General features: G+C 72.5%; 43 protein-coding genes (1 of these 43 running past the window's edge). 22 read left to right on the top strand and 21 right to left on the bottom strand.

Going from position 1 to position 57,671, the window contains the following annotated elements; genetic code table 11:
* The 3 genes from ACH4S8_RS29420 to fxsA form a co-directional block, all read left to right on the top strand.
* Positions 1–1,475, top strand: partial view of an amidohydrolase gene (locus ACH4S8_RS29420; RefSeq protein ID WP_398399286.1) — the 3' portion only. The gene continues 142 nt to the left of window position 1, outside the view; only the last 1,475 of its 1,617 coding nucleotides appear in the window; its start codon lies off the left edge, out of view; the stop codon is at positions 1,473–1,475.
* A 550-nt stretch (positions 1,476–2,025) separates the two neighbouring features.
* Positions 2,026–2,820: a polyprenol monophosphomannose synthase gene (locus tag ACH4S8_RS29415; RefSeq protein ID WP_398399284.1), complete on the top strand. Its 795-nt coding sequence runs from the start codon at positions 2,026–2,028 to the stop codon at positions 2,818–2,820.
* A 170-nt stretch (positions 2,821–2,990) separates the two neighbouring features.
* On the top strand, positions 2,991–3,557 hold the full coding sequence (gene fxsA, locus ACH4S8_RS29410) for an FxsA family membrane protein (protein ID WP_398399282.1): 567 nt from the start codon (positions 2,991–2,993) through the stop codon (positions 3,555–3,557).
* Between the two features lie 204 nt (positions 3,558–3,761).
* On the opposite strand, the gene ACH4S8_RS29405 is transcribed toward fxsA, so the two are convergent.
* The 4 genes from ACH4S8_RS29405 to ACH4S8_RS29390 all read right to left on the bottom strand — a co-directional run bounded on the left by ACH4S8_RS29405 (position 3,762) and on the right by ACH4S8_RS29390 (position 7,239).
* The gene (locus tag ACH4S8_RS29405) at positions 3,762–4,136 is read right to left on the bottom strand and encodes an RNA polymerase-binding protein RbpA (RefSeq protein WP_003977404.1); all 375 of its coding nucleotides are present in this window, start codon (positions 4,134–4,136) and stop codon (positions 3,762–3,764) included.
* Between the two features lie 255 nt (positions 4,137–4,391).
* Complete coding sequence (locus tag ACH4S8_RS29400) at positions 4,392–5,747, bottom strand: MFS transporter (RefSeq protein ID WP_398399280.1); 1,356 nt, start codon at positions 5,745–5,747, stop codon at positions 4,392–4,394.
* A 41-nt stretch (positions 5,748–5,788) separates the two neighbouring features.
* Positions 5,789–6,556, bottom strand: a complete 768-nt coding sequence (locus ACH4S8_RS29395; RefSeq protein WP_398399278.1) for a glycerophosphodiester phosphodiesterase — start codon at positions 6,554–6,556, stop codon at positions 5,789–5,791.
* Positions 6,553–7,239 (bottom strand): YitT family protein, encoded by a 687-nt coding sequence (locus tag ACH4S8_RS29390; RefSeq protein ID WP_398399276.1) that lies wholly within the window; start codon positions 7,237–7,239, stop codon positions 6,553–6,555. The genes ACH4S8_RS29395 and ACH4S8_RS29390 overlap by 4 nt, the downstream gene beginning before the upstream one ends.
* 100 nt (positions 7,240–7,339) lie before the next feature.
* On the opposite strand from ACH4S8_RS29390, the gene ACH4S8_RS29385 reads away from it, so the two are divergent.
* Complete coding sequence (locus tag ACH4S8_RS29385; protein WP_398399274.1) at positions 7,340–8,839, top strand: PLP-dependent aminotransferase family protein; 1,500 nt, start codon at positions 7,340–7,342, stop codon at positions 8,837–8,839.
* 379 nt (positions 8,840–9,218) lie between these two features.
* On the opposite strand, the gene ACH4S8_RS29380 is transcribed toward ACH4S8_RS29385, so the two are convergent.
* Both ACH4S8_RS29380 and ACH4S8_RS29375 read right to left on the bottom strand, forming a co-directional pair.
* Positions 9,219–10,799: a hypothetical protein gene (locus tag ACH4S8_RS29380; RefSeq protein WP_398399272.1), complete on the bottom strand. Its 1,581-nt coding sequence runs from the start codon at positions 10,797–10,799 to the stop codon at positions 9,219–9,221.
* Between the two features lie 39 nt (positions 10,800–10,838).
* On the bottom strand, positions 10,839–11,033 hold the full coding sequence (locus ACH4S8_RS29375; protein ID WP_398399270.1) for a hypothetical protein: 195 nt from the start codon (positions 11,031–11,033) through the stop codon (positions 10,839–10,841).
* A 260-nt stretch (positions 11,034–11,293) separates the two neighbouring features.
* Between ACH4S8_RS29375 and ACH4S8_RS29370 the strand changes: the two genes are divergently transcribed.
* From ACH4S8_RS29370 to ACH4S8_RS29350, 5 genes are all read left to right on the top strand, one after another.
* Positions 11,294–11,686, top strand: a complete 393-nt coding sequence (locus tag ACH4S8_RS29370) for an ankyrin repeat domain-containing protein (RefSeq protein ID WP_398399268.1) — start codon at positions 11,294–11,296, stop codon at positions 11,684–11,686.
* A gap of 300 nt (positions 11,687–11,986) precedes the next feature.
* A complete protein-coding gene (locus tag ACH4S8_RS29365; RefSeq protein ID WP_398399266.1) occupies positions 11,987–13,405 on the top strand; it encodes a HEAT repeat domain-containing protein in 1,419 nt (472 codons plus the stop codon).
* A 139-nt stretch (positions 13,406–13,544) separates the two neighbouring features.
* The gene (locus tag ACH4S8_RS29360) at positions 13,545–14,708 is read left to right on the top strand and encodes a glycosyltransferase family 4 protein (protein WP_398399264.1); all 1,164 of its coding nucleotides are present in this window, start codon (positions 13,545–13,547) and stop codon (positions 14,706–14,708) included.
* Entirely contained in the window at positions 14,705–15,859 is a 1,155-nt protein-coding gene (locus ACH4S8_RS29355; protein ID WP_398399259.1) for a glycosyltransferase, read from the top strand. The genes ACH4S8_RS29360 and ACH4S8_RS29355 overlap by 4 nt, the downstream gene beginning before the upstream one ends.
* Entirely contained in the window at positions 15,856–16,710 is an 855-nt protein-coding gene (locus ACH4S8_RS29350; RefSeq protein ID WP_398399257.1) for an SGNH/GDSL hydrolase family protein, read from the top strand. The genes ACH4S8_RS29355 and ACH4S8_RS29350 overlap by 4 nt, the downstream gene beginning before the upstream one ends.
* Before the next feature lie 183 nt (positions 16,711–16,893).
* Here the strand turns inward: ACH4S8_RS29350 and ACH4S8_RS29345 are convergent, their stop codons facing one another.
* The 5 genes from ACH4S8_RS29345 to ACH4S8_RS29325 all read right to left on the bottom strand — a co-directional run bounded on the left by ACH4S8_RS29345 (position 16,894) and on the right by ACH4S8_RS29325 (position 21,413).
* On the bottom strand, positions 16,894–17,763 hold the full coding sequence (locus ACH4S8_RS29345) for a biotin-dependent carboxyltransferase family protein (protein ID WP_398399255.1): 870 nt from the start codon (positions 17,761–17,763) through the stop codon (positions 16,894–16,896).
* A complete protein-coding gene (locus tag ACH4S8_RS29340; RefSeq protein WP_398399723.1) occupies positions 17,763–18,377 on the bottom strand; it encodes an allophanate hydrolase subunit 1 in 615 nt (204 codons plus the stop codon). Before ACH4S8_RS29340 ends, ACH4S8_RS29345 begins: the two co-directional genes overlap by 1 nt.
* Before the next feature lie 77 nt (positions 18,378–18,454).
* Positions 18,455–19,213, bottom strand: a complete 759-nt coding sequence (locus tag ACH4S8_RS29335) for a LamB/YcsF family protein (protein ID WP_398399253.1) — start codon at positions 19,211–19,213, stop codon at positions 18,455–18,457.
* Between the two features lie 29 nt (positions 19,214–19,242).
* Complete coding sequence (locus ACH4S8_RS29330) at positions 19,243–20,037, bottom strand: putative hydro-lyase (RefSeq protein ID WP_398399721.1); 795 nt, start codon at positions 20,035–20,037, stop codon at positions 19,243–19,245.
* Positions 20,038–20,093: 56 nt separating this feature from the next.
* A complete protein-coding gene (locus ACH4S8_RS29325; protein ID WP_398399251.1) occupies positions 20,094–21,413 on the bottom strand; it encodes an MFS transporter in 1,320 nt (439 codons plus the stop codon).
* A 187-nt stretch (positions 21,414–21,600) separates the two neighbouring features.
* Between ACH4S8_RS29325 and ACH4S8_RS29320 the strand changes: the two genes are divergently transcribed.
* The 4 genes from ACH4S8_RS29320 to ACH4S8_RS29305 all read left to right on the top strand — a co-directional run bounded on the left by ACH4S8_RS29320 (position 21,601) and on the right by ACH4S8_RS29305 (position 30,076).
* Positions 21,601–22,305, top strand: a complete 705-nt coding sequence (locus ACH4S8_RS29320; RefSeq protein ID WP_398399249.1) for a GntR family transcriptional regulator — start codon at positions 21,601–21,603, stop codon at positions 22,303–22,305.
* Between the two features lie 401 nt (positions 22,306–22,706).
* Positions 22,707–24,224 carry a hypothetical protein gene (locus ACH4S8_RS29315; protein WP_398399247.1) on the top strand — a complete coding sequence of 506 codons (1,518 nt, stop codon included), beginning with the start codon at positions 22,707–22,709 and terminating at the stop codon, positions 24,222–24,224.
* Between the two features lie 265 nt (positions 24,225–24,489).
* Positions 24,490–25,368, top strand: a complete 879-nt coding sequence (locus ACH4S8_RS29310) for a hypothetical protein (protein WP_326788999.1) — start codon at positions 24,490–24,492, stop codon at positions 25,366–25,368.
* Positions 25,369–25,432: 64 nt separating this feature from the next.
* Positions 25,433–30,076, top strand: a complete 4,644-nt coding sequence (locus ACH4S8_RS29305; protein ID WP_398399245.1) for a hypothetical protein — start codon at positions 25,433–25,435, stop codon at positions 30,074–30,076.
* 333 nt (positions 30,077–30,409) lie between these two features.
* Here the strand turns inward: ACH4S8_RS29305 and ACH4S8_RS29300 are convergent, their stop codons facing one another.
* On the bottom strand, positions 30,410–31,045 hold the full coding sequence (locus tag ACH4S8_RS29300; RefSeq protein WP_398399243.1) for a hypothetical protein: 636 nt from the start codon (positions 31,043–31,045) through the stop codon (positions 30,410–30,412).
* 424 nt (positions 31,046–31,469) lie between these two features.
* Between ACH4S8_RS29300 and ACH4S8_RS29295 the strand changes: the two genes are divergently transcribed.
* Genes ACH4S8_RS29295 through ACH4S8_RS29275 form a run of 5 tightly spaced genes read left to right on the top strand, consistent with a single transcriptional unit; the run spans position 31,470 to position 39,524 of the window.
* A complete protein-coding gene (locus ACH4S8_RS29295; protein ID WP_398399241.1) occupies positions 31,470–34,427 on the top strand; it encodes a nitrate- and nitrite sensing domain-containing protein in 2,958 nt (985 codons plus the stop codon).
* Positions 34,424–34,864, top strand: coding sequence for a roadblock/LC7 domain-containing protein (locus tag ACH4S8_RS29290; RefSeq protein WP_398399239.1), 441 nt, complete (start codon positions 34,424–34,426; stop codon positions 34,862–34,864). Before ACH4S8_RS29295 ends, ACH4S8_RS29290 begins: the two co-directional genes overlap by 4 nt.
* Positions 34,865–34,873: 9 nt before the next feature.
* On the top strand, positions 34,874–35,269 hold the full coding sequence (locus ACH4S8_RS29285) for a DUF742 domain-containing protein (RefSeq protein ID WP_398399237.1): 396 nt from the start codon (positions 34,874–34,876) through the stop codon (positions 35,267–35,269).
* A gap of 24 nt (positions 35,270–35,293) precedes the next feature.
* Entirely contained in the window at positions 35,294–38,935 is a 3,642-nt protein-coding gene (locus tag ACH4S8_RS29280; RefSeq protein ID WP_398399235.1) for a hydantoinase B/oxoprolinase family protein, read from the top strand.
* Positions 38,916–39,524 carry a GTP-binding protein gene (locus ACH4S8_RS29275; RefSeq protein ID WP_398399233.1) on the top strand — a complete coding sequence of 203 codons (609 nt, stop codon included), beginning with the start codon at positions 38,916–38,918 and terminating at the stop codon, positions 39,522–39,524. Before ACH4S8_RS29280 ends, ACH4S8_RS29275 begins: the two co-directional genes overlap by 20 nt.
* Before the next feature lie 149 nt (positions 39,525–39,673).
* Here the strand turns inward: ACH4S8_RS29275 and glpK are convergent, their stop codons facing one another.
* The 5 genes from glpK to ACH4S8_RS29250 all read right to left on the bottom strand — a co-directional run bounded on the left by glpK (position 39,674) and on the right by ACH4S8_RS29250 (position 46,011).
* Entirely contained in the window at positions 39,674–41,194 is a 1,521-nt protein-coding gene (gene glpK, locus ACH4S8_RS29270) for a glycerol kinase GlpK (protein ID WP_398399231.1), read from the bottom strand.
* A 77-nt stretch (positions 41,195–41,271) separates the two neighbouring features.
* The gene (locus ACH4S8_RS29265) at positions 41,272–42,012 is read right to left on the bottom strand and encodes an MIP/aquaporin family protein (RefSeq protein WP_398399229.1); all 741 of its coding nucleotides are present in this window, start codon (positions 42,010–42,012) and stop codon (positions 41,272–41,274) included.
* A 371-nt stretch (positions 42,013–42,383) separates the two neighbouring features.
* Complete coding sequence (locus tag ACH4S8_RS29260) at positions 42,384–44,045, bottom strand: EAL domain-containing protein (protein WP_398399227.1); 1,662 nt, start codon at positions 44,043–44,045, stop codon at positions 42,384–42,386.
* A 312-nt stretch (positions 44,046–44,357) separates the two neighbouring features.
* Positions 44,358–45,548, bottom strand: coding sequence for a lipid-transfer protein (locus ACH4S8_RS29255; protein WP_398399225.1), 1,191 nt, complete (start codon positions 45,546–45,548; stop codon positions 44,358–44,360).
* 37 nt (positions 45,549–45,585) lie between these two features.
* Positions 45,586–46,011 carry a Zn-ribbon domain-containing OB-fold protein gene (locus ACH4S8_RS29250; RefSeq protein WP_398399719.1) on the bottom strand — a complete coding sequence of 142 codons (426 nt, stop codon included), beginning with the start codon at positions 46,009–46,011 and terminating at the stop codon, positions 45,586–45,588.
* 242 nt (positions 46,012–46,253) lie between these two features.
* Between ACH4S8_RS29250 and ACH4S8_RS29245 the strand changes: the two genes are divergently transcribed.
* Positions 46,254–46,790 (top strand): NUDIX domain-containing protein, encoded by a 537-nt coding sequence (locus tag ACH4S8_RS29245; protein WP_398399223.1) that lies wholly within the window; start codon positions 46,254–46,256, stop codon positions 46,788–46,790.
* A gap of 3 nt (positions 46,791–46,793) precedes the next feature.
* Here ACH4S8_RS29245 and ACH4S8_RS29240 read toward each other — a convergent pair whose 3' ends face one another.
* Positions 46,794–49,175, bottom strand: coding sequence for a TIM-barrel domain-containing protein (locus tag ACH4S8_RS29240; protein ID WP_398399221.1), 2,382 nt, complete (start codon positions 49,173–49,175; stop codon positions 46,794–46,796).
* A gap of 212 nt (positions 49,176–49,387) precedes the next feature.
* On the opposite strand from ACH4S8_RS29240, the gene ACH4S8_RS29235 reads away from it, so the two are divergent.
* Complete coding sequence (locus tag ACH4S8_RS29235; protein ID WP_398399219.1) at positions 49,388–51,355, top strand: acetoacetate--CoA ligase; 1,968 nt, start codon at positions 49,388–49,390, stop codon at positions 51,353–51,355.
* On the opposite strand, the gene ACH4S8_RS29230 is transcribed toward ACH4S8_RS29235, so the two are convergent.
* The gene (locus ACH4S8_RS29230) at positions 51,356–52,675 is read right to left on the bottom strand and encodes an aminotransferase class I/II-fold pyridoxal phosphate-dependent enzyme (protein WP_398399216.1); all 1,320 of its coding nucleotides are present in this window, start codon (positions 52,673–52,675) and stop codon (positions 51,356–51,358) included. It lies immediately after the preceding gene.
* A gap of 111 nt (positions 52,676–52,786) precedes the next feature.
* Between ACH4S8_RS29230 and ACH4S8_RS29225 the strand changes: the two genes are divergently transcribed.
* Entirely contained in the window at positions 52,787–53,995 is a 1,209-nt protein-coding gene (locus tag ACH4S8_RS29225) for an MFS transporter (protein WP_398399214.1), read from the top strand.
* A gap of 22 nt (positions 53,996–54,017) precedes the next feature.
* On the top strand, positions 54,018–54,911 hold the full coding sequence (locus ACH4S8_RS29220) for a hypothetical protein (RefSeq protein WP_398399212.1): 894 nt from the start codon (positions 54,018–54,020) through the stop codon (positions 54,909–54,911).
* Between the two features lie 80 nt (positions 54,912–54,991).
* Here the strand turns inward: ACH4S8_RS29220 and ptsP are convergent, their stop codons facing one another.
* The gene (ptsP, locus tag ACH4S8_RS29215) at positions 54,992–56,662 is read right to left on the bottom strand and encodes a phosphoenolpyruvate--protein phosphotransferase (RefSeq protein WP_398399210.1); all 1,671 of its coding nucleotides are present in this window, start codon (positions 56,660–56,662) and stop codon (positions 54,992–54,994) included.
* Between the two features lie 78 nt (positions 56,663–56,740).
* Complete coding sequence (locus tag ACH4S8_RS29210) at positions 56,741–57,190, bottom strand: PTS glucose transporter subunit IIA (protein WP_398399208.1); 450 nt, start codon at positions 57,188–57,190, stop codon at positions 56,741–56,743.
* Between the last annotated feature and the right edge of the window lie 481 nt (positions 57,191–57,671).

The raw sequence follows: 57,671 nt of genomic DNA, 5'->3' as shown, positions 1-57,671 counted from the left end.
TCGCGGCCGGGGTCGACGAGGTCGTGGACCTCGAAGGCGCCCTGGTCACCCCGGCCTTCACCGACGCGCACGTGCACACCACCGCCACCGGCCTCGCGCTCACCGGCCTCGACCTGTCCGACGCGCCGTCCCTGGAAGCCGCCCTCGCCCTCGTACGCGAGTTCGCCGCCGCCCGTCCGGCCGACCGGGTGCTGCTCGGCCACGGCTGGGACGCGGCCCGCTGGCCCGGTGGTCGCCCCCCGGCCCGCGCCGAGCTCGACGCCGCGACCGGCGGACGCCCGCTCTACCTCTCCCGCATCGACGTGCACTCCGCCGTGGCCACCAGCGCCCTGCTGGACCTGGTCCCCGGCGTCACGGAGCTCGCCGGGTACGCGCCCGACGGCCCCCTGACCCGTGACGCCCACCACGCGGTGCGCGCCGCGGCTCTCGGCGCGGTCGGCGCCGGGCAGCGCACCGAGGCCCAGCGTGCCGCGCTCGCCCACGCCGCCTCGCTCGGCATCGGCACCGTGCACGAGTGCGCGGGCCCCGAGATCTCCTCCGAGGACGACTTCACCGGACTGCTGCGGCTCGCCGCCGAGGAACCCGGACCGAGGGTCGTCGGCTACTGGGCCGACCGCGATGTCGAGAAGGCGCGGGCCCTGGGCGCCGTCGGCGCGGCCGGCGACCTGTTCGTCGACGGCTCCCTCGGCTCCCACACCGCCTGCCTGCACGAGCCGTACCTCGACGCGGACCACACGGGGATCGCCCACCTCGACGCGGACGCCGTCGCCGCCCACGTGGTGGCCTGCACCGAGGCGGGCCTCCAGGCGGGCTTCCACGCCATCGGGGACGCCGCGGTGGCCTCCGTGGTCGACGGCGTCCGCACCGCCGCGGAGAAGGTCGGCCTGGCCCGCGTGCGCGCCGCCCGGCACCGCGTCGAGCACGCCGAGATGCTCACCCCGGAAACCGTCGCCGGCTTCGCCGAACTCGGCCTCACCGCCTCCGTACAGCCCGCCTTCGACGCGCTGTGGGGCGGCGAGGACGGCATGTACGCCCAGCGGCTCGGAGCCGACCGGGCCCGGTCGCTCAACCCGTTCGCGGCCCTGCTGCGGGCCGGGGTGCCGCTGGCCTTCGGCTCCGACAGCCCCGTGACCCCGCTCGACCCGTGGGGCACCGTGCGCGCGGCGGCCTTCCACCGCACGCCCGGGCACCGGGTGTCCGTGCGGGCCGCGTTCACGGCCCACACCCGGGGCGGCTGGCGGGCCGTCGGACGGGACGACGCGGGCATCCTGGTGCCCGGAGCGCCCGCGGACTACGCCGTGTGGCGCACCGGCCACCTCGTCGTGCAGGCCCCCGACGACCGGGTCGCGCGCTGGTCCACCGACCCCCGCTCCGGCACTCCCGGACTGCCCGATCTGACCCCCGGCGCCGACCTGCCCGTCTGTCTGCGCACCGTGGTCGGCGGACGGACGGTATTCGTACGGCCCAACGAGTGATGTCCCGGGGTGCCGGGCGCGCTTCCAAGGCCCGGCACGCCGTCGTTCGGCCCGCGTGTCTGCGTCTCTGACCTGGGCTTTTTCGGTAAAGGTGCAGATCAAGCCAGTGTTGACAGCTGGCCGCAGGGGGCGGGTAGGTTCGGGCCCGTCCACCACCGGACGGCCGGCCGGGGAACTCCGTACGGCCTCGTGGCGCCGCTGGGTCAGGGGTGGTGCGCCGCACCGGCGCATCGCCACTGGGAGCCAGGCCCAGCGTCGGCGCCGCGGGGCGAGGGAACGTTCCGACACGTCGGCAGGTGCGACCCGGGTGGGGCCCGGACGTTCAGTAGACAACGGCTTTCGGTCGACCCGCAGCCAGCGGGCCCCAGGTCGGCCCGAAGGGCGCCGGGCCCCGATCCGCAGGACGCCGCAGGACGTGATGTCCGTTTTGGTGGGACCGCTCTTACCCGTCTCTTGGCGAATCGACACCCCAACAGGGCTGCCGCGACGCAGGAGCGCAGGCTGGGCGCACTATGGTGGTGCTCTGCGTACGGGACACGAAGGGGCAGCAGTGAACGACGGCGACGGGACCCTCGCGGCGGAAGCCCAGGGGAGGCGGTTCGGTCCGCTCGGCACGGCCTTGGTGATCATTCCGACCTATAACGAGGCGGAGAACATCAAGAAGATCGTCGGCCGGGTGCGATCCGCCGTGCCCGAGGCGCACGTTCTGGTGGCGGACGACAACAGCCCCGACGGCACGGGCAAGCTGGCCGACGAGCTCGCCGCCGACGACGAGAACGTCCAGGTCCTGCACCGCAAGGGCAAGGAAGGGCTCGGTGCCGCCTACCTCGCGGGGTTCCGCTGGGGCCTGGAGCACGGCTACGGCGTCCTCATCGAGATGGACGCCGACGGCTCGCACCAGCCGGAGGAACTTCCCCGCCTGCTGACCGCGCTCAAGGGAGCCGACCTCGTGCTCGGCTCGCGCTGGGTGCCGGGCGGCCGCGTGGTGAACTGGCCCAAGTCCCGCGAGTTCATCTCGCGCGGCGGCAGCCTCTACTCCCGTGTCCTGCTCGACGTACCGATCCGGGACGTCACCGGCGGCTACCGCGCCTTCCGCCGCGAGACCCTCGAAGGCCTCGGCCTCGCCGAGGTCGCCTCCCAGGGCTACTGCTTCCAGGTCGACCTGGCCCGCCGCGCCGTGAAGGCCGGCTATCACGTCGTCGAGGTCCCGATCACCTTCGTCGAACGCGAGCTGGGCGACTCCAAGATGAGCCGCGACATCCTGGTGGAGGCGCTGTGGCGCGTCACCACCTGGGGCGTGAGCGAGCGGGTCGGGCGCATCACGGCCCGCCGCAAGCAGTCCTGACCGTTCTGGCACCGCACGGGCCCACCGGCTCTCCCGGCGACAGGACGGGCCGGTGGGCCGCGTCGCAGCCGGGGGCTCCGCGCGCGGTGTCCTCACGGTGGGGCCGGCCGCCGACGCGGATTGAGCATCCGCTTATCCCGTATTGAGGCGGGCCCAGGCACACTGGGAGCATGACGACAGGCGTTCCGACCCCCAGTCCCTCCCGTCCGCGGCGCTCGCGGCTGCGCACCTTCCTGCCGCTCGGTGTCGCGGTGTGGCTGGTGCTGGAGATCTGGCTGCTGACGCTCGTCGCGCATGCCACCAGCGGCTTCACGGTGTTCCTGCTGCTGGTCGCGGGGTTCGTTCTCGGCTCCGTGGTCATCAAGCGGGCCGGCCGCCGTGCCTTCCGGAATCTGAGCCAGACGCTCCAGCAGGCGCAGGGCGGTGTGACGTCCCCGGGCGAGGGCGGCCGGGGCAACGGCCTGACGATGCTCGGTGGTCTGCTCCTGATGATCCCGGGGCTGATCTCCGACGCGATCGGTCTGCTTCTGCTGGTCCCGCCGGTCCAGAAGGGTGTCAGCCGCTACGCGCAGGGTGCCTTCGAGCGCAAGATGCGGCTGGCCGCGCCCGGTTCCGTCGGCGACGCCTTCCAGCAGGCCCGTATCCACCGCCCCGACGGCAAGGTGGTCCAGGGCGAGGTCATCAGGGACGAGACCCCGAGCGAGTCCGGCGGCCACTATCCGCCGCTGAACCGCTGACGGTCACTCACTCCGCCGGGGTCCCCGGGCCGTGACACGGCCCGGGGACCCCGGCGGAGCCGCGTTCCCCGGAGCCGCATTGCCGGTACCGCATGACCGGTACCGCGTTCATTCACCGCAACGCACGAGACCGCGGGCCCCGTACCTGACGTACGGTGCCCGCGGTCTCGGCGTGCGGTGTATGCCGCTCGACCCTCTGAGGGGTCAGGCGGACTTTCGGCTGTCCCGCGGATGTACCGCGATGTTCATCGCGCCGGAGCGAAGAACGGCCAGACGCTCCTCGAGGACCTCTTCGAGCTCCTCGCGAGTGCGCCGCTCCATCAGCATGTCCCAGTGCGTGCGCGCGGGCTTCGCCTTCTTCTCCTCAGGGCCGTCGCCGTCGACGAGAAGTGCCTGGGCCCCGCAGACCTTGCACTCCCACTCCGGCGGAATTTCGGCCTCCACCGAGAAGGGCATCTCAAACCGGTGCCCCTTCTCGCATGCGTACTCCACGGCCTGGCGCGGAGCCAGGTCGATGCCGCGGTCCGTCTCATAGCTGGTCACTACGAGGCGTGTGCCGCGAAGAGCTCGCTCACTCATGAATCGTGCCTCCCGGGCTTGTCGCCCACAGGACAGGTGTCGCTGTCGTCGTCATCCGGTCAACGTCCGGTCGGCGGTAAAGATTCCCGTTGTGGGTCATGCGTCGCCGTCGTAGCCGCCCCTTGTTGTACCCACCGTCGCCCGGTTTGTCACATCTGGCATCAGATGTCACCCAACGCTTCAGTATCATTGACGCGCAGTAACGGTACGCCAGGCAGGCCAAACGCGTACACTACCGCTCTTTGGCCCCGGACGCTAAATCATCTCGGGTACGGGATTGCCCGCGTCCCGCACCGCCTGGCGCACCGGAACCCGTGCGAGCAGGACGAACCCGATGACGAAGAAGGCCACGAGCGAGATGATCGCGTCCCGGTAACTTCCCGTCAGCTGGTAGGTCAGCCCGAACAGCAGCGGTCCGAGCCAGCTCATCCCGCGGTCGCTCATCTCGTACGCGGAGAAGTACTCGGCCTCCTTGCCGCTCGGCACGAGGTGCGAGAACAGCGAGCGCGACAGCGCCTGGCTGCCGCCGAGGACCAGCCCGATGCACGAGGCCAGGAAGAAGAACCACACGGGCGCGCCGGCGGGCAGGAAGTACCCGGCGGCGAGGGTGAGCGTCCAGGCGACGAGCGAGCCGAGGATGGTGCGTTTGGCGCCGTACGTACGGGCCAGCCGGCCCATGCCCAGTGCGCCCCCGACCGCGAGCACCTGCACCAGGAGTACGGCCGTGATCAGGGTCGACTGGCTGAGGCCCAGTTCCTCGGAGCCGTAGACCGAGGCCTGCGAGATGACGGTCTGGATGCCGTCGTTGTAGATGAGATAGGCGAGCAGGAAGGACAGCGTGAGGGGCTGGCGGCGCATGTCGCGCACCGTGGCGGCCAGCTGCCGCCATCCGTGCGCGGACGCCTGTCCGGCGGAGGCGGACGGCACCCGGCGGTCGCGCAGCCGCTTCAGCGGTACGAGGGTGAAGGCGCCCCACCAGACACCTGCCGAGGCCAGACAGATGCGCACGGCCGTCGACTCGGAGACGCCGAAACTGTCATGGGCCGTGAACAGGACCAGGTTCGCCACCAGGACCAGCGAGCCCGCCGCGTACCCGAAGGCCCAGCCCCGGGAGGAGACGGCGTCGCGCTCCTCGGGCGGGGCGATCTGCGGGAGGTAGGAGTTGTACAGGACCATCGACACCGCCAGCGAGGCGTTCGCGACGATCAGCAGCAGCCCGCCCAGCAGATAGCGGTCGCCGTCCAGGAAGAACATGCCGGTGGTGGCCGCGGCGCCCAGGTAGGCCGCCGCCGCGAGCAGCGGTTTCTTGCGGCCGGTGCGGTCGGCGGCGGCGCCCGCCATCGGCATCACGACGATCGACAGGATGACCGAGGCGGAGACCGCGTACGCGAAGAAGGAACCGGCGCGGAGCGGTACCCCCAGCGGATGGACGAACCCGTCCGCGTCCGCCGCGTGCTTGGCCACCGCCGTCAGATAGGGGCCGAGGAACACGGTGAGCACGCTCGTCGAATAGACGGAGCAGGCCCAGTCGTAGAAGTACCAGCCGCGCTGTTCTCGCCGGCGCTCCGCGGCCTCGTCGGCCGCCCCCGCCCGCACGGTGTCCGTGCTCACCCGTGCCCTCGCTTCCCCGTGAACGGACCGCGCGAGGAGGCTCAGAACCAGGTGCCCCGGTCTTCCAGGACCTTGCGCAGTGTGTCGATGTGATCGGTCATGATGCCATCGACTCCCAGGTCCAGGAGCCGGTGCATGCGTTCCGATTCGTTTACGGTCCACACGTGCACCTGGAGGCCGCGCGCGTGGGCGGCCCGCACGAAGCGGCGGTCGACCACCGGCACCCCCGACTGGGTCTCGGGAACCTGGGCCGCGACCGCGGAGCGGCGCACCGCGGCCGGCACGCCCCAGGAGCGCAGCCGCAGGTTGAGCACCCCCCTGGTGCCGAACGAGGTCGCGAGGCGCGGCCCGGCCAGATGCTGGGCACGGGTCACGCGGGCCTCGGAGAACGAACCGACACAGATCCGGTCCCAGGCGTCGGTGCGGCCGATCAGGTCGAGCAGCGGGAGGAGGGCGGGTTCCGCCTTGACGTCGATGTTCCAGCGGACCTCGGGGAACTCCTCGAGCAGTTCCTCGAAGAGGGGGACCGGCTCCTTGCCCGCCACGCGCGCCTGGCGCACGTCGTCCCAGGGGAGGTCCGCGATCCTGCCCGCGCCGTCGGTCACCCGGTCGAGGGTCGTGTCGTGGAAGGCGACCAGCCTGCCGTCCGCCGTGGCGTGCACGTCGGTCTCGATGTAGCGGTACCCGGCGTCCACCGCCCGCCGGAACTGCGTCAGGGTGTTCTCCAGGCCGTCCGCAGACCCGCCGCGGTGCGCGAAGGGGATCGGGCCGGGGTGGTCGAGGTAGGGGTGCAGAGTGCGGGTGCTCACCCGGGCAGTATGGCGCGCTCGGGTTGACCAGGGGCGACAACGGCGCTGCCGACCGGTGCCGGACGGGCGGCGAACACCCGCAGGAAGAGCTGGGCCAGGGGGCCGATGGCCACGGCGTAGAGCACCGTGCCGACTCCGACCGTGCCGCCGAGCGCGAAGCCGGTCGCGACGACGGCCACTTCGAGGACCGTGCGCACCAGCCGCACCGAGCGGCCCGTACGCCGGTGCAGTCCCGTCATCAGACCGTCGCGGGGGCCGGGGCCGAAGCTGGCCGAGATGTACAGACCCGTGGCCACGCCGTTCAGCGCGACGCCCGCCACCAGCATCGGAACCCGGAGGGCCAGGGAGTGGACGTCCGGGACCAGCGCGAGCGTGCCGTCCATGGCGAGGCCGACCACGAACACGTTCGAGACGGTGCCGAGGCCCGGCCTCTGGCGCAGCGGGATCCACAGGAGCAGCACCGCGGCGCCCACGACGATCGACACCACGCCGATCGTCAGACCGGTCAGCTCGGCGAGGCCCTGGTGCAGTACGCCCCACGGCTCGAGGCCGAGACCCGACTCCACGAGGAGCGCCGCGCTCGCGCCGTACAGGGCGAGCCCGGCGTAGAGCTGGACGAGGCGGCGGGGGAGCCGCCCGGACCCGGGGGCCCCGGCGGGTACGGACTCGGAGCGTGTGGACAAGGAATGCCCCCTCGGTGGTGGTAGTGGCCTGGCTCGTGACACTCTGTGGCGTGGGAAGTGGCTTCAACCATGGCCAATTCGGGGAAGGTGGACTGGAATCATGGCGCAGTGGACTTCGGCGGTGGGGGCCGCGCAGCTGGCCCGGCTCCTCAACTCCCAGCAGGAGCGGCCCGCCGGACCGGGCACCCGGCGCCCGCCCGCCTATCGCGCCCTCGCCGACGGCGTGCGGCTGCTCGTGCTCGAAGGACGGGTGCCGGTCGCGGCCCGGCTGCCCGCCGAACGGGAACTGGCCCTCGCCCTGTCGGTCAGCCGTACGACCGTCGCCGCGGCCTACGAGGCGCTGCGCGCGGAGGGCTTCCTGGAGTCGCGTCGCGGAGCCGGCAGCTGGACCGCGGTCCCCGCGGGGAATCCGCTGCCCGCACGCGGTCTGGAGCCGCTGCCTCCCGAGACCCTCGGTTCGATGATCGACCTCGGCTGCGCGGCACTGCCCGCGCCGGAGCCGTGGCTGACCCGCGCCGTCCAGGGCGCCCTGGAGGAGCTGCCGCCGTACGCGCACACGCACGGCGACTACCCCGCGGGCCTTCCCGCGCTGCGCGCCATGCTCGCCGAGCGGTACACGGCACGGGGAATCCCGACCATGCCCGAGCAGATCATGGTGACCACCGGGGCGATGGGCGCGATCGACGCGATCTGCCATCTCTTCGCGGGCCGCGGCGAGCGCATCGCCGTCGAGTCCCCCTCCTACGCCAACATCCTCCAGCTGATGCGGGAGGCCGGCGCCCGGCTGGTGCCCGTGGCGATGGCCGAGGGGCTGGCCGGCTGGGACATGGACCGCTGGCGCCAGGTCCTGCGCGACGCCGCGCCCCGGCTCGCGTACGTCGTCGCCGACTTCCACAACCCCACCGGCGCGCTCGCCGACGAGGCTCAGCGGCGCGGGCTCGTCGACGCGGCCCGCTCGGCCGGCACCGTCCTCGTCGTCGACGAGACGATGAGCGAGCTGCATCTGGACGAGGGGCTGGAGATGCCGCGCCCCGTGTGCGGCTTCGACCCGGCCGGTTCGACCGTGATCACCGTGGGTTCGGCGAGCAAGGCCTTCTGGGCGGGCATGCGGATCGGCTGGGTGCGGGCCGCCCCCGACGTCATCCGCAGCCTCGTCGCCGCGCGCGCCTACGCCGACCTCGGCACGCCCGTGCTGGAGCAGCTCGCGGTGAACTGGCTGCTCAGCACGGGGGGCTGGGAGGAGGCCGTGGACATCCGGCGCGGTCAGGCCAGGGAGAACCGTGACGCCCTCGTCGCGGCCGTCCGCAGGGAGCTGCCCCGGTGGGAGTTCTCCGTGCCGCGCGGCGGTCTGACCCTGTGGGTGCGCACCGGGGGTCTGTCCGGGTCGCGGCTGGCCGAGGTCGGCGAACGCGTGGGCGTACGGGTGCCCTCGGGGCCGCGGTTCGGGGTGGACGGCGCCTTCGAGGGATACGTCCGGCTCCCGTTCACCGTGGGCGGCGCGGTCGCGGACGAGGCGGCGGCACGGCTGGCCGCGGCCGCCCGGCTGGTGGAGACCGGTGTGAGCGGAGGGGACGACGGGCCCCGGACGTTCGTGGCGTAACCGTACGGGAGCCCCGGGAACGAACGCCGGGAGAGCAGGAGAACGGCTGCCGGCACGCCGGGCGGGCTCGGCTACGGGTAGGCAGGACGAACTCGGCTGCCGACGCGCCGGACGGGCCCGGTTGCCGGTGTGCCGGGCGGGCCTGCTTGTCGGTGTGCCGGGCGGGCCCGGTTGCCATGAGGCCGGTTGCCGGCGCGCCGGAGGGACCCGGTTGCCGGCGCGCCGGAAGGGCCCGCTTGCCGGTACGCCGGCCGAGCCCGGCTGTCGGCACGTCGGACGGGCCGGTATCCGCCGGGACGTCGGACGGGCCGGGACCCGCCGGGGTTCCGGCCCGTCCGGTATCCGTGCGCCGGCCTCGGAGGCCGCGTCCGCCCTCCGGCTATCCCTCCACCACCGCGACCCCGGCGACCCCCGCGACCTCGGTGGGCGGCGGCTGCGCCGCGTCCGCCGGTGTCGTCAGCTCCGGCAGCAGGTCGAGCACCGCCCGGCGCTCGGCCTCGCTCGTGTCGTCGTCGTAGGGGTCCGGCGTGGCCGGGACCTGGAGGCGCAGGACGGGCCCGGCGCCGAGGCGCGCGTAGCCGCGGCCGGGCGGCACGTCCTGGGTCGGGGTGGTGTGCGGGGGAGCGCCGAGGACCGCTTCCAGCTGGGCGGCCGAGGCGGTGCCGAGCACCACGCGCGCGCGGGTGTGCTGCCGTACCGCGTCGCCGATGAAGTCGAGGTTCTCGAAGTGTTCGGCGATCACGACCGTGACGCCCGCGGCACGGCCGTGCCGCAGCGGGATCTGGAGGAGCGACAGGGGATCCCTGCGTCCGTCGGCGGCGGCCAGATGGCCGAGCGCGCTCGGCCGGTCCAGCAGGATCCACAGCGGGTTCCTGATGTCGTCGGGGGCGGGGTGCCCCGCCTGGCGGGCACGGTTCGCGGCGATCAGCCGCCGCTCCGTCTCGTGCGCCGCCCACTCCAGACTGGCCAGTGCCCCGCCCGTCGAGCACTCGACGGCCAGGACGCCCTCCCGCCCGGTCAGACACGCGTACTCGCCGGTGCCCCCGCCGTCGACGACGACGACATCGCCGTACTGGAGGGACTGCAGGGCGATGGAGCGCAGCAGGGTGGTCGTGCCGGTGCCCGGTTCGCCGGTGATCAGCAGGTGCGGCTCGGTGGACCGGGGACCCGTGCGCCAGACGACCGGCGGCACGTCGCGCCGCTCCTCGCCGTGGGTGAGCGGGAGCGTGCGCTGGACGTCGGCGGGATCGGTGAATCCGAGGACCGTCTCGCCGGGCGCGGTGACGAAGCGCTGGGCGGCGATGTCGGTGGGCAGGGGCGGCAGGACCGTGACGGTGAGTTCGTTGCCCTCCTCGTCCCAGTCGAAGTGGTACTCGCGGCCGCGGCCCGACTTGGCGTGCAGGAGCTGCTCGATGCGCGCGCGGGAGTCCGGTTCGCCGTCCGTGAAGTACGCCGGGTAGTGGACGAGCAGACGGGAGATCCGTCCGTCGTCGTCGAAGTCGTACGAGGCGAAGGCCTTCTCCCAGTCGCCGCCGTGGGCGTACAGGGGAGCGGGGTCCTCGGCCGCGGAGAAGTGCGGGACGAGTGCCTCGTAGAGGGACTGGAGGCGTGCGGTCTGTGCCTCGTCCGGGCCGGTCGCGGGCGGTGGGGTGCGCTCGCGACCGGCCCAGGCCGCCGCCGCCATCAGGCTGATGACGGCCAGCAGCGGTCCGTACGGCACCAGGGCCACGATCAGGACGACCGAGGCCACCAGGAACAGCAGTGGTCCGCGCCGGTCCTTGGGAGTGGCGGCCCACTTGCGCCGTCCGGCGGCTGCCAGCCGGCGCAGTCCACGGGTGACCGTGATCAGTGGGTGGAGGACGTCGGTGGCGCTGTCGGCTGCCGTCCGGGCCAGCTCCCGGCTCTTGGCGATGTGTGCGGTGCCGTTGCTGAGGATGCGGGGGAGAGGGCGCCGAGCCACTGCTGTCTCCTGAAGGTGCGTACGAGGTGGGGGACGTCGTCAGAACTTGATCCCGCCGAGGAGGCCCGCCAGGCTCTCCCCGCCGGCCTTGATGCTGGGCGCGATGGCCGTGCTCGCGAGGTAGAAGCCGAAGAGTGCGGCCACAAAGGCGTGCGACCCCTTCAGCCCGTCCTTCTTGAAGAAGAGGAAGACGATGATGCCGAGAAGGACGACGCCTGACATGGACAGAATCATTTGAGCTCTCCTGGTTCGTGGGGACGGTCACCATGAGTTGTCCCAGGATCACAGCATGTATCCATACGATAAAAGGTGCAACAGGGTGAAAAATGGCTGATTTCACCCGTGGGGTTGATCTGTCTTGCGCCGCCTGAGCTGCTCCGTTGCGCTCGATGTGCACTTTGTGATCTTTGCCGCGGAGGATGCCCCTCATGTGCCGCCGGAGCCAGTACCCTGTCGATTCACCCGAACGGTTGCAGTGAGAGGCGGTCCGGCAGATGAGCGAAGCCCCCGACCCCGAGGTCGTGGAGCTCGCGACCAAGATCTTCGATCTGGCGCGGCGAGGTGAGACGGAGACGCTCGTGGCGTATGTCGACGCGGGTGTTCCGGCCGACCTCACCAACGACCGCGGCGACTCGCTCGTGATGCTCGCCGCCTACCACGGTCACGCCGGGGCGGTCCGCGCCCTGCTGGAGCGCGGCGCCGAGGCCGACCGGGTGAACGACCGGGGCCAGACCCCCCTCGCCGGGGCCGTCTTCAAGGGCGAGGAGGCCGTCATCCGGGTCCTTCTGACCGCCGGTGCCGATCCGGCCGCGGGCACCCCCTCGGCCGTCGACACGGCGCGCATGTTCGCCAAGACGGACCTGCTCGAATTGTTCGGCACGTCATGAATCGAACGCTCTGACCAGGCGAAACGCAGGAAAAAAGGGAGGCGGAACGGGGCCGCCGGAAATACGGTCGCGGCAGGAAGAACGGCCGGGTCATCATGACGACGTGATTCACGGACGCGATGGCTGGGCAGGAGTTGCCGCACCGCGCGGGCCGTGACGCGGCCCGCATGGGCCACCGACGAGAGGCAGAGGAAGATGGTCTACAGCAAGCAAGAGACGGCGGGCGCCCCGACGTGTTGTCACGCGGCCAGGTAATGCAGGATCCCGGTTGCGTCGACGCTTGATGTGAGGCTGTTTCCCATGTTCGATCCGGTCATAGCGCCCAGCGGTACCCTGCTCGGCCTGCTCCAGAGGGGCCGCGGCGACGGCACGCTGCACGCGCTCACCGCACCGCGGGCCGAGGCGCTCGCGGCACTGAACCACTGTGTCCTCAGGGACCCCCGCCACGACTGGCAGGTGGAGAACCGCTCCCTGTACTACGCCCGTCTCTACCTCGATCTGAGCGGTGAGCTCGACGAGATCGAGCGGCACCTCTTCGACGCCGAGGACATCCTCGACGACTGCGAGTCACGCACGGGGCTCGCCCTCGCCGTCCTCGGACACCTCGCCTCGTACGGCAGGCGCGACGCGCTCGCGCTGCTGCGCAGGTACGCCGCGGTCGGCTCCAACTGGGCCTGGGCCCTGGACGAACTGGCCCTGCGCGACGACGACGCGGGCCTGCGGGCCCTCGCCGCCCCCGTGCTCGCCCGGTTCCCGGCCGACCCGGAGGGCGAGGCCGCCCTCGCCGCCGCCGTACGCGACGCCTTCGAGCCGCGGCCCTGGCGGCTGTGGGCCGAGGACTCCCGTACGTCCGTCGCCACCCGTGTGCGTGCCGCCCGGGAGGCCGGGTCCTTCGACCGCTGGCAGCGCCAGATGCGGCCGTCGGGTCCCCGTCCCGGATGGAGCGTCGGCGCCGTCTTCGAATGGGCCCAGCAGGGCATCGAGCGCGGAGCCGCGCTGCACGTCCCCGCCGCCCGCTGCCTGACCGCCGTCGCCGGACCGGAGGACCGTCCCGAGATCGTCGAGGCCGCGCGCCACGGCTCGGAGGGCGCGCGCTGCACGGCCCTGCGCTATCTCGCCGACGGCAACGATCCGGACGCCCTCGACCTGGTCGAGTCGGCCGTCGCGGACGGTTCGACGGCCGTCGCCGACGCCGCCGTCGACGCCTTCGAACGGATGCAGAGCGTCGCCGCCGTCGACCGGGCGCGCGGCTGGGCCCACCGGCCCGACGCGCTCGGCGCCGCCGCCGGCCGCGTTCTCGCCTGCCGGGGCGGAGCGCAGGACCGCGATCTCGTCCTGGCGGCGCTGCGCGAGGCGGTACGGGGCGAGGGGCCCGACGCGCCGACCCTGTGGACCCTCGTCGACGGCACCGGACGGCTCGGCATCGCCTGCGCCGCCCCCGTGCTGCGGCACGTCTACCGGGAGACCGCGTCGTCGCACCTGCGCCAGCGCGCCGCCCGCGCCCTGGCCGCCACCGATCCCTCCTTCCCCGCGGGCTTCGCCGTCGAATGCCTCTGGGACTGCGAGGAGACCACCCGGGAGATCGCCGCCCGGCACGCCGAGACCGGTGACGCGCGCGTGGTGGATCAGCTGCGCCGACTGGCGTCGGATCCGGCCGAGGAGGCCGAGGTCCAGACAGCGGTACGGAGCAGGATCGGGCCCGACGCGCCGGCCGTATGAACGTTCGGTGACCCGGGAGTCAGGAGCGCGTGGACGGGGGCTGACCTGCTCGGGGGCGGAGGGCAACGCTCATGGGACGTTCATCGTTCGCATAGATCCACGTTGACGCGGCCACGTCCAACGGGGCGAGAACACCCGTATGCGTGTCGTCATCGTGACCGAATCCTTTCCCCCCGATGTGAACGGCGTGGCCCACTGCGCGCTCCAGACCGCCCGGCACCTCGTCGATCGCGGTCACGCTCCCCTCGTCGTCGCCCCGGCCACCTCCCCCAAGTCCTCGGCCTCCCCCGACCAGGGAGGCACCCCCACCGGGAACGGGCCCGACGCCCTCGCGCCGTGCCCGGTCGTCCGTGTCCCCTCGATCCCGCTCCCGGGTTACCCCCAGGTCCGCGTCGCCCTCCCCAGCCGGCGCGTCGCCGCGGCCATCACCGAACACCGCGCCGACATCGTCCACCTGGCCAGCCCCTTCGTCCTCGGCGTCCGCGGCATGGCGGCCGCCTCCCGCCTCGGCATCCCCGCCGTGGCCGTCTACCAGACCGACCTCGCCGGATACGCCCGCACCTACATCAGTGCCGGTGAGGCCACCGCGTGGCGGCGCATCCGCTCGGTGCACGCCGCCGCCGACCGGACGCTCGCTCCCTCCAGCGCCGCCCTGCGCGACCTGGAGGAGCACGGCGTACCCCGGGTGCGGCTGTGGGCACGCGGTGTCGACACGACCCGCTTCCGACCCTGCCACCGCGACGAGGCGCTGCGCCGCGAACTCGCGCCGAACGGCGAGCTGATCGTCGGGTACGTCGGCCGGCTCGCCCCCGAGAAGCACGTCGAACTCCTCTCCGGGGTCTGCGGACTGGACGGCGTCCGCGTCGTCGTGGTCGGCGACGGCCCCAGCGGGACCACCCTGCGCGGCGCGCTCCCCGGCGCCGTCTTCCTCGGCCGGCGCACCGGCGGCGAACTCGCCCGGATCTTCGCCTCGCTGGACGTCTTCGCGCACACCGGCCCCTTCGAGACCTTCTGCCAGACCGTGCAGGAGGCCATGGCCAGCGGCGTGCCCGTGATCGCGCCCGCCGCGGGCGGACCGCTCGACCTGGTCGACCACGGGCGCACCGGACTGCTGGTCCCGCCGTGCGACGCCGACGCCGTACGGGACGCGGTGCGCACCCTGGCCGCCGATCCCGCGCTGCGGGCGGCCTACGGCGCCGCAGGCCACGCCATGGTCGAGGGCCGCACCTGGGCCGCCGTGGGCGACCAGCTCATCGGCCACTACGAGGACGTGCTCTGCGCACGGAAGCCGGTGGCGGCATGAGCCTGCGCATCGTACGGCTCGCCAACTTCGTCGCCCCCTCCTCCGGAGGGCTGCGCACCGCCCTGCGGGAGCTGGGCGCCGGCTACCTGGCCGCCGGTCACGAACCGGTCCTCGTCATACCCGGCGAGCGCGCGAGCGACCGCGACACCGCGCAGGGACGGGTGATCACCCTGCCCGGCCCGCTGCTGCCCGGCACCGGCGGCTACCGCGTCCTCACCGACAGGCGCAGGGTCGCCCGGCTCCTGGAGTCGCTCGCCCCCGACCGGCTGGAGGTCTCCGACCGCACCACCCTGCGCTGGACCGGGGTCTGGGCACGACGGGCCCGGGTGCCCGCGGTGATGGTCTCCCACGAGACCGCCGACGGGGTGCTGCGGACCTGGGGACTGCCCGAGGCCATGGCCCGCCGCACCGCCGACGCCCTCAACGTCCGCACCGCGCACACCTACGCGCGCGTCGTGTGCACCACGGAGTTCGCCGAGCGCGAGTTCGTGCGGATCGGCGCCCGCAACGTCGTACGCGCCCCCCTGGGCGTCGATCTGACGGACCGGCACCCCGCCCTGCGCGATCCGGCGCTGCGCGCCCGCCACGCGCGCGCGGACCAGGTCCTGCTCGTGATGTGTTCCCGCCTCTCGGTCGAGAAGCGCCCCGGTACGGCGCTCGACGCGCTGGAGGCGCTGCTGCGGCGCGGTGAGCGGGCCGTGCTCGTCGTCGCCGGGGACGGACCGCTCAGGGCCCGGCTCGAACAGCGCGCCCGGGAGCGGCGGCTGCCCGTCACCTTCCTCGGGCACGTCGCCGACCGCACCCTGCTCGGTTCGCTCCAGGCCTCGGCGGACGTGTGCCTGGCACCCGGGCCCGCGGAGACCTTCGGGCTCGCCGCCCTGGAGGCGATGGCCTGCGGCACCCCCGTCGTCGCCAGCGCGCACTCCGCCCTGCCGGAGATCGTCGGCTCCGCCGGAGCCACCGCCGCCGACAGCGGGGACTCCTTCGCCGACGCGGTACGACTGCTGCTCGGCCGCGCCGAGGGCGAGCGCAGGCAGGCCGCACGCGCGCGTGCCGAGTGCTTCGGCTGGGACGCCGCCGTGGCGGGCTTCCTCGCCGCGCACGACGCGGTGGCCGTGCCCCGGCCACGTCTCCAGGAGGGCGTGGCATGAGACGGGTTCGGTTCGTCGCCCTCGGGGACTCCCTCACGGAAGGCGTGGGCGACCCCGTGGGGGACCGGTGGCGGGGATGGGCCGAGCTGCTCGCCCCGGGACTCGCTCCGGCGGACGCGCCCGTGCGGTTCACCAACCTCGCGGTCAGCGGGGCACAGACACGGGACGTGCTCGAACGGCAGACCCCGGCGGCGCTCGCCCTGGAGCCCGACATCGTCTCCGTCGTGATCGGCGTCAACGACACCCTGCGGTACACCTTCGACATCCACGCGGTGGCCGAACGGCTCGACACGGTGTACGCGGCCTTCCGCGCGCGGGACGCGATCGTGCTGACGGCCTGCCTCCCGGACCCCGGCTCGATGCTGGGGCTGCCGGGAGCCCTGGCCCGTCCGCTGGCCCGGCGTCAGCACGCGGTCAACGCGGTCGTGCACGCCCTCTCGAAGCGGCACGGGGCGATGCATCTGCACGCGGCGGAGGAGGACTGGCTCGAGGACCGCGCCGTGTGGAGCGCCGACCGGCTGCACCCGGGGGAGCGGGGGCACCGTCAACTGGCCCTGCGTTTCCACGCCCTGCTCGCCGAGGAGGGCGTCGCCTCCGGGATCGCCCCCTCGGCCGAGGCCGAATTCCCCGCGCCGACCCGCTCCGCGAGCCTGCTGTGGCTGGCCACGGCGGGAACGGGCTGGGTGGCCAGGCGCTGCACGGACCTGCTGCCCCAGCTGCTCACCCTCGCCGCGTCCGAGGTGCGCCACCGGGCCCGGGGCACCAGCGCCCGCCTCGACCTGAGCGCCTCGCACGCCGTCGCGTCCGCCCTGGCTGCCCTGTCCGTGGCGGAACGGCCGGACGTGGTCTGAGGGATGGACGTTGCCGGGAGGCGGGGCGGGACCTGAAGGCACGGGCGTGGCTGGAGGCCGTACGTGGTCTGAGGGGTGGCGCGGCTTGACGGTCGGGCGGGGCCGACGGCCGGGCGGAGGCGCGAGGCGGGCACCGGCCGTGAGGACCGGTGCCCCGTTCGCTCCGCACGGCCCGCGACGGCATCACCGACGGCCTACGGCCACGAAGCGCACCGGGGTTCCCGGCACCGCCTGAGCGGCCGCCGTGAGGTCGGCGGGACGGACGACCGCGATCACCGGATAGCCCCCGGTGGTCGGATGGTCGGCGAGGAAGACGACCGGGCGGCCGTCGGGCGGCACCTGAACGGCCCCCAGCACCATGCCCTCACTGGGGAGTTCACCGGCGACGGCCCGCTCCAGGGAGGGCCCGTCCGTGCGCAGGCCGATGCGGTTGCTCGCCGACGAGACCCGGTAGACGCGCGTCGTGAGCGTCCGCAGGGCGGGCCCGGTGAACCAGTCGTCGCGCGGGCCCAGGGTCACGCGCAGCACCAGCTCGGCAGGCGGTGCGCGGTGCGCGGCGACGTCCACGCGCGCGTGAAGGGTGCCGGGACTTCCCAGGGGCAGCACCGTGCCGTCCGTCAGGGGCGGGGGGCCGAGCCCCGAGAGAAGGTCCGTCGAACGGCTGCCGAGCACCGGATCGACCGCCACACCACCGGAGACGGCCACATAACTCCGCAGCCCCGCGCGCGCTGAACCGACGTCCAGGAGTGCCCCCGCGGGCACCCGGACGGGAGCCCCCCAGGCCGCCGGACGGCCGTCCACCCGCACCGGGCAGGGCGCTCCCGTCACGGCCACCGTGACCGCCGAACGGGGGCGCAGGGCACAGCCGTCGACGGTCGTCTCCAGCACGGCGGCCCCGGCGGGGTTGGCGACGAGCCGGTTCGCCAGCTCCGCCGCGGGCGCGTCGAGCGCTCCGCAGCGCGGTACGCCGAGATGGGCGTGCCCCGGCCGCCCCTGGTCCTGGACGGTGGTCAGGGCCCCGGCCCGCACCACCGCGAGGGCCCGGTCGCTCATCAACACCCCGCCGGTACGAAACGGACCCGCGCCCCGGGGGTCAGCAGCGCGGCCGGTACGCGCGCGTGGTCCCACAGCACCGCGTCCGTGGTGCCGATCAGCTGCCAGCCGCCCGGCGAACTGCGCGGGTACACACCGGTGTACGGACCCGCCAGCGCCACGGAGCCCGCGGGCACCGCCGTGCGCGGGGTGGCCCGGCGCGGCAGGTCGTACCGTGCCGGCAGTCCCGTGAGGTAGCCGAAGCCGGGTGCGAACCCGCAGAACGCGACCCGGAATTCGACCTCCGCGTGGATCTTCGGCACCTCGTGCACCGCCACCCCCCAGAAGGCCGCCACGTCCGCCAGGTCGGGACCGTCGTACCGTACCGGGATCTCGACGGTGCCGTCCGCGTGCGCGTCCGGCGGGGGGATCTTCCAGCCGGGCAGCGACTCCGCGAGGCGGGCGGGGTCGTCCAGGCCGTCCAGGAGCACCGTGCGGGCCGCCGGGACGATCTCCCGCACGGTGAGCGAGCCCTCCGCGCGACGCCGTACCAGCTCGGCGTGCAGGGCCTGGGCGGCCTCCCCCGAGCAGACCTCGACCAGCAGCGCCCGGTCGCCGACGGGCAGGACCTTCACGAGGTCGCCCGCGGGCACCGGTTCCGTACGCCTGCCGCCGGGCACCGGCTCCGTACGGCCGTCGGCGGGCCGGAGCCTCACGCGAACGCCTCCACACGCACGCCCGCCGACTCCAGCCGGGACCGCACCCGGCGGGCCAGTCCGACCGCCCCCGGCGTGTCCCCGTGCAGGCACAGGGAGCGCGCCCGGACCGGAACGCGCTCCCCGGAGAGCGAGACGACCACCCCGGAGCGCGCCAGGCCCAGGGAGCGCTCGACCACGGTCTCGGCCTCCGTGATCACCGCGCCCTCCTGGGTACGCGGCACCAGCGTGCCCTCCCCGGTGTACGCCCGGTCCGCGAACGCCTCGGCGACGACGGGCAGCCCGGCCCGCTCGGCGATCTTCAGGAAGCGCGAGGACGGCAGCCCGAGCACGGGCAGCCCCGCGCCCGCGAGCACGACACCGTCGACGACCGCCGCCGCCTGCTCCTCGTCGTGCACGACGCGGTTGTAGAGCGCGCCGTGCGGTTTCACGTACGCCACCCGCGAGCCCGCCGCGCGCGCGAAGACCTCCAGGGCGCCGATCTGGTACGCCACTTCGGCCGCCAGCTCGTCGGAGGGCACGTCCATCGCCCGCCGCCCGAACCCCGCCAGGTCACGGTAGGAGACCTGGGCGCCGATCCGCACGCCCCGCTCCGCCGCCAGCTCGCACACCCGCCGCATGGTGGCCGCGTCCCCCGCGTGGAAGCCACAGGCCACGTTGGCGCTGGTCACGACGGACAGCAGCTGTTCGTCGTCGGTCAGCCGCCAGCGGCCGAAGCCCTCGCCGAGATCGGCGTTGAGATCGATGGGGGTCATGGGATGCCGTTCCTCCTGTTCCGGCCCGTTCAGGCCACTCGGTACTGCTCGTCGCGGGTGTCGGTGATGAACATCCGGCCGGGCGCGTGGGTGATCGCGAACGGCGGACGGGATGCCATCACGGCCGCCTGGGGTGTCACTCCACAGGCCCAGAACACCGGGATGTCGTCCGGGTCCGCGATCACCGGATCGCCGAAGTCGGGGCGCGAGAGATCCTCGATGCCCAGTCCCGACGGATCGCCGCAGTGCACCGGAGAGCCGTGCACGGCGGGCAGCAGACTGCTCTCCCGGATCGCCGTGCTCAGGTGCTCGGGCGGCACCGGACGCATCGAGACGACCATGGGGCCGCGCAGCCGTCCCGCCGGCCGGCACTGACGCGCCGTCACGTACATCGAGACGTTGCGGCCCTGCTCGATGTGACGCATCGGGACGCCCGCGGAGCTCAGCGCCCACTCGAAGGTGAAGCTGCAGCCGATCAGGAACGACACCAGGTCGGACCGCCAGTGGTCGAGGACGTCCGTGGGCTCGGCCACCAACTCGCCGTGTTCCCACACCCGGTAGCCCGGCAGGTCGGTGCGCAGGTCGGCGCCCTCGGCGAGCACGGTGGTCCGGGAACCGGCGTCGGTGACGTCGAGGACGGGACACGGCTTGGGGTTGCGCTGGCAGAACAGCAGCATCTCGTACGCCCAGTCGGCGGGCACCGAGACGAGGTTGGCCTGGGCGTGGCCCGCGGCGATCCCGGCGGTCGGGACCGAGAGCCCCGAACGGAACCGCCGGCGTGCTCTCGCGGGGGTCCACGCGCGCGCGTGGGCCGCGGGCTTCAGCGGGCCCGGCGAGCCGTCCCCGGGGAGGGCGGACGGCCGGACCCGGACGGTCTCGTTCACAGGAGCTCCTTGCCACGGGTCTCGGGGAGTCCGGTCAGGGCGAGTGCGGCGAGCGCGTAGCCGATCGCGCCGAAGACCAGCGCTCCGCCCACGCCCCAGCTGTCGGCCAGGAACCCGACCGTGGTGGGGAAGGCGGCGCCGACGGCCCGCCCGGTGTTGTACGCGAACCCCTGTCCCGTGCCCCGTACGGCCGCCGGGTAGAGCTCGGCGAGGAACGAGCCGAAGCCGCTGAAGATCGCCGACATGCAGAAGCCGAGGGGGAAACCGAGCACCAGGAGAAGGGTGTCGGCGCCGCTCGGGATGTTCGCGTAGGCGACGATGCAGGCCGCGGAGAGGACCGCGAAGAGCAGGATGTTGCGTTTGCGGCCCAGTCGGTCGGTGAGGAGACCACCGGTGAGGTAGCCGAGGAAGGCTCCGGAGATCAGGAGCGTCAGGTAGCCGCCGGTGCCGACGACGGACAGTCCGCGCTCCGTCTTCAGATAGGTGGGCACCCAGGTGGCCAGTGTGTAGTAGCCGCCCTGGACACCGGTGGAGAGCAGGACCGCGAAGACCGTGGTGCGCAGCAGGCCCGGGGCCTCGGCCGTGCCGGGCCTGAAGAGCGTGGTGAACGACCCCTTGTCCGCGCTCCTCTCGCGGACCGCGGCCGCCTCGGGGGCGTCCCGCACCTGGCGCCTGACCCACACCACGAGCAGCGCCGGCAGGGCGCCGGTCCAGAACATCACGCGCCAGGCGAGGTCGTCGTCGAGGTACTGGAAGACCAGCGTGTAGACGAGCACCGCCAGGCCCCAGCCGACGGCCCAGGCGCTCTGGACCGCGCCGAGCGTGCGCCCCCGGTGCCGGGGGCTCGCGTACTCGGCGACCAGGACGGCGCCGACCGCCCACTCGCCGCCGAAGCCGAGGCCCTGGAGGGCACGGAAGACCAGCAGTGTCTCGTAGTCGGGTGCGAAACCGCAGGCCACGGTGAACACCGCGTACGTGACGACCGTGATCATCAGCGCCTTGACGCGCCCGATCCGGTCCGCGACCACACCCGCGACGGCGCCGCCGACCGCGGACACGACCAGCGTGACGGTGGTGAACAGGCCCGTCTGGCCGCTGTCGAGGCCGAAGTAGGCCGCGAGGGCGACCATGCTCAGCGGCAGGGTGAAGTAGTCGTACGAGTCGAGGCCGTAGCCGCCGAACGCGCCGCCGAAGGCGCGCCGGCCCCGCGGGCCGAGGGCGCGCAGCCAGCCGAACGCGCCGTCCTGGGAGCCGGGTTCACCCGTGACGGGTGGAGTGCCGGGGGTCAGGGCCTGGGATGGAGGGGTCGTGCTCATGGGCACCTCGCAGTGAGGGACGGAGAGTGCATGAGGACTGAACCGGGCCGTGCGGAAGCCTTCGGGCGCTGGGCAGTTCGCGTTCCGGGTGATGCGGGGAGCGCCTGTCCGTCAAGGTAGAGGATCGTTGAACGATCCCTCAATACCCGTGTTGTTTCGTTCCTGGGTCTGCGGTTGAATTCCGGGCATGGCAGAGCTGACGGAACTGGCCGACGATCGTGCCCTGTTGGGCCGCACCAGCACCGCCGAGCGGGTCTCGGACATCCTCAGGAGCCGGATCGCCGAGGGCTTCTTCCCGCCCGGGACGCGACTGTCCGAGGACAGCATCGGCGGCGCCCTCGGGGTTTCGCGCAACACGCTGCGGGAGGCGTTCCGGCTGCTCACGCACGAGCGACTGCTGGTCCACGAACTCAACCGAGGGGTTTTCGTACGGGTGCTCACCGTCGAGGACGTCGAGGACATCTACCGCACCCGGTCCCTCGTCGAGTGCGCCGTGGTCCGCGGGCTCGGCAGCCCGCCGTACGCCGTGGAGGCGATCGGCAAGGCCGTCTCCGACGGGCAGCGGGCGGCACGCGAAGGTGACTGGAAAGGAGTGTCGACCGCCAACATCCACTTCCACCGCGAGCTGGTCGCGCTCGCCGGCAGCGCCCGTACCGACGAGGTGATGCGCAGCGTCTTCGCGGAGCTGCGTCTGGCGTTCCACGTCGTGGACGACCCCCAGCGGCTCCACGAGCCGTACCTCGCGCGCAACCACGAGATCCTCCAGACCCTCCGGGCGGGCGACCGGGACGCCGCGGAGCGTCTCCTCGCGGCCTACCTCGACGACTCGCTCAGGGGCCTGGTCGAGGTGTACGCACGCAGGGTGGCCGACGGGGGACAGGGCACGGGCTGACGGGCACGCGTGCCGCGCGGGGCCGGTGTGTGGCATCGGCCACGTGGGACGGGTGTGAGACGGGCCGACCGGTCCGACCGGTCCGGGCGGTCTCGGCAGGCTCTAGCGGGAGCGGGAGCGGGAGCGAGGGGCCGGCGACGGCGTCGTGGGGTCGGGGCGTGCGGTCGGAGCGTGGGGCCCTGAGGCGGGTGCCGGGGCCCTCGCGGTGGGGCTGCGGGGCGGCCGGGTCGGCGGGTGGTGGTCGGTCGGGCCGGCAGGTGGTGACGGGTCGGGCCGGCGGGGGTGCGGGTCGGTCGGGTCGGCGGGTTGTGGGTCGGGCGGCGGGTTGTGGCGTGGCTGTGACGGTGGTCGCTTCTGCGCTGTTTCGACCGTTGTCGGACCGAGGACCTAGTCTGTTCACCGTGACTTCGCCTGCATCGACGGACAGCGTTCCGCCCCAGCTCAGCGCGGGGCCGCGCCCGGCGCCGGGCCCGGCCGCCGACGAGGGCCTGGCGCGGCGGCTGCGGGCGCTCGCCTGCACCGCGCCGCTGCACGACCTGGACATGCGCAAGGCGAATCTCGCGGGCGAGTACACGGTGTACGGCATGGCCGAGGTGGCCCTCGCCGCCATCGATCTCGTCACACTGAACATGGACTTCGACACGGGCGCCGACCACGACCAGATAGTGGCCAGGCTCATCCCGCGCATCGCAGCCCAGGCCCCCGGACGTCCTGTCGCCGAGCACGAGCGCGTGGCCCGCTGGGTCCTGGAGAACCTGATCAACGTCGGCAGCGTCGACCGGGGCTTCCGGGCCGTGTACGGCACCTTCGCACCCGACGGCACCTATGTGCGCCGGGATTACGACTTCAAGCTGATCGAGGAAGTGCCGGGCTACGGCGGGAGCGTCTACCTCCGTACGACCGACGAGGCGGTCAACGTCCTCGTCGGCGCCCTCGACACCGATGTCACCAGCGCGCAGATCGCCGCCGAGGTCAAGCTGGAGGTCCTGATCAGCCGCGGCCGGCTGGCCGACGCGCAGCTCGCCGCCGAACAGGCCCGCTACCGCACCGTCCAGTACGCGGAAACGCTGCGCAAGGCCCTCGACGCCACCCGGCGCAACGTGCGGGCCGTCGACTGGCTCCAGGCCGTGCCCGACATGATCGCCGAGGCCCTGGACCACGTGGCCGACCGGTACCGCCACGAGAACGCCATCCTCACCAACATCCGCAAGGCCCGTGACGAGTCCGAGGACCCCGAGCAGAAGCGGCGCGCCGCCGAGCTCGTCGACATAGTCAAGGACTGCATCCGCCGGCACACCCAGCTCCAGTCCCGCCTCCTCGAAGCCGGCCCGCTGTTCCGCGCCGAGCAGGACCGGCAGGCCTTCGGGACCCCCATGACGACCTCGGGGATCGACCTCTACGGCCATCTGGTCGCGCCGGTGCTGCCCCTGCCGGTGGAGCAGGCGCTGCGCGTCACCGACGCCTTCTTCAAGCGCGGGACGGGCCTGCGCACCCCCGTCGCCGTGCGGGTCGCCGACCTCGTCGACATCCTGCTGACGCCTCCGCTGGAGCGCGAGCACCTCGGCGCGGAGATGCCCGAGCCCGACCTGATCGCCACCCCGGACGACAGCCGTTTCAGCGAGGAGCAGCTCGCCTCGGCCAAGGAACTGCTGAACCTGCCGCCCGACGCGCCGCGCCGGCTGTCCGGACTGCTGGCGGAGGCCCGCCGCCGCGATCCCGAGCTGCCCTACCTGGTGGCGCTCCTGGCCGTGCACGCCGCGAGTCCGCCGGTCGGCACCGCCTACCGCCAGGGCGAGGAACGCCTGCTGTTCGCCGTGGACGACGGGACCGAGCTGGACGACCCGGAATTCGGCGGGGCCGACCTGATCGTGGGCATGGCCCTGCTCGACGCGGCCGGGATGAAGGCGGACCGGGCATGAACCGTCCGCCGCTCCGACCGGCGCACCGCGGGTCGCCCCGGACCCCCGCGTCGGGCGCCACCGGCCGCGCACGGTCGGCGCAGCCGCATCCTCAGGGGCCGGCCGAGCCGCACTTCCAGGGCTCGGCGGAACACCTCCAGGACCCGGCGAAGCCGCGTCTCCAGGGCTCGGCACAGTCGCATCCCGCCGGTGCGCGAGCCTCGCACCGGGCACCCGCCCGCACCCGTGCCCGTACCCTCGTACTTTCGACCAAGGAGTTCCAGCCGTGACCGAGCACGTCGAGTGGAGTGAACCGGAGGCCACTGCCGCACCGGCGAACGCCCCCGTCACCCCCGCCGACGCCGCCGACGCGGCGCGGCTCGTCGCCTTCGGGCTGCAGCCCAAGCTGCAGCCCGCGCGCGACCAGGAGTACACCGAGCTGCTGCGCCGCTACCGCGAGGACCCGCCCTTCGCGCGGCTCGCGGACGCGGTCGCCGCCGGCCTCGGCCTCGTCGTCCTGGAGGTGTCCCCGCGCGCGGGGATGGCGGTGACGGCCGCCGAGGACTCGGTCTTCGCCGTCCGCATGGGCGACTACGCCCGCCGCGCCTCGACCGACTCCGGGGACCGGTTCCTGCACGGACTCGCCCACCTCGCCGTGGCCGCCCTGGCCTTCCCCCGCCCCGAGGACCTCGCCGACGACGGATACATCGGCCGCGTCTCGGTCAACGGCGTCGACGCCTTCGTACGACAGGCCTGCCGGCGTCTGGAGGAGCGGGCCGAGGAGACCGGCGAGAACACCGACCCGGCGACCGACGCGCCCGGACTGGAGGCGGCCTGGCGGATCTGGGCACGGCGCAGCTCCACCGGTGCCACCAAGGACGCGCGAAGACTGGCCGGCTCGACGACCGGCATCATCGCCAAGGCCGTCGCCTTCCTCACCGACTCCGGGTTCCTCCAGCGCACCGGCGACGACGCCGGCGGGACCTACCGGACGACGGCCCGCTATCAGCTGCAGGTCCGCGACATGGCGGGCAGCGCGGCCATGGCGGAACTGCTGGAGCTCGGCATCGTCCCGGTGACGGACGGCACGGCGAGCCTGCTGCCCGCCGAGGACACCGACGACCTGGAACTCGTGGCCGGCGCCGGACTGCCGTTCCACTCCTGACGTCCGTCCGCCGCCCCGGCTCCCCTGAACGACCTTCCCCTTTCGACTACGAGAGTCCGCCGCCATGTACGAGCTGTCCCGGGTCCGCCTCTACTCCATCGGGCCCGCCGGTGCGCGTTACGCCGACACCGTGCTGGACCTGCGCGGAGTCGGCGCGCCCGTACCCGACCCGGCGCCCACCCAGGCGGAGTTCTTCGAGGAGGAGCCGGTCGGCCCGCCGCGCCGCCCCGCGCCCGCCGGTGTGCTCTTCCTGGAGAACGGCGGCGGCAAGTCCGTACTGCTCAAGCTGATCTTCTCGGTCATGCTCCCCGGACACCGCAACACCCTCGGCGGCGCCAGCTCCGGTGTGCTGCGCAAGTTCCTGCTCGCCGACGACTGCGGACACGTCGCGCTGGAGTGGCAGCACACGCTGACCGGTGAGTGCGTGGTGGTCGGCAAGGCGAGCGAGTGGCGCGGGCGGCAGGTCTCCAACGACCCGCGGAAGTTCGCCGAAGCCTGGTACTCGTTCCGGCCGGGCCCCGGGCTCAGCCTGGACAACCTGCCCGTCGCCGAGGCCACTTCGGTCCGGCCGCCCGTCGAGGGCGCCTCCGGCGCGCAGGGACGGCGGCGGACCATGAAGGGTTTCCGCGACGCGATCACCGAGGCGGGCAAGGCCTACCCGCACCTGGAGGTGCACTGGGAGGAGATCCACGACCGCTGGAACGAACACCTCGGCGACCTGGGCCTTGACCCCGAACTCTTCCGCTACCAGCGGGAGATGAACGCCGACGAGGGTGAGGCAGCCGGCCTCTTCGCGGTCAAGAAGGACTCCGACTTCACCGATCTGCTGCTGCGCGCCGTCACCGACACCCGCGACACCGACGGGCTCGCCGACCTGGTCGGCGGCTTCGGCAACAAGCTCGGGCGACGCGCCGAACTCATCGCCGAGCGCGACTTCACCGCCGGTTCCGTGGACCTGCTCGGCCGGATCGTCGACGCCGCCGGAGCACGGGCACGCGCGCGTGACATCCACACCGGCGCCGAGCGCCGGACCAGGACACTGGCACGCCGGCTGTCCGCGCGGGCCGTGCGGGAGCGCGTGCGCGCCGGTGAGCTCGCCCAGCGCGTGACCGCCGCCGCGTACGCCGTCACCCACGCCGAGGGCGCTCGCGGGCGCAGCGCGCTGATCGCCGCCGAACTCGCCTACCGCCACGCCTCGCTGGCCCTGGCCGGCGCGGAGAAGTCGGCCGCCGCACAGAAGCGCGAGCTCGCCGACGCGCGCACCCTGCACGCGGCCTGGCAGGCCGCCGAGGCCGTGCTGCGCCACCGCGCCGCCGCCGACCGCTCCACCCGCGTCGCCGACGCGATCCGCGAGGCCGAACGGGACGCCGCTCCCGCGCTCGCGGCCCGCGCCACGGCCGCCGTCGACCTCGTCCGCGCGCTGCACCGGGCCGCCGAGAGCGCCGAGACGCTCGCCAACGAGGAGGAGGAGCGCTCCGCCGGCCTCCAGGAAGCGGGCGAGACGGCATACGCCGACTCGACGGCCGCCGCCACCGCCGCGCAGCGCGCCCGCAGCGAGGTCGGGCATCTGCGCCAGCGCCTGTCCGAGGTCGAGCAGGAGACCGCCGAAGCCGTCCGGGCCGGCTGGCTCGACGACAGCGCCCCCGACGCCGACCCGGCCCGGGCCGCCCTCGCCGCCAGCGACGCGGAGAAGAGCGCCGTCGCCGCCTGGGACACCGCGCGCGAGGCCTCGCGCCGCGCCGCCGACCAGGCACGGGAGGCGGCCTCCGCCGAGTCCCGCGCCGAGCTGACGGCCGCCCGCGCGGCGGACGCGGCGACGGCGGCCGAGCGGTCCCACGAAGCGGAGCGGCGCACGGCCGAGGCCCTGGCGCAGGAGGAACGGCTCGCCGAGCTGCTGAGCCTGCCCGGCACAGGTACAGGCACCGGTACCCCCCGCGTCGTTCTGCAGTCTCGCCGCGACGAGGAGCCCGACGGCCCGGCCGCCTCGTCGGGCGGCGCGCCGCTGGCTCCCGAGGAGCTCGACCGGTACGCCGACGAACTCCGCGGGCTTCTCGACGAAACGGTCGCCTCCGCCGAGCGGCAGCTCTTCGAACTGCGCACCGCCGCCGCCGACGACGCCCGGATCCTCGGGGCGCTCGGCGACGGCGGGCTGCTGCCGCCCGGCCCGGACGTCCTCGCAGCCGTCGAGTACCTCGGTGAGCACGGCATCCCCGCGCTGCCCGGATGGCGCTACCTCGCCCAGGCCGTCGACCCCGTCGACCACGCGCGCGTACTGGCCGCCCGGCCCGAACTCGTCGACGGCGTCATCATCACCGACCCGGACACCCATGCCCGGGCCCGCGAGGTCCTCGGCGACGCCGCCCTGCTGCCCCGCTCCACGGTCGCCGTCGGAACGGCAGCCGCCCTGCTCGCCCCCACCCCGGCCGCTGGCGCGGACGACGGCGGAGTCTTCCTCGTACCGCCGAACCCGGCCATGCACGACGAGCACGCCGCCGACGAGGAGCGCCAGGCGCTGCGGGCCCGCACCGGCCTGCGGGACGAGGAGATCCGTACCCTCGCCGCCCGTCTCGGCAAGGACCGGGAGCTCGCCGCACGCCTCGCGTCCTGGCGCACCGGCTGCCCCGCCGGACGGCTCGCCGAACTGGCCGCGGCCGCCCTCGACGCGCGCGGGTTCGCGGAGGAGGCCGAGGCCGAGCTGGCCGAGGCCCGCACCGTCCGGGCGGAGGCCGACGAGACGGCTGCCGAAGCGGCCCATGCACGCGACGAGCGGCAGGAGGCCGCGCAGAAGGCCCGGCGTGCCGCGGACGCGCTCGCCGGACTCGCCTTCCGGCTGCGCGAACGTGCCGGATGGCAGGTCAAGCTCCGCGAACTCGCCGACGAGGCGGCGGAGTCGGAGGCCCGTGCCCAGGTGTGCCTGGAGCGCGCCCGCGCAGCCGACGAGGACCGCCGCGCCACCCAGCGTGCCGCCGACGACGCCCGCCGTACGGCCCGCGCGCTGCGCGCCGAACGCGCGGAGATCGCCGGCGCCCCCGACGAGGTGACCCACGACGGGACGGCGGCCAAGGCCTCGCTGCCCGCCCTGCGCGAGGCGTACCGGGCCGCGTCGCAGCTCTACGAGAAGGTCGGCGTCGGCGCCGATCTGAGGGCCGAGCAGGCACGGGCCGAGAGCGACGAGACCGCGGCCCTCGCCGACCTGGACCGGCTCAGCAACAAGGTCCGCACCCGCGCCGAGCAGCTCCTGGAATCACCGGACGGCTCGGACGGCCCCTCCCGGCAGGCCGCCGCGGCACGGGCCGAGGAACTGGTGCAGCTCCTGGAGACCCGGATGTCGACCGCGAGCGAACAGCTCGGCCGGCTGCGCGGCGAGGCGGAGCGGCACGCGCCCGAGGAGGGCGAGACCCACACCGAACTGGCGGAGGAGCTCGTTCCGGGCGACGCCGAACAGGCCCAGACCCTGCTGCGCACCGCCACGACCCAACTCGCCTCCCGCACCGAGGCGTTGAACCAGGCCCGCGAGGCACACGCCGAGTTCCTCGACGCCCACCGCTCCGCCGAGGACGCGGCCGGCGGTTTCGACGAGACGGCCGCGCTCCTGCGGGACCTGCTCCGCGACCACGTCGACGAGGAGCAGGACGAACCCGAGCCCTACCCCGGCACGCTGGAGGAGGCACGCAGCTCCGCCGCCGAGAGCCGCCGCTCGCTGCGCGGCTGCGCCGCCGACCTGACCACCGCCGAGGCCACCGTCCGCGAGGCGAGCGACATCCTCGTGCGCCACGCCAACTCCACGCGCTACGAGCAGGTGCGCACCCCCGCCCGGCAGCAGATCCGCGAGCTGCCCGCCTCCTCGCTGCCGGAGCACGCGCAGAAGTGGGCGGACGCGTTCGCGCCCCGGCTGCGTGTGCTGACCGACGAACTGGCGCAGCTGGAGCGCAACCGGGACTCGATCGTGGACCGGCTGCGCGGGCTCGTCGAGTCCTCCCTCGCCACCCTTCGGTCCGCCCAGCGGCTGTCCAGGCTGCCGGAGGGACTGGGGGAGTGGTCCGGACAGGAATTCCTGCGCATCCGCTTCGAGGAACCCGACCAGGCCACCCTCACCGAGCGGCTCGGTGAGGTGGTGGACGAGGCCACCCGCGCGGCGGTCAAGAAGAACTCCGACATGCGGCGCGACGGCATGTCGCTGCTGCTGCGCGGAGTCAGCGCCGCCCTCCAGCCCAAGGGCGTCGCCGTCGAGATCCTCAAGCCGGACGCCGTGCTGCGCGCCGAACGCGTCCCCGTCGGACAGATGGGCGACGTGTTCTCGGGCGGCCAGCTGCTCACCGCCGCTATCGCTCTTTACTGCACGATGGCCGCGCTGCGCAGCAACGACCGCGGCCGCGACAAGCACCGGCACGCCGGCACCCTGTTCCTCGACAACCCCATCGGGCGCGCCAACGCGACCTATCTGCTGGAGCTCCAGCGAGCCGTCTCGGACGCGCTCGGCGTCCAGCTCCTGTACACCACCGGCCTGTTCGACACGACCGCGCTCGCCGAGTTCCCCCTCGTCATCCGGCTGCGCAACGACGCCGACCTCCGTGCCGGGCTGAAGTACATCAGCGTGGAGGAGCACCTGCGGCCGGGACTGCCGCGTGAGGCGGCCGCCGGGGAAGCCGTGCACACCGAGATCACAGCGACCCGGATGTTCAAGCGCCCGGCACCGGTCACCCCGTAGCGACGGAGCCGCAGGGTGATCGCGTGCCGGCCGCCGCCGACCGCGCGGTTGCCCCGAACTCCTCCCGGTTCCCGCGCTCCTCACCGGTGCGCGGGAACGCGGGTCGTCAGCGGCCGGCCGCACGATCCCCCGCACCCATGCCGGTTCGCTCGTCCACGCGTGCAGCTCGTCGGCGGACGGCGGAAGAGTCTCCCGGCACGGCCGCCGGAGCGAAACTGTCCGACGGCCGCTCCCCGCTCGACGATGCCGTGATAACCGGCATCGGGTCCGGGCGGGCGAGGGAGCCCTCGAAGACAGCCGGCCGGCCAAGGTCGCGAACGGCTGCCGCTCCGCTTACGAGTGCGACAACTGCCCGGCCCCGCCCCGCCTGCGTATCCGCTCCTGGGCCCGCGCGGCGATCCGTGCCTGACGCCTGGCCCTGCGGCGCTCGCGTCGCAGCGCCCGCGCCGTGCTGCTCGGCACCGACACCACGCCGTTCCGCTGGTTCCACACCTGCCGTGTCACCCAGACGTCCAGCACCGCCCATGTGGCGACGACCGTGCCGGCCACGCTGCTGACGACCATCGGGAAGGCCAGCCAGGAATCCGTCATCGTGCACAGGAAGGCCACCACGGCCTGTATCAACGTGACCGCGATGACGAGCACCGCACGCACCGCGGACGTACGCACCGGATCGGGCAGCCGGCGCCTGCGGGCCGGCTCCTCGATCCACAACGGCCGGTAGTACGCCCGCTCTTCGTGGCTCTCGTATCCGTTCGTGGCAGCGCCCTTCTCCTCGGCTCGGCCACCCCTGTCCGGGATCGTGTCCTGGAGGTCCGTCGTGCCGGGCCCGTCCGCCGCCGCCCGAGCGTCCGGACGGTCGGGCCCCGCTGCCGGGACGCCCTCATCCGGTTCCCGGGTGGCCAGTTGTGCCGCCTTTCGTGTCGCGACCTCAGCAGCGGGTGCCCCGCTCCGCTCCGCCGTGCCCATCAACTTGTCACTCCCCACCGCCCGGCAGTCATCTCGCACGGGTGTCTTGCGACCCCCGCCCCCCAGTGGCTGCCCGGCTTGCGTCCTTTTACGCCGACTGAGCGCGGCATGCGATGCCTGTGGCCGATTCCGCCCTCAATTCCCGTACAGAAAGACGAACGACCTGCCCTGAAGATTCCCGCCGAGCGAAGAATTTCGGCCAACTGACAAAGTTCCCCACTCCGGGGGGATCCGGCCCCAAGTGCCTGATCCAGGGGCGCAATCTCCCCCAATGAACGGACAACTCCCCATGTCTCGTTCCCCGTCGGGCCGGGACGGCCCTCCGGACGGGTCTTCGAGATGCCTACGGGTCAGTAGTAGGCTCACGCCGTTTGTTGACGCACATGTGTACCCCCGGCCGGAGGGGGTCGAGCTGGGGGAGGCCATGCGCTTTCGCGGGAAGTCCATCCGCCGGAAGATTGTGGCGCTGCTCCTCGTGCCCCTGGTGTCGTTGACCGCGATCTGGGCTTTCGCCACCGTGCTGACGGGGCGTGAGGCCGGCGAGCTCTTCAGCGTTTCCGAGGTCGCGAAGAAGATCGGCTACCCGGCCGAGGACACCGTCAGGGTCCTCCAGCGGGAACGCCGCCAGACACTCGTCTACCTGGCCGATCCTCGCGCGTCCGACGGACTCGCCACGCTCAAGCGCAGCCGCGGCGTCACGGACCGCATCGTGGCGAAGCTCCGCAGGAACGCCAGGGACAAGAGCGTGCGCGAGGACCTCGGCGGAGGCACCGCCGAGCGCCTCACCTCGCTCCTCGACGCGGTCGACGGAATTCCCTCGCTGCGCAACGGCGTCGAGGACGGCACCATCAACCGCGTCCAGGCCCTCGGTCTCTACGACCGGCTCATCGACCCCTGCTACGCCCTGCTGGCGAATCTGCACGGGGTCGACGACGTGGAACTGGACAAGGAGGCCCGCGCCCTCGTCAATGTGTCCCGCGCCCGTGAACTGCTCTCCCGCGAGGACGCCCTCCTCGGCTCCGCGCTGGTCGCCGGCCACATCACCCGCGACGAACTCCGCGAGATCTCCGACCTCGTGGCCCAGCGAACACTGCTGTACGACGTCAGCCTGCCACTGCTTCCCTCCTCGGACCGCGCCCGCTTCCAGCGCTACTGGGCGAACGCCGGCACCGGGCCGCTGCGCGCGGCCGAGCAGGCCGTCGCCGCATCCACGGCCGGTTCGCCGCGCGGGGTCACGGCGAAGAGCTGGGACAGCGCGGCCGGGCATGTGCTCACCGAACTCGGCGGACTCGAGGACCGGGCGGGCGACCACTACCGGGACCGGGTCAGGCCCGTGGCCATGGGTGTCATCCTCCAGGCCGTGGGCGTGGGCGTGGTCGGTCTGATCGCCCTGCTGATCTCGCTCGTCATGTCCGTACGCATCGGCCGGAGCCTCATCCGCGATCTGCGACGGCTGCGCATGGAGGCCCACGAGGCGTCCGGCGTACGGCTGCCCAGCGTCATGCGCCGCCTCTCCGCGGGCGAACAGGTCGACGTCGAGACCGAAGTGCCGCGCCTGGAGTACGACAGGAACGAGATGGGTGAGGTCGGCCAAGCCCTCAACACCCTTCAGCGCGCCGCCGTCGAGGCGGCCGTCAAGCAGTCCGAACTGCGCGAGGGCGTCTCCGAGGTCTTCGTCAACCTCGCGCGCCGCAGCCAGGTGCTGCTCCACAAACAGCTCACCCTCCTCGACACCATGGAACGCAGGACCGAGGACACCGACGAACTGGCCGACCTGTTCCGCCTCGACCACCTGACCACCCGCATGCGCCGCCACGCCGAGGGACTGGTCATCCTGTCCGGCGCGGCGCCGTCCCGGCAGTGGCGCAAACCGGTCCAGCTCATGGACATCGTCCGCGCCTCCGTCGCCGAGGTCGAGGACTACGAACGCGTCGAGGTACGCCGGCTGCCGCGCGTCGCCGTCACGGGTCCCGCCGTCGCCGACGTCACCCATCTCGTGGCCGAACTCCTGGAGAACGCGACGGTGTTCTCGCCCCCGCACACGGCCGTCCACGTCGTCGGCGAGCGCGTCGCCAACGGATTCACCCTGGAGATCCACGACCGCGGCCTCGGTATGACCGCCGAGGCGCTGCTCGACGCCAACCTGCGGCTCGCCGAGACCCCCGAGTTCGAACTCTCCGACACCGACCGGCTCGGCCTCTTCGTGGTCAGCCGGCTCGCCCAGCGCCAGAACGTCCGCGTCTCGCTCCAGCCTTCCCCGTACGGCGGCACCACCGCGGTCGTCTTCATGCCGGACGCCCTGCTCACCGACGACGTTCCGGACACCAACGGCATCGGATTCCGTCTCGACCGCGCCCTGCCGAAGAAACGCGGGACCGGGGAAAGCCGCAACGCGACACTCGCCGAGTCGTCGGCGCGGCTGCCCGGGCTGCCGGCCTCCGTCCTGGACGGTCCCGTCGAGCTGGACGCGCCGGTCGAGCTGGACACGCTCACCGGATTCCCCGGCGCTCTCGGCGACGACGACAGCGAACGCGGAGGACTGTTCCGTCCGCGGCGCTCCATCGCCGGGGTTCCGGCAGGGCGGCACCAGCACGCCGGTGCCGGCGACGACCCCGCCGGTCCGGGGGACGACGACCGTCCGGACACCGCTCCCGTACCGCTGCCGCGCCGCCGGGCGCCCAAACTCGTCAGCTCCCACGGCCGTCCCGTCACCCAGGCCGGATCGTGGCGCGACCAGGCCGACGAGGGCAGGACCCAGAACCCCGCGTCGGCGTGGGACCCGGAGCCGGAAGAGAACACGGACCGCCGTACACCCGGACTCGAAGGCACGAAGCCACTGCCCAAGCGGCGCGGCGAGCGATCCGTCGCCCCGGCCGGGCACGGCGGTGAACGCTCCGGCGTCCCCGGCCCGCGCGCGTCGTTCGGCACAGGCGGAAGACCCGCTCTCCACGACGCGACCGAAACACCCGCGGTGCCCGGTCTCCGTGAGAACACCGTCGGTCCCGACGCCCCGGGCCCCCACGACGCCCCGGCCCTGCCCCGGCGCACCCGCACCACGGCGTCCGCCGCGAGTCCGGACGACACCACAGCGCACCGCGACACCGCGACGGGGCAGCCCGAATCGGGCACGGCCCCGCTGCCCCGACGTGTCCGGCAGGCCAATCTGGCACCACAGTTGAAGGACGGACCGTCGCGGCTCGCCGAGCGCGGCACCGGCCGCGACGGCGCGGGACCGGACCCCACCGAACGGGACGCCGACGAAGTACGCAGCCGCATGGCCTCGCTCCAGCGTGGCTGGCAGCGCGGCCGCGAAGAGAACGCCGAGGGCGACCAGGCCCAGGACAGCTCAGCACGAGGAACGACAAAGGGAGACGGTCGATGACCGCACCGAAGGCCGCAGGGCCCGCCACGACCAGCAACGGGTCCGGCGAGCTGAACTGGCTGCTCGACGAACTGGTGGACCGCGTCGCCAGCATCAACAAAGCGATCGTGCTCTCCGGAGACGGCCTGCCCACCGGGGCCTCGAAGGACCTCACCCGTGAGGACAGCGAACACCTGGCCGCCGTCGCCTCCGGCTTCCACAGCCTCGCCAAGGGCGTCGGCCGGCACTTCGAGGCGGGCAGTGTCCGTCAGACCGTCGTCGAACTCGACGAGGCCTTCCTGTTCGTCACGGCCGCCGGCGACGGCAGCTGCCTGGCCGTCCTCTCGGACGCCGACTCCGACGTGGGCCAGGTCGCGTACGAGATGACGCTCCTCGTCAAGCGAGTCGGCGTACATCTGGCCTCCACTCCCCGCACCGATCTGCCTTCGGGCGGGTAGTGGGATGACATGAGCGGAGACGGTCAGGGAAGACGCCACTGGTTCGACGACGAGGCGGGGCCGGTGGTCCGCCCCTATGCCATGACCCGCGGCCGCACCACCAGCGCGGCCCAGCACCGCCTCGATCTGATCGCGCTGGTGGTCACGGAACAGCACGCCGAAGACCCCGAGGCGGACCACACACTGTCCCCGGAACACGTGGACATCGTCGAACTCTGCCGTGCCGTCCCCCAGTCGGTCGCCGAACTCGCGGCCGGACTCGATCTGCCCATCGGAGTGGTGCGGGTCCTGATCGGAGACCTGGTGGATGACGAAATGGTCCATGTGACACGTCCCGTACCCCCCGCCGAGCTGCCGGACGAGAGTATTCTGCGCGACGTGATCAGCGGCCTCAGGGCACTCTGAGCTGGGCGGAAACGGGGAACAGACGTGACAGGCTGGCAGTTCTGGGTCGACCGGGGCGGTACCTTCACGGACATCGTCGCGCGGCGCCCGGACGGCCGACTCCTCACGCACAAACTGCTGTCCGACAACCCCGCCCGCTACGCCGACGCGGCCGTCGCGGGCGTCCGTGAACTCCTCCGCGGCGAAGGGGACACCACGGGCGCCCCGGTCGACGCCGTCCGCATGGGCACCACCGTCGCGACCAACGCGCTCCTCGAACGCAAGGGCGAGCGCACGCTCCTCGTCACCACCCGGGGCTTCCGCGACGCCCTGCGCATCGCCTACCAGAACCGCCCGGGCATCTTCGCCCGCGCGATCGAACTCCCCGAACTGCTCCACGAGCGGGTCATCGAGGTCGACGAACGGATCGCCGCCGACGGCACCGTCCTGCGCGCCCCCGACCTGGACGCCCTGGCAGCCTCCCTGCAGGAGGCGTACGACGACGGGATCCGCGCGGTCGCCGTCGTCTGCATGCACAGCCATCTCCACCCCGCCCACGAACAGGCCGTGGGTGAGCTGGCGACACGTGTCGGCTTCCCGCAGGTCTCCCTCTCCAGCGAGGTCAGCCCGCTGATGAAGCTGGTCCCGCGCGGTGACACGGCCGTCGTCGACGCCTACCTGTCCCCCGGGCTGCGCCGCTACGTCCAGCAGGTCGCCGCCGAACTCCGGGAGGTGCGGCTGATGTTCATGCAGTCCAACGGAGGGCTCGCCGAGGCCGGACAGTTCCGGGGCAAGGACGCCATCCTCTCGGGACCCGCGGGCGGCATCGTCGGCATGGCCCGGATGTCGCAGCTCGCCGGCTACGACCGCGTCATCGGCTTCGACATGGGCGGTACGTCCACGGACGTCTCCCACTTCGCCGGAGACTACGAGCGGACCTTCACCACGCACATCGCCGGGATCCGGCTGCGCGCCCCCATGCTGGACATCCACACGGTCGCCGCGGGCGGCGGTTCGGTGCTCCACTTCGACGGATCCCGCTACCGGGTGGGCCCCGATTCGGCAGGCGCCGCACCCGGACCCGCCTGCTACCGCAACGGCGGTCCGCTGACGGTCACCGACGCCAATGTCGCTCTCGGCCGCGTCCAGCCAGGCCACTTCCCGAAGGTGTTCGGGCCCGGCGGGAACGAGCCCCTCGACGCCCCTCTCGTCCACGACCGGTTCACCGCCCTCGCGCGGGAGATCCACGAGAGGACCGGAGACGCCCGTACCCCGGAGCAGGTCGCCGAGGGCTTTCTGCAGATCGCCGTGGCCAACATCGCCAACGCCGTCAAGCGGATCTCCGTACAGAAGGGCCACGACGTCACCCGCTACGCGCTCACCACGTTCGGTGGCGCCGGCGGCCAGCACGCGTGCATGGTCGCCGACTCGCTCGGCATCCGCACCGTCCTGGTCCCGCCCATGGCAGGCGTCCTGTCCGCCCTCGGCATCGGACTCGCCGACACGACGGCCATGCGCGAACAGTCCGTCGAAACGCGTCTCGAACCGTCCGCGATGCCCGGCATCCTCAAGACGGCCGACGATCTGGAAAGCGCCACCCGCGCCGAACTCCTCGCCGAGGACGTCCCCGAGCACCGCATCCGGATCACCCGCCGGGCCCAGCTCCGCTATGACGGCACGGACACGGCACTGACCGTCGAGCTCACCGAGCCCGACACCATGACCCACGCCTTCGAAGAACGTCATCGCGCCACCTACTCCTTCACCCTCGACCGTCCGGTCGTCGTCGAAGCCCTCTCCGTGGAAGCCACCGGTCTCACCGAACCCCCCGACCTCTCCGCCCTCGCCCCCGGCGAGGCCGCACGCGCCTCACGCCCGGCCATCGCGCCGACCGTCAGACTTCACACGGGCGGCGCCTGGCGCGAAGTGCCCCTGCACCGGCGCGAGGAACTCCCGCCCGGCGAGACCGTGAGCGGACCCGCGATCATCGCCGAGGCAGGGGCGACAACCGTCGTCGACGACGGCTGGCGGGCCGCGACGACCGACGACGGGCATCTAGTCATGGAACGCGCGGCGGTTACGCAGAGTTCCGAACTCGGCACACAGGCGGATCCCGTTCTGCTCGAGGTCTTCAACAACCTCTTCATGTCCATCGCCGAACAGATGGGCGCCCGCCTGGAATCGACCGCCCAGTCCGTCAACATCAAGGAGCGGCTGGACTTCTCCTGCGCCCTCTTCGACCCCGACGGCAGTCTGGTGGCCAACGCCCCGCACATCCCGGTCCACCTGGGCTCGATGGGCACGAGCGTGCAGGAGGTCGTCCGCCGGCGCGGCGACACCATGCGGCCCGGTGACACCTACGCCGTCAACGACCCCTATCACGGCGGCACCCACCTCCCCGATGTCACCGTGATCACCCCGGTCTTCGACACGGAGGGTGAGCGGATCCTGTTCTACGTCGCCTCGCGCGGCCACCACGCCGAGATCGGCGGCATCGCTCCCGGCTCCATGCCGGCGAACAGCCGCACCATCGACGAGGAGGGCGTCCTCTTCGACAACTGGCTGCTCGCCGAGAACGGGCGCTTCCGCGAGGCGGAGACGCTGGCCCTGCTCACGGCTCCGCCCCACCCCTCGCGCAACCCGAGGACGAACCTCGCCGATCTGCGCGCCCAGATCGCGGCCAACCGCAAGGGCGTCGACGAAGTCGGCCGCATGATCGAGGACTTCGGGCTCGACGTCGTCCAGGCGTACATGAAGCACGTCCAGGACAACGCGGAGGAAGCGGTGCGCCGCGTCGTCGACACGCTCGAAGACGGCGAGTTCGCCTACGAGACGGACTCCGGCGCGGTCATCCGGGTCCGTATTCGTGTGGACCGCGAGGCACGCTCCGCCACCGTCGACTTCACGGGCACGTCCGCGCAGCTCGCCACCAACTTCAACGCGCCCTTCGCTGTGGTCAACGCCGCGGTCCTGTACGTCTTCCGCACCCTGGTGAACGACGACATCCCGCTCAACGACGGCTGTCTGCGTCCCCTGCGCATCGTGGTGCCGACGGGATCGATGCTCGCCCCCGAGCCACCGGCCGCCGTCGTCGCCGGGAACGTGGAGACGTCCCAGGCGATCACCGGTGCCCTCTACGCGGCCCTGGGCGTGCAGGCCGAAGGCTCCGGCACCATGAACAACGTCACCTTCGGCAACGAGCACCACCAGTACTACGAGACCGTGGCCTCCGGATCGGGCGCCGGCGACGGCTTCCCCGGAGCCCCCGTCGTACAGACCCATATGACGAACTCGCGGCTCACCGACCCCGAGGTCCTGGAGTGGCGACTGCCCGTCAGGCTCGACGAGTTCGCGATTCGACACGGCAGCGGCGGCGCCGGACACTGGCGGGGCGGCGACGGCGCCGTACGACGTATCCGGTTCCTGGAGCCCATGACCGTCTCGACGCTCTCACAGCACCGAAGGGTGCCGCCGTACGGCATGGCGGGCGGCGAGCCCGGTGCCCTCGGCGCCAACCGGGTCGAGCGCGCCGACGGCACCGTCACGGAGCTCGGCGGAAGCGATGCGGCGGACGTCGGACCCGGCGACGTACTCGTCATCGAAACCCCCGGCGGCGGTGGCTACGGCCCACCGCCGCGTGACCCCCACACAGCAGGAGAAGAGATCGATGATCTTCGGGCGTTCTGAGCGCGGGAAGCCTCCGGTCGAGCCCGTCACGCTCAAGATCCTGGTCGCGGGCGGCTTCGGCGTGGGCAAGACGACCCTCGTCGGCGCGGTCAGCGAGATCAGGCCGCTGCGCACCGAGGAAGTCCTCACCGAGGCGGGCCGGCCCATCGACGACATCAGCGGTGTGGAGGGCAAGCACACCACGACCGTCGCCATGGACTTCGGCCGGATCACGCTGCGCGAGGACCTGGTGCTCTATCTGTTCGGGACCCCCGGCCAGGACCGTTTCTGGTTCCTGTGGGACGAGCTCGCCACAGGCGCCCTGGGTGCCGTCGTGCTGGCCGACACCCGCCGCCTGGAGGACTGCTTCGCCGCGGTCGACTACTTCGAACGGCGCTCCATACCCTTCGTGGTCGGAGTCAACTGCTTCGAGGACGCGGCACGTTACCCCGCGGAGGCCGTCCGCCAGGCACTCGACCTCGACCCGGGTGTGCCCGTCGTCCTGGGCGACGCGCGGGACCGCGAGTCCGTCAAGGAAGTCCTCATCCACGTCGTCCAGCACGCGATGGCCCGTGCGGCCGCCGCCCGCGAGGCAGCCGTCACGACCTGACGCCCGCGCGGCGCCGCGGCCGTCACGGCGGGCAGGTGCGGCCCGTACCCCCGCCGACCGGGGTACGGGCCGCGGTCATGCACGCGCGTGTGGTCCGGCCGAGCCCCACGCGCGCGTGAACCCCTGTTGCACGTCGGCACGCCCCAGGGCTATCCGAGGGTGTCGTCGTGCCAGCCGAAACTCTTCTCCACCGCCTTGCGCCAGTTGCCGTACTCCCTGTCGCGCGTCGAGGCCTCCATGGACGGCGTCCACTCGACGTCCTTGCGCCAGTGCGACTTCAGCTCGTCGAGGTCGTTCCACACGCCGGTCGCGAGCCCCGCCGCGTAGGCGGCGCCCAGACAGGTCGTCTCGGACACCTTCGGCCGGATCACCGGCACACCGAGGACATCGGCCTGATGCTGCATCAGCAGATTGTTCCCGGTCATGCCGCCGTCCACCTTCAGGGTGGTGATCGGTACCCCCGAGTCCTGGTACATGGCGTCCACGACCTCACGCGTCTGCCAGCTCGTGGCCTCCAGGACCGCACGCGCGAGGTGCGCCTTCGTGACGTACCGCGTCAGACCCGTGACGACCCCGCGCGCGTCCGAGCGCCAGTACGGGGCGAACAGGCCCGAGAAGGCGGGCACGATGTACGCGCCGCCGTTGTCCTCGACGCTCGCGGCCAGCGTTTCGATCTCGTCGGCGGAACGGATGATGCCCAGCTGGTCCCGGAACCACTGCACCAGCGCGCCCGTGATCGCGATCGACCCTTCGAGGCAGTAGACCGGCGCCTCGGTGCCGATCTTGTAGCCCATCGTGGTCAGCAGCCCGTTCTTCGACGGGACGGGCCTGTTTCCGGTGTTCAGCAGCAGGAAACTGCCGGTGCCGTAGGTGTTCTTGGCCGTACCGACGTCGTAGCAGGCCTGGCCGAAGACCGCCGCCTGCTGGTCGCCGAGCGCCGACGCGACCGGAACCCCGCCGAGTTGGCCGACCGCGGTGCCGTAGACCTCGGCGGAGGACCTGATCTCGGGAAGAACCGCTTCGGGGATGTTCATCGCGGAGAGGATGGACGGGTCCCACTGGAGGGTGTCCAGGTTCATCAGCATGGTGCGTCCGGCGTTGGTCACGTCGGTGACGTGCCGCCCGCCCTCGGTGCCGCCGGTCAGGTTCCAGATGAGCCACGAGTCGATGGTGCCGAAGGCGATCTCGCCGCGTTCGGCGCGTGCGCGCAGGCCCGGGACGTTGTCCAGCAGCCAGGCCGCCTTGGGCCCGGAGAAGTAGCTCGCGAGGGGGAGCCCCGTCTGCTCGCGGAAGCGGTCCTGGCCGTCCGTGCCGCCCAGTTCGTTGCAGAGCGCCGAGGTGCGGGTGTCCTGCCAGACGATCGCGTTGTGGACGGGCTTGCCGGTGGCGCGGTCCCACAGAACGGTCGTCTCGCGCTGGTTGGTGATGCCGAGCGCGCTGAGCTGGTCGGCGCGCAGCCCGGCCTTGGCGACCGCTCCTGCGACCACGGCCTGCACCTTGGACCAGATCTCGGTGGCGTCGTGCTCCACCCAGCCCGGTTTGGGGAAGATCTGGCGGTGTTCGCGCTGGTCGACGGCGACGATCGCGCCGGCCCGGTCGAAGATGATGCAGCGGCTGGAGGTGGTGCCCTGGTCGATTGCGGCGACGTACTTCTCGGAGTTGTCCGTCATGTCGTCCCCTTGCGTGGTCTTCGTCAGGAGGCTGCGTTCGCTTCAGGAGGCCGCGCTTCGGGAGCGGCGGCGCGTGGTCAGAAGGCGACGTTGTAGATCCCGGCGGCGATGGCGGCACCCGCGATCGGGCCGGCCACCGGGATCCAGGAGTATCTCCACTCCGACGTGCCCTTGTTGGGAATCGGCAGCAGCGCGTGGGCGAGGCGGGGTCCCAGGTCGCGGGCCGGGTTGATGGCGTACCCGGTGGGGCCGCCCAGCGAGAGGCCGATGCCGACGACGAGGAAGGAGATGAGAAGGACCGGAAGGCCCGCGTCGCCGATGCCGGCGACGTGCTTGCCGCCGCCGACCATTCCGAGGATGGGCAGCATCAGGGCGGCGGTGGCGATGATCTCGGTGATCAGGTTCTGTACCGGGTTGTCGATCTCGGGACGCGTCGAGAAGATCCCCAGCGTCTCGATGGCCTTGTCGTCCTCGGCGTTGAGGTTGAACTGGCCGAGGTAGAGCAGCCAGCACAGGACCGCCCCGACGACGGCTCCGGCGAACTGCCCGAGGAGGTAGAAGGGCACGTCCGACCACTTCGTGGAGCCCTCGATCGCGAACCCGATGGTGACCGCCGGGTTGATCTGCCCTCCCGACAGCGGCGCCGAGGTGTAGGCGCCGGCCAGGACGCCGAAGCCCCATCCGAAGGTGATGACGATCCAGCCCGCTCCCTGGGCTTTCGATCTGTTCAGAGTGACGGCGGCGCACACACCGGCGCCGAAGAGGATCAGGATGGCGGTGCCGATCAACTCGCCGACAAAGATGTCTCCGTTGCTCATGGCGGCTCCTAGGCTCTCGCCCGGAACGATCCGCTCCGGGCCACCGTGCAGAGTGCGTTCCCATGGCTGTTCCAGCCGGAGGCAGGGAGGTCCCGTGCCCCGCCCGGCGTCCGTGACGAGCGTGCCGTCGCAGCGGAATCGCCCGCGGGGAACGGCCCTGGAGCAGGCCGGAAACCCGAGCGGTGCGGTGCCTGATGGCGCCCGAATGCGGCGATGCCGACTGACACCCGGAAGTGTTCACCGGCGCCCAGGGGGCGTCAAGGTCGGTGACCGCACCGGTTGAAGGCCATGGGGAGGGCGTGCCACGCAGGGGAGCCGGCACCGTACGGGGAACCGTTTCCGGCCACGCGGGGAGACGGCCGGACGGCCGGTCAGCCCGTCAGCGTCTGCCCGTACGACTCCATCGGACCGGTCCCGGTCCCGGTCCCCGTCCCTGTGCCGCGGCGGACCTCGTGGCCGGGCAGCCCCGCACGGCCCAGTACCCAACTCGCCCCGGCCAGAGCTTTGGCGGCCTGCTTCAGGGGGGCCAACGAGGTGGCCGCCTGCCGGTGGTCGATCACGCTGCCGGGTGCGCACAGCACCGTGGCCAGCGACAGCGTGACGGCGCGGCCGCCCGCTGCCCAGGGCGTGTCGAGCACCGAGGAGGCCAGCGGGTCGAGGGTGTCCGGGTCGGCGAGGACCAGGAAGTCGTCACCGCCGATGTGCCCGACCATCGTCGCCTCGGACGCCGAGAGCTGCAGCGCCCGCCCCACCGACCGGATCAGCTCGTCCCCGGCCACGAACCCCGCTCCGTCGTTGACCTGTTTGAAGTGGTCGATGTCCAGCCAGCTCAGCGCGAACGTCCGCCCGTCCGCGATCCGCCGGTCCACCTCCCCGGTGATCGCGTCCGAACCGGGCAGCCGGGTCAGCGGGTTGAGCCCGGCGGCCTCCTCGACCCGGCTCTCCGACAGCGCCCGTACGAGGTCCGCGAGGCGTACGACACCCACGCACCGCCCGTGCCGGTCGACGACCGCGACATCGTCGGACGTACGGTCCCGGTCCCCGTCCGCGACGACGTCGAGCACTTCCCAGGCCGTGGCGTCGGCGCCGACCGTACGCGGCACGTCACCGAGTTTGGCGGCCGGCCGGTCGGCGTACAGCGCGTGGCCGTATCGCCCGGACATCGACAGCAGGAAGCGTGACCGGTGCACCGAGCGGACCGGTACCCCGAACGGGTCCACGAGCAGCACACCGGACACGTCGGGGGACCCGGTGAGCAGGGCCCTGACCTCTCCGGCCGACGCGGTGGCCGGCAACAGCGCGGCCGGGCGGACGAACTGCCCGACGGACGGCCCGGACCGGGGCGCGCTGCGAACGCCGGGCGAGAGCTCCGGAACGTATACGTCCGCCGAGGGGCGCCGGGCGGGCGGTGCGAACAGATCGCCCTGCGCGAGCTGTGCCCCCGCCGACAGCGCGGCGGCGCACTGCAGTTCCGTCTCGACGCCTTCGACGGACAGCAGCGCGCCGAGCTGGTCGCACAGGGTCCGCATCGCGTACACCGCCGCGGGCCGCGACAGCAGGGACACATCGAGCTTCATCAGCTCCGGGGCGAGATCCGTGAGCAGGCGCAGCGGTACGTCGCCGTCGCCGATCCCGTCGGCACAGATCCGGAAGCCCTCGCCGCGCACCGCGGCCACCGCCTCCAGCAGGGCGTGCTGCGGCACGTGTGTGTAGGGCGGTACGACGTCGACGGTGACTTCCCAGGGCAGCCGCCCGGCCTCCCGCACCTCGTTGCGCAGCGCCGAGAGCCGGCCGAGGTCGGCCAGCGTTCCGGCGAACACGTTGACGTGCAGGGGGAGCAGCGTCTCCCTGCGGGCCGCGGCCCGGATGGCCAACGCGGCCAGGCGGCCGTCCAGTTCGGGATCGCGGCGGGCCTGGGCCAGGATGTCGCCGGACTCCGGACGGGCGAGTGTCTCCAGCGCCGCTATCCCTCCGGTGGTCAGATTGACGACCGGCTGGAAGGCGAAACGGATCATATCCGTCCAGGAGGGCACACCGGTATGGTCCCGCTGTCGGCGTACGCCGACGGGCGATTCACGAGGTGTTCACGCAGGATTCCGGGGTCGTCACAGTGGGTGTGGGGGGAGAGCTCGGGTATGCCGCGCACACGGGGCCGCCGGGACCGGTGAGCGCACGGTGTCGCCGACGTCGTCCCGGACCGGTGAGCGTGTGCCGCCCGTGTCGGGAGGGACGCACGGGGCGGTCCAGGCAGAGGTGGAATGACGCCGGTCCTCCGGGGTCTCCGGATCCGGCGCGGTCCACCGCGGGTCCGCCGCCGTGCTATCGCACCGCCACCACCGCTACCGCTACCGCACCGCCACCACCGACGAACCGTGTCCGAACAGCCCCTGGTTCGCGGTGATTCCCACCTGGGCCCCGGCGACCTGCCGGTCACCGGCACTGCCGCGCAACTGCCAGGTCAGCTCGCACACCTGGGCGATGGCCTGCGCCGGGACGGCTTCTCCGAACGAGGCGAGCCCACCGCTGACGTTCACCGGTATGCGTCCGCCGAGTGAGGTGGCGCCCTCCCGCAGCAGTTTGGCGGCTTCGCCCTCGCCGCACAGCCCGAGGTCTTCGTACCACTGCAGTTCCAGCGCGGTCGACAGGTCGTAGACCTCGGCGATCGACAGATCCTCGGGCCCGACGCCCGCCTCCTCGTAGGCCGCGTGGGCGATGGACGCCCGGAAGGTCCTCGCGGCGGGCTCCGCGCCGGCCGCGGAGTCCGTGGCGATGTCCGGCAGATCCAGCACGGTGTTCGGATAGCGCGGCGACACGGTCGACACCGCGCGGATCCGTACCGGCTCGGCGACGCCGTGCCGGCGTGCGAACTCCATGTCGGCCAGCACCACGGCGGCGCCGCCGTCCGAGGTCGCGCAGATGTCGAGGAGGCGCAGCGGATCGGCGACCACGGCCGACGCGGCGACCTCCTCGGCCGTGACCCTCTTGCGGTAGCGGGCGTTGGGGTTGAGCGCGCCCAGGGCCGCGTTCTTCACCTTGACCTGGGCGAAGTCCTCCGGAGTGTCGCCGTACAGGGCCATCCGGCGCCGTGCGTACAACCCGAAGTACGTCGGATTCGTCGCCCCGAGGACACGGAAGCGCAGCCAGTCGGGATCGTCCGGCCGGTCCCCTCCGGCAGGGCGGAAGAACCCCTTGGGCGCCGCGTCCGCGCCCACCACGAGGACCACCTCGGCGAGGCCCGAGAGTATCCGCGCACGCGCCGCGTCGAGTGCCTGCGCCCCGGAGGCGCAGGCCGCGTACACGCTCGCCACGCGCGCGCCCTGCCACCCCAGTGCCTTCGCGAACGTCGCCCCCGCCACATACCCCGGATAGCCTCCGCGCACCGTGGACGCGCCCACCACCGAGTCGACCTCCTGCCAGCCGATCCCCGCGTCGGCCAGTGCCGCGCGCGCCGCGACGACCCCGTACTCGACGAAACGGTGCCCCCACTTGCCCCACGGGTGCATCCCCACGCCGAGCACCGCCACCTCACCGGTCACTCCGTCACCCCCGTCCGCCCTGTGTCCTTCGTGCCGTTCATGCCGTCGTCCCCGTCGGCCGCCAGTGCCACGTCGTCCAGGTCGTCTCCTCGTCCTCGTGCAGCACACCGGGGACCACCTCCACCTCCATGCCCACCGCCAGATCGGCGACGGTGATCCCGGGAACCGCCTGGCCGAGCACCACGAGGCGCTCGGATTCCAGTTCCACAGCGATCAACGCGTAGGGCCGCCAGGAGAGTTCCGTATCGGTCACATAGGGTGACGGAGGTCGGTAGCGGCTGTCGGTGTACGACCAGACGCGTCCTCGGGGGGACAGGGGCACCTCCGCCAGTTCGCCGCCCGCGCACCCGGGATTGCGGCAGAAGACGTCCTCGCGGGGGAAGAAGACCGAGGCGCATGCCGAGCACCGTGTGCCGAGCAGACGGAAGCCCTCCCCCTCCCCGGCGAACCACCCGGCGACCACAGGTGTGCGTGTGCGCGGCACAGTCCCTCCCGACCCTCGATCTGACGGAACGTCAGAAGTGTGCCACGGGCGCCGGGAATTGGGCAGGGCGTCCGGACGGGTCCCGTCCGTCCCCTCCGCCCGCCCGTCCCATCCGTCCCGTCCCCTCTGCCCCGGCCGTCCCGTCCGAGCCGTTCCACCTCACCCCCGTCGTCCGGCCCAACCCGAAGACGTCCGTCCGGTGATGGACTACAGTCCGCGGCGTGTCCGAAACCCCGCACCCGCCCGCCGACTTCGCGCCGGATTCGCACTGCTCGAGCTGCGGCGCCCCCTACGGAGAGGGCATCTCCGGCTGGCCCCGCACCTGCGCCGCCTGCGGCACGGTCGCCTACCGCAATCCACTGCCGGTCGCGGTGGCCCTGCAGCCCGTCTACGACGACCAGGGTGCCGCCCTGGTCGTCATCACCCGGACCATCGCGCCCGCGCGCGGGGGCGTGGCCCTGCCCGGGGGATTCATCGACCACCGGGAGGACTGGCGGCAGGCCGTCGTGCGCGAGCTCAAGGAGGAGACGGGCATCGACGCGGCGAGCAGGGACGTGCGGCTCGCCGACGCGATGAGCTCTCCCGCGGGCCATCTGCTGCTCTTCGGGCTCCTTCCGGAACGCCCCGCCGGTGAACTGCCCAGGTCCGCCGCCACCGACGAGACGGAAGGCTGGCATCTGCTGCGAAGGCCTGCCGAACTCGCCTTCCCGCTCCACACCCTGGCGGCCCGTGCCTGGTTCGAGGGGCGGTACATCTGACGGTCAGGGACGGAGCCGGCCCGGTCCCAGTCCCCGCACCCGCACGGGGTACGACGGCTCGCCCGGACTCCCCGTGCCGTCGGTCCGGCGCACCACCACCTCGTCCTCCTCCCAGCGGGTCACATAGCGCTCGGCCTCCGGCTCCTCCCACCCGTCGCCCGCGTCCGGTACGACGAGCCCGCCCCCGCCGCTTCCCCGCGCGGGTGCCCACGCCTCCAGCTCCAGACCACCGTCGGCACCGCGTACGGGCAGAACGGCGCCGGCGCGCGCAAGGACCGGAATCCGCGACAAGGGGGCGTCGACCACTATCTGAGCGGGCCCCTCGTACGCCTCCTCGGTGACCGTGTCGTACCAACGGCCCCGTGGCAGCTGCACCGTCCGCCGCACGGCGCCTCGGTCCAGCACCGGCGCCACCAGGAGGCCGTCGCCGAGCAGGAAGGTGTCCTCGCAGTCGCGCAGCGCCCGGTCCTCGGGACTGCCCCACCACAGCGGCCGCACGTAAGGGGCGCCCGTGCGGCGCGCCATGTGCGCCAGCGTCACGAAGTACGGGAGCAGGCGCCGCCGTTCGACGAGCGCCACGCGCGCGTGCTCCAGCACCGCTTCACCGAACTCCCAGGGCTCCCTGCGCCCGGCCCGCAGACTCGCGTGGGTGCGGAACAACGGGAGGTACGCCCCGAGCTGGAACCACCGCAGATAGAGCTCGGGCGACGGGCTGCCGTCGAAACCGCCCACATCGGGTCCCGAATAGGGCACCCCGGACAGCCCGAGCCCCATCACCAGGGACAGCGACGCCCGCAGTCCGGGCCAGCCCGTGGCCACGTCCCCGGACCATGTGCCCGCGTAGCGCTGCAGTCCCGCCCACCCGGAGCGCGAGAAGAGGAACGGCCGCTCCTGTGGCGCGAGTTCGCGCAGCCCCTCGTAGGCGGCCCGGGCCATTCCCAGCGCGTACACGTTGTGCGCCTCGCGGTGGTCACCGCCCCGGCCCTCCAGGGAGTGCCGGGCCGAACGAGGCAGCGTCGACTCGCCGAAGGCCGTGAACGACGTCGGCTCGTTCATGTCGTGCCAGAACCCCGCGAACCCCTGCGCGAGCCGTTCCTCGTAGAACCTGCCCCACCACGCGCGCGCCCGCGCGTCCGTGAAGTCCGGGAAGACGGCCTCCCCCGGCCATACGACGCCGCGCACGAGCTGTCCCGAGGCGTCCCGTACGAAGACGTCCTCGGCGAGACCGCTGTCGTACACGGCGTTGCCCGGCTCCGCCTTGACCGCCGGGTCGACGATGGACACCAGCCGGATCCCGTCGCGCCGCAGCTCCTCGGCGAGCACCGGAAGCTTCGGGAACCGGTCGCGGTCGACGGTGAACACCTGGTGGGCGTCGTAGTGGTCGATGTCCAGGTGCACGGCGTCCAGCGGCAGGTCCCGCTCCTGGTAGCCCGCGACGATCCTGCGCACCTCCTGCTCACTGCCGAAACCCCACCGCGCGTGCTGGTACCCCAGTGCCCATGCGGGCGGCAGCGCCGCGGCACCGGTCAGCGACGCCCAGGAGTGCAGCACGCGCGCGGGAGTGCCCACCATCAGCCAGCACCGCAGCGGGCCGCCGTCCATGCGCAGCTCGGACGATCCGGCCCGGTCGTGCCCGGAGCCGGCGCCCTCCTCGCCCTCCCGCAGGGTCACGGTGCCGTCCCACGACGTGTCGTGGAACACGAGATGCGTGCCCGCGTCGGCGACGACCATCTGCACCGGCATCGTGAGGTACAGCGGATCGTCGCCCGGACCGAAGGCCTGTCCGGGATCCGTGTTCCACAGCCGGTATGTCCCCTCGCGCAGCCGGAGTCCCGACGCCCGGCCGCCCAGACCGAAGAACCGGGCGTCGGCCGCCACTTCGGAACGCTGCATCCAGCGGGCCGTGCCGCCGTCGACGGGCTCCCACCACCGGGGCGGCAGATCGCGGCGCAGGATCACTCCGCCGGGCGTGAGGACCTGGATCGCGCCGTGCCGCGAGACCACTACGGTGACCCGCTCGGCCACGACCCGCCAGCCACCGTCCTTGTCCGGCTCCAGGACGGCCCGCGGGTCCGGCTCCGGACAGCGGCCCGCGAGGGCGTACGACGGCTCCGGCGCGACCGCGTCCCAGCCCCAGAAGACCGCCCCGCCCACCGTGACCGTGATCCGCAGTTCCGAGCGCGTGAAGCGGACGACCCCGCCGCCGGGGCCCGGCTCCACACCGAGCACCGGCCCGGGCACCCGGGCCCGCTCGGCGCCCCGCCGGGGCAGTCCGCCGGCGTCGGCACGCCTCCTCCGCCATGCGGCCCGCACGGTGAGCAACCCCTGAGTGGTACCCCCCGAGCCGACCGCTTTCACCGAACGCACCAGGTCACGACCGTCCATGCTGTTCACCCTGCCACTACGGGCGCCTGTTGAGTGAGCCGTTCAACTGGCGTTCACCTGTTGCGACACCACATCTTCATGTAGCCCACTATGTGGGGCGTGCCCTGGTAAAGAAGTCGATCACATGGCATCGTCCGTGTCAGCCGCGGACGCGCACACCCCCGCTCGTGCGCGACCGACGCCCACGACGCGCACAGCCCGGGAGCCGCCCCATGTCCACCACGAACCCCTCACCGCTCTGGCAGCCCACCGCCGAGGGCATCGCCCAGGCACAGGTCACGAAGTTCCAGGCCTGGGCGGCCGAACGGCACGGAGCCCCGGCCGACGGAGGCTACGCGGCCCTGCACCGCTGGTCGGTCGACGAACTGGACACGTTCTGGAAAGCCGTCACCGAGTGGTTCGACGTACGGTTCTCGACCCCCTACGCGCGCGTGCTCGGCGACCGCGCCATGCCCGGAGCCGCGTGGTTCCCCGGAGGCACCCTCAACTACGCGGAGCACGCCCTGCGCGCCGCGGAGACCCGCGCGGACGAGCCGGCCCTCCTGTATGTCGACGAGACCCACGAGTCCGTCCCCGTGACGTGGTCCGACCTGCGCCGCCAGGTCGGCTCCCTGGCCGCCGAGCTGCGCGCCCTCGGCGTACGCCCGGGAGACCGGGTCAGCGGCTATCTTCCGAACATCCCCCAGGCCGTGGTCGCGCTGCTCGCCACGGCGGCCGTGGGCGGCGTCTGGACGTCCTGCGCCCCCGACTTCGGCGCCCGCAGCGTCCTGGACCGCTTCCAGCAGGTCGAACCCGTGGTCCTGTTCGCCGTCGACGGCTACCGCTACGGCGGCAAGGAGCACGACCGCCGTGACACGGTCGCCGAGCTGCGCCGTGAACTGCCCACCCTGAGGGCCGTCGTCCACATTCCGCTCCTGGGCACCGAGGCACCCGAGGGAGCCCTGGACTGGCCTGCGCTGACCTCCGCCGACGTGGAGCCCGTCTTCGAGCAGGTCCCCTTCGACCACCCGCTGTGGGTGCTCTACTCCTCCGGCACGACGGGTCTGCCCAAGGCCATCGTCCAGTCCCAGGGCGGCATCCTCGTCGAGCACCTCAAGCAGCTCGGCCTGCACTGCGACCTGGGCCCCGAGGACCGCTTCTTCTGGTACACCTCCACCGGCTGGATGATGTGGAACTTCCTCGTCTCCGGCCTGCTCACGGGCACCACGATCGTGCTCTACGACGGCAGCCCCGGGTATCCGGACACGGGCGCCCAGTGGCGCATCGCCGAACGCACGGGAGCGACCCTCTTCGGCACGTCCGCCGCGTACGTGATGGCCTGCCGCAAGGCGGGCGTCCACCCCTCGCGCGACTTCGACCTGGGCCGCGTGCGGTGCGTCGCCACGACCGGCTCGCCGCTGCCGCCCGACGGATTCCGCTGGCTGCACGACGAGGTCCGCGAGGACCTGTGGATCGCCTCCGTCAGCGGTGGCACCGATGTGTGCTCCTGCTTCGCCGGAGCGGTACCGACGCTCCCGGTGTACATCGGCGAACTCCAGGCCGCCGGCCTCGGCACCGACCTCCAGTCCTGGGACCCCAGCGGAAAACCCCTCACCGACGAGGTCGGCGAACTGGTCGTCACCAACCCCATGCCGTCCATGCCCATCCGCTTCTGGAACGACCCCGACGGCAGCCGCTACCACGACAGCTACTTCGACACGTATCCCGGAGTGTGGCGCCACGGCGACTGGATCACCGTCACCTCACGAGGCTCCGTCGTCATCCACGGCCGCTCCGACTCCACGCTCAACAGGCAGGGCGTGCGTATGGGCTCGGCCGACATCTACGAAGCCGTCGAGCGGCTCCCCGAGATCAAGGAGTCGCTCGTCATCGGTGTCGAGCAGCCCGACGGCGGCTACTGGATGCCGCTGTTCGTCCACCTCGCCCCCGGAGCCGTGCTGGACGAGGACCTCCTGAACCGCATCAAGGGGACGATTCGTGAACAGCTCTCGCCGCGCCACGTTCCCGACGAGGTCATCGAAGTGCCCGGAGTGCCCCACACCCTGACCGGCAAGCGCATCGAGGTGCCGGTCAAGCGCCTTCTCCAGGGCGCGTCCATGGAGAAGGCCGTCAACGTCGGTTCCGTGGACAACGTCGAACTTCTGCGCTTCTACGAGAAGCTGGCCCGCGAGCGCGGCTGATCAGCCTCCGTAGGTGGCCTCCGACTCGCCGAGCACGGCGGCGAAGTCGGAGGCCAGGCGCACGGCGCCGGCAGGCGGGAGCTCCGCGGTCGAGATGCGCACCCCGGGCGCGGCCGAAGTCCTGAAACGCGCGCCCGCCGCGACCCACCAGCCGTACGAACGCAGCCCGTTCACGATCGCCGACTCGTCCCGCACGGGCACCCAGAGGTTCATCCCGCTCACGCCGCGCGCCGTGATGCCACGGCCGGTCAGCTCACGGCGCAGTGCGTTCCGGCGCAGCGCGTACGTCTCCTGGGCACGCGCCACCAGCGCGCGCGTGTCCTCGTCCGTCAGCAGCCCGTAGACCGTCTCCTGCAGCAGATGACTGACCCAGCCCGACGTCAGCAGCAGGCGGCCGTCGTGCCGGGCCAGCGTCGTCGGATCGCACGCCGCGGCCGCCCACCGCAGGTCGGTCCCCAGGAACTTGCTCACCGTGCGCACATGGACCCAGCGGTTCAGACCGCCCGCGGTCAGCGTGTGCAGCGGCGCGCCGGCCACGGACGACGCGTGATCGTTCTCCACGACCAGCACGTCGGGCGTCTCCCGGAGCACATCGACGAGCGCGTCCCGCCGATCCCCGGAGAAGCCGCCGCCGCAGGGATTCTGCGCCCGCGGACTGCACACCACCGCGCGTACCCCTGCCCGTAGAGCCGTCCGCAAGGAATCCGGACGGATGCCCTGGTCGTCCACCGCGACCGGAACCGTGCGCAGTCCCAGAGCCGTGACCAGGTCCAGCAGATGGTGATAGCCGGGATCCTCCATCGCGACCGCGTCCCCCGGACGCAGTTCCACCGACAGCAGCCGCCCGACCATGTCCAGCGCGCCATGAGCGAACGTCACGTGCTCCACAGGCACCCCGTCGGGCCCCAGCCAGTCGCGCACGGCCTCCTCCAGCCGCGTCAGACGCGGGCTGCCCCGATGGGAGCGCGCACCGGGGGAGAGCTGCGACGGCGGCGCCAGACGGGGGAGCAGCGCCGGGTCCGGATGCCCGCCCGCCAGGTCGAGCAGCCCGTCCGGCACGCGCGGCGGCCGCCGTGATGCCACCGCGGGCGCCGCTGCGATCACGGTCCCGCCGCGCCCGCGGGTCACCACGATCGCGCGTTGCCGCAGCTCTTTGTAGGCCGTGGCCACCGTGCCAGGACTCACTCGGAGCCGTTCGGCCAGGGCGCGCACCGGAGGCAGTGCCGTACCCGGTTCCAACGCGCCCTCGGCCACGCCCCGTTCGACGGACGCGGCAATCGCCTTGGCTGTCGTACCGCTGATCGAATATTGTGCTGCCACGTTGCCAAGTATGTATCAATACATAATCTGGAGCAAGGGGGAGCAGTGAGTCCGATGCGCCGAGCAGCCGCATGGCCGACCCGCATACCAGGAGGCCCCGACGGCCGGAGAATGCTCTGGATCGCCCTGGTCGACCGCATCGGCAGCGGCCTGTGGGCATCCGTCTCCGTCCTGTACTTCACCTACGTCACCGGTCTCTCGGTCGCCCGGATCGGCACCCTCGTGGCCGCGGCCGCCGCGGTCGGCCTCGCGGGCGCGCCCCTGGGCGGCCGGATCGCCGACCGCCTGCCGCTCACCCGTGTCCTCATCGCGCTCCAACTCCTGCGAGCCTCGGCCTCCTTCGCGCTGCTGACCACCGACAACTACGCCCTCCTCCTGGCGTTCTCCGCCGCGGGCGGTTTCGGGGACCGGGCCGCGAACGTCCTCACCAAGCTCTACGCCACCCGCGTCTCGGGACCCGACCGCGTCCGCTACCAAGCCCTCAACCGCACCGTCGCCAACGCCGGCTGGGCCCTGGGAGGCCTCGTGGCGGCAGCGGCACTGACCCTCGGGACCACGGCCGCGTACCAATGGCTGCTCGCCGGCGACGCCCTCTCGTTCGTCGCCGCCGCCCTCGCGACCGCCCGCTGCGGCGAACCGCCCTCGGCCACCCGCACGATCGCCACGTCCAAGAGCCCCGTCCCCGCGCCGCGGCCGGCCGGTCCCTGGCGCGACCGCACCTACCTCGCCTACGTCGCCACCGAGACCGTCCTCTTCCTCGACGACGCCGTGTTCAAAGTCGGACTGCCCCTGTGCATCGCCCACTCCGACCGGGCGCCCCACGGTCTCGCACCCCTGCTGATGGTCCTGAACAACGTGATGGTCGTGGCCCTCCAGGTGCCCCTGGCCCGGTTCGGCGCCACCACGGCCGCGGCGCGTGCGCTGCTCATCCCGCTCTCCGCCTTCTTCGCCCTGGGCGGTGCCGCCATGGCCCTCTCGGCGACGGGCGGAGCCGTGGCCGTGACCCTCTCCCTGACCGCGGCGGCCACCACCTTCACCGTTGCCGAGATGCTCCACGCCACCGTCTCCTGGGAACTCTCCGTCGCGCTCGCCCCGAACACCGCACAGGGTGCCTACCTCGGCGTCCACGGACTGGCGCAGGCCGCACAACGCAGCGTCGGACCACTCGCCGTCACCGCGGCCATCGCCACCGGCCCCCTCGGGTGGACCCTCTTCGGCGCGACCATAACCGCGACCTGCGTGTTCCAGCACCGCCTCGTGCGCGACCGGCTCACCCGACCCGCATTGTCAGTGCCGCCGGTTACTGTGAGTGAGTATTGATCGACTGTGCACAGGGGGAAACATGGCGCACACCCAGAACCACACCATGCGACGCGTCCTGCGCCGCGAAATCGCCGGCACCATCGGCCTGCTGACCGACGAACAGGACTTCCGGGCGATGCGGCGCTACCGCACCTTCGCCTTCGACGACCACACGACCTACCTCCGGCAGATCGAAGCCCTGCTCAAGACCCTCGCAGCCCAGGGCAGCCACACCACGCTGGCACTCTTCGACCCCGAGGAATACGCCGAATTCTGTGCCGAGAGCGGCCTGGAACCCGACACCCCGGTCAGCCGGACCCGCTTCACCGCGCAACTGGCGGCGACCGGCCCCACCATCCCCTACGACGGGCAGCCCCTCGACCAGCTGGTCCCCGAACTCGTCGACGAAGCGGTCCGCCGGGCCACCTGGGAGTACGCGACCGCCCTCCTGGCCCGCATCGGCACCTGCGCGACCTGCGGCGAGGACATCGGCCGCGCCTCCTTCATCCGCGCCGCACACCTCCTCGCCCGGGTCGTCGACACCGCGAGCCCGGGAGACCTCCACCTCGTGTGCAGCGTCTCATCCGCCCCCGACACCCTGGTCGCCGTACTGCGGACGGAGGGACGCACAGAAGGCACCACACACCTCGACGAATCCGAAGCCCTCGAATTGACCACCGTCCTGGCCCTCGGGATCGCCACCCGCAGCGCCTGCGGACTCGTCATGCGCACCACCGCCCCCGACACCACCGACCGTGTCTACGGATGGCGCCTGCGAGGCGAGGACCTGGAGCCCCTCACCGCCGGGGAGGTGTTCGACGCCTACTGCACCGACATCGAATCCGGGGACCTGGTCTCCCCGGAATCAGGCGTCGACTATTGCGTACCGCCCGACCTCGGAGACGAGGGAAGGCGGACGGGCCACACTCACTGAACGCGCAAGGGGCGCCCCATCCTCGGATGGAGCGCCCCCGCGTACCGCCGACCGCTGCCGTCGCCGACAGCGCTGCCCGGTTACTCGCCGGACAGCACCGCCTGCGCAGCGGTGCGCGCCTCTTCCGCCGTGTCCGCGGCACGTGCGGCCGCGGCCGCACGCTCGCACTGGGCCAGCGTGTACTTGGCCAGCGTCGCCCGCACATAGGGAATCGACGCGGCACCCATCGACAAGGAGGTGACACCCAGACCGGTCAGCACACAGGCCAGCAGCGGGTCCGACGCGGCCTCACCGCAGACACCACAGCTCTTGCCCTCGGCCTTCGCTGCCTCGGCGGACAGCGCGACCAGGTCGAGCAGCGCCGGCTGCCACGGGTCCTGCAGCCGGGACACCGCGCCCACCTGCCGGTCTGCGGCGAACGTGTACTGCGCGAGGTCGTTGGTTCCCAGGGACAGGAACTCGACCTCCTGCAGGATCGACCGCGCCCGCAGCGCCGCCGACGGGATCTCCACCATCGCGCCGAACTTCGCCCGCAGCCCGGCCGCCCGGCACGCGTCCGCGAACGCCTTGGCGTCCGTGCGGTCCGCGACCATCGGGGCCATCACCTCGAGATAGACCGGCAGTCCGTCCGAGGCCTTCGCGAGAGCGGTGAGCTGTGTACGCAGCACGTCGGGGTGGTCGAGCAGCGTACGCAGCCCCCGCACGCCGAGCGCGGGGTTCGGCTCGTCGGCCGGCGTCAGGAAGTCCAGCGGCTTGTCCGCGCCAGCGTCCAGCACCCGCACCACGACACGGCCCTCGGGGAAGGCTTCGAGCACCTGACGGTAGGCCTCGATCTGCTTCTCCTCGGACGGCGCCTGCTTGCTGTCGTCCAGGAAGAGGAACTCGGTACGGAACAGACCGACACCCTCGGCACCGGCCTCCACGGCAGCCGGCACGTCCGCCGGGCCGCCGACGTTGGCCAGCAACGGCACCTTGTGCCCGTCGGAGGTGGCACCCGGGCCCGTCGAGGCGGAGAGTGCCGCCTTGCGCTCGGCCGCCGCGGCCTCCAGCTGTGCCTTCTTCTCCGCACTCGGCTCCACGAAGATCTCACCCGTGCTGCCGTCGACGGCGATCACTGTGCCCTCGGCCAGCTCACCCGCGCCGGGGAGAGCCACGACGGCCGGCACACCCAGCGCACGCGCCAGGATCGCGCTGTGGCTGGTCGGCCCGCCCTCCTCGGTGACGAAGCCGAGGACCAGGGTCGGGTCCAGCAGTGCCGTGTCGGCGGGCGCGAGGTCACGTGCGATGAGGACGTAGGGCTCGTCGCTGTCCGGGACGCCGGGCATGGGCACGCCGAGCAACCGAGCGATGATCCGGTTCCGCACGTCGTCGAGGTCGGCCACACGTCCGGCGAGGTACTCACCGGCGCCGGCCAGCAGCGCCCGGTACGCGGCGAGCGCGTCGTAGACGGCACGCTCGGCCGTACTGCCAACGGCGATCCGCCGGTTCACATCAGCCGTCAGCTCGGGGTCCTGGGCCATCATGGCCTGGGCCTCGAGCACCGCCTGGGCCTCGCCGCCCGCCAGATTGCCGCGCGCAATCAGGTCGGCCGCCACGTCCTCCACGGCTTTGCGGGCGCGTGCCTGCTCGCGGGCCGCGTCCTCCGGGGGGATCTGCTTGGCCGGCGGTTCGAGAACCGCCGTTCCCATGTGCCGAACCTCGCCGATCGCCACACCGTGGCTCACGCCGACGCCTCGCAGCGTTGTCTCCATTTCACCCGTCTCCGAATAGTGCGGCGGGTACGACCGCCGCGATGATTGTCGAACGCGCCGTCCAGGACAGCGTCGAAGTCACTGCCAGCCGAAGAGCGCGTCGCCGGCCTTCACCTCGCCGGCCTCGATGACGTCCGAGAGGGAGTCCGCCGTGGCTTCGAGGGCCACGACCGGGCACACAGGGGACTTGCCGGCCGCCTCGACGGCGGCGGGGTTCCACCGAACGATGCCCTGGCCGCGCGTCACTGTGTCCCCCTTGTTCACGAGCAGCTCGAAGCCCTCGCCGTTCAGCTGCACCGTGTCGATGCCGAGGTGAGTGAGCACGCCGTGGCCCTCGCCATCGACGACGACGAAGGCGTGCGGGTGAAGGGAGACGATGACTCCGTCCACCGGAGCGACGGCTTCGGAGGGCTCACGCTCAGGGTCGATCGCCGTGCCGGGGCCGACCATCGCTCCGGAGAACACGGGGTCCGGTACCGCGGCGAGTCCGATGGCGCGTCCTGCGAGAGGGGACGTCACGGTGGTCATGGGAAGCCTCCGAGGGGGGGTGGAGATCTATACGGGCCGTCACTGCCTGTCCCGGACAGGGCACTGTTGAGCAGGGTATGTCATATGAAGTGCCGGTTCCGCGCGAGTGATCCCGGTTGGCGCCGTAGAGGACAGGGCAAACGATTTGCGCCTGCTCCCGCACCCCATGTAGAGTCGTACTCCTGCTTGAGGATGAGCGGCGTGACCAAGGCGTCGTTGCCCGGCAGCACCCAACTTGTCGGATCCTATCTCGGGTCGCGTTCCGCATGTCTGCGGGACAGTGGTCAGTGAGACGGAAAAGGACTGATAGAGTTTGGACTCGCCGGAAAGGGAAACGCGGAAGCGGATTACCTGGAAAGCACCGAGGAAATCGGATACGGAAACGGTCTGATAGAGTCGGAAACGCAAGACCGAAGGGAAGCGCCCGGAGGAAAGCCCGAGAGGGTGAGTACAAAGGAAGCGTCCGTTCCTTGAGAACTCA

The organism is Streptomyces sp. NPDC021080 (genome assembly GCF_044333225.1).
In the GTDB taxonomy this organism is placed as follows: domain Bacteria; phylum Actinomycetota; class Actinomycetes; order Streptomycetales; family Streptomycetaceae; genus Streptomyces.
The sequence above is the reverse complement of the archived record's forward strand: the minus strand, read 5'-3'. Positions and strand labels throughout refer to the sequence as shown.

What these genes read in the sequence shown, in the direction of transcription:
- glpK (WP_398399231.1), bottom strand. Translation starts at nt 41,194, where the DNA reads ATGACGGACAACTCCGAGAAGTACGTCGCCGCAATCGACCAGGGCACC.
- ACH4S8_RS29385 (WP_398399274.1), top strand. Translation starts at nt 7,340, where the DNA reads ATGGCGCAGTGGACTTCGGCGGTGGGGGCCGCGCAGCTGGCCCGGCTC.
- ACH4S8_RS29375 (WP_398399270.1), bottom strand. Translation starts at nt 11,033, where the DNA reads ATGATTCTGTCCATGTCAGGCGTCGTCCTTCTCGGCATCATCGTCTTC.
- ACH4S8_RS29220 (WP_398399212.1), top strand. Translation starts at nt 54,018, where the DNA reads ATGGCGCACACCCAGAACCACACCATGCGACGCGTCCTGCGCCGCGAA.
- ACH4S8_RS29305 (WP_398399245.1), top strand. Translation starts at nt 25,433, where the DNA reads ATGTACGAGCTGTCCCGGGTCCGCCTCTACTCCATCGGGCCCGCCGGT.
- ACH4S8_RS29370 (WP_398399268.1), top strand. Translation starts at nt 11,294, where the DNA reads ATGAGCGAAGCCCCCGACCCCGAGGTCGTGGAGCTCGCGACCAAGATC.
- ACH4S8_RS29325 (WP_398399251.1), bottom strand. Translation starts at nt 21,413, where the DNA reads ATGAGCACGACCCCTCCATCCCAGGCCCTGACCCCCGGCACTCCACCC.
- ACH4S8_RS29320 (WP_398399249.1), top strand. Translation starts at nt 21,601, where the DNA reads ATGGCAGAGCTGACGGAACTGGCCGACGATCGTGCCCTGTTGGGCCGC.
- ACH4S8_RS29405 (WP_003977404.1), bottom strand. Translation starts at nt 4,136, where the DNA reads ATGAGTGAGCGAGCTCTTCGCGGCACACGCCTCGTAGTGACCAGCTAT.
- ACH4S8_RS29360 (WP_398399264.1), top strand. Translation starts at nt 13,545, where the DNA reads ATGCGTGTCGTCATCGTGACCGAATCCTTTCCCCCCGATGTGAACGGC.
- ACH4S8_RS29295 (WP_398399241.1), top strand. Translation starts at nt 31,470, where the DNA reads ATGCGCTTTCGCGGGAAGTCCATCCGCCGGAAGATTGTGGCGCTGCTC.
- ACH4S8_RS29240 (WP_398399221.1), bottom strand. Translation starts at nt 49,175, where the DNA reads ATGGACGGTCGTGACCTGGTGCGTTCGGTGAAAGCGGTCGGCTCGGGG.
- ACH4S8_RS29290 (WP_398399239.1), top strand. Translation starts at nt 34,424, where the DNA reads ATGACCGCACCGAAGGCCGCAGGGCCCGCCACGACCAGCAACGGGTCC.
- ACH4S8_RS29285 (WP_398399237.1), top strand. Translation starts at nt 34,874, where the DNA reads ATGAGCGGAGACGGTCAGGGAAGACGCCACTGGTTCGACGACGAGGCG.
- ACH4S8_RS29275 (WP_398399233.1), top strand. Translation starts at nt 38,916, where the DNA reads ATGATCTTCGGGCGTTCTGAGCGCGGGAAGCCTCCGGTCGAGCCCGTC.
- ACH4S8_RS29265 (WP_398399229.1), bottom strand. Translation starts at nt 42,012, where the DNA reads ATGAGCAACGGAGACATCTTTGTCGGCGAGTTGATCGGCACCGCCATC.
- ACH4S8_RS29350 (WP_398399257.1), top strand. Translation starts at nt 15,856, where the DNA reads ATGAGACGGGTTCGGTTCGTCGCCCTCGGGGACTCCCTCACGGAAGGC.
- fxsA (WP_398399282.1), top strand. Translation starts at nt 2,991, where the DNA reads ATGACGACAGGCGTTCCGACCCCCAGTCCCTCCCGTCCGCGGCGCTCG.
- ACH4S8_RS29365 (WP_398399266.1), top strand. Translation starts at nt 11,987, where the DNA reads ATGTTCGATCCGGTCATAGCGCCCAGCGGTACCCTGCTCGGCCTGCTC.
- ACH4S8_RS29235 (WP_398399219.1), top strand. Translation starts at nt 49,388, where the DNA reads ATGTCCACCACGAACCCCTCACCGCTCTGGCAGCCCACCGCCGAGGGC.
- ACH4S8_RS29210 (WP_398399208.1), bottom strand. Translation starts at nt 57,190, where the DNA reads ATGACCACCGTGACGTCCCCTCTCGCAGGACGCGCCATCGGACTCGCC.
- ACH4S8_RS29300 (WP_398399243.1), bottom strand. Translation starts at nt 31,045, where the DNA reads ATGGGCACGGCGGAGCGGAGCGGGGCACCCGCTGCTGAGGTCGCGACA.
- ACH4S8_RS29335 (WP_398399253.1), bottom strand. Translation starts at nt 19,213, where the DNA reads ATGACCCCCATCGATCTCAACGCCGATCTCGGCGAGGGCTTCGGCCGC.
- ACH4S8_RS29345 (WP_398399255.1), bottom strand. Translation starts at nt 17,763, where the DNA reads ATGAGCGACCGGGCCCTCGCGGTGGTGCGGGCCGGGGCCCTGACCACC.
- ACH4S8_RS29355 (WP_398399259.1), top strand. Translation starts at nt 14,705, where the DNA reads ATGAGCCTGCGCATCGTACGGCTCGCCAACTTCGTCGCCCCCTCCTCC.
- ptsP (WP_398399210.1), bottom strand. Translation starts at nt 56,662, where the DNA reads ATGGAGACAACGCTGCGAGGCGTCGGCGTGAGCCACGGTGTGGCGATC.
- ACH4S8_RS29225 (WP_398399214.1), top strand. Translation starts at nt 52,787, where the DNA reads ATGCTCTGGATCGCCCTGGTCGACCGCATCGGCAGCGGCCTGTGGGCA.